This is a genomic window from Paractinoplanes rishiriensis, assembly GCF_016862375.1.
In the GTDB taxonomy this organism is placed as follows: Bacteria; Actinomycetota; Actinomycetes; order Mycobacteriales; family Micromonosporaceae; genus Actinoplanes; species Actinoplanes rishiriensis.
In genome coordinates, this window is record NZ_BOMV01000029.1 from 1 (window position 1) to 40,450 (window position 40,450).

The 40,450-nt window shown below is 70.9% G+C and carries 36 protein-coding genes; 16 read left to right on the forward strand and 20 right to left on the reverse strand.

Features of this window, described 5'->3' with window-relative positions; genetic code table 11:
- Window positions 1-597: 597 nt before the first annotated feature.
- Genes Ari01nite_RS14425 through Ari01nite_RS14455 form a run of 7 tightly spaced genes read right to left on the reverse strand, consistent with a single transcriptional unit; the run spans window position 598 to window position 6,703 of the window.
- On the reverse strand, window positions 598-1,173 hold the full coding sequence (locus tag Ari01nite_RS14425) for a hypothetical protein (protein WP_203781737.1): 576 nt from the start codon (window positions 1,171-1,173) through the stop codon (window positions 598-600).
- Between the two features lie 2 nt (window positions 1,174-1,175).
- The gene (locus tag Ari01nite_RS14430; RefSeq protein WP_203781738.1) at window positions 1,176-1,529 is read right to left on the reverse strand and encodes a cupin domain-containing protein; all 354 of its coding nucleotides are present in this window, start codon (window positions 1,527-1,529) and stop codon (window positions 1,176-1,178) included.
- On the reverse strand, window positions 1,526-2,707 hold the full coding sequence (locus Ari01nite_RS14435) for an ADP-dependent glucokinase/phosphofructokinase (protein WP_203781739.1): 1,182 nt from the start codon (window positions 2,705-2,707) through the stop codon (window positions 1,526-1,528). The genes Ari01nite_RS14430 and Ari01nite_RS14435 overlap by 4 nt, the downstream gene beginning before the upstream one ends.
- 1 nt (window position 2,708) lies before the next feature.
- On the reverse strand, window positions 2,709-3,572 hold the full coding sequence (locus tag Ari01nite_RS14440; protein WP_203781740.1) for a ketose-bisphosphate aldolase: 864 nt from the start codon (window positions 3,570-3,572) through the stop codon (window positions 2,709-2,711).
- Window positions 3,573-3,602: 30 nt separating this feature from the next.
- Complete coding sequence (locus tag Ari01nite_RS14445; protein WP_203781741.1) at window positions 3,603-4,445, reverse strand: carbohydrate ABC transporter permease; 843 nt, start codon at window positions 4,443-4,445, stop codon at window positions 3,603-3,605.
- A 1-nt stretch (window position 4,446) separates the two neighbouring features.
- On the reverse strand, window positions 4,447-5,379 hold the full coding sequence (locus Ari01nite_RS14450) for a carbohydrate ABC transporter permease (RefSeq protein ID WP_203781742.1): 933 nt from the start codon (window positions 5,377-5,379) through the stop codon (window positions 4,447-4,449).
- A 55-nt stretch (window positions 5,380-5,434) separates the two neighbouring features.
- A complete protein-coding gene (locus Ari01nite_RS14455) occupies window positions 5,435-6,703 on the reverse strand; it encodes an ABC transporter substrate-binding protein (RefSeq protein WP_239162746.1) in 1,269 nt (422 codons plus the stop codon).
- A gap of 190 nt (window positions 6,704-6,893) precedes the next feature.
- On the opposite strand from Ari01nite_RS14455, the gene Ari01nite_RS14460 reads away from it, so the two are divergent.
- Window positions 6,894-7,712, forward strand: coding sequence for a DeoR/GlpR family DNA-binding transcription regulator (locus tag Ari01nite_RS14460; RefSeq protein ID WP_239162747.1), 819 nt, complete (start codon window positions 6,894-6,896; stop codon window positions 7,710-7,712).
- Here Ari01nite_RS14460 and Ari01nite_RS14465 read toward each other — a convergent pair.
- Window positions 7,690-10,017, reverse strand: coding sequence for an ATP-binding protein (locus Ari01nite_RS14465; protein ID WP_203781743.1), 2,328 nt, complete (start codon window positions 10,015-10,017; stop codon window positions 7,690-7,692). The two genes, Ari01nite_RS14460 and Ari01nite_RS14465, sit on opposite strands and share 23 nt — an antisense overlap.
- A gap of 186 nt (window positions 10,018-10,203) precedes the next feature.
- Here Ari01nite_RS14465 and Ari01nite_RS14470 point away from each other — a divergent pair, with 186 nt between their 5' ends.
- The 3 genes from Ari01nite_RS14470 to Ari01nite_RS14480 are packed head-to-tail and all read left to right on the forward strand — an operon-like array spanning window position 10,204 to window position 13,615.
- Window positions 10,204-11,589: a cytochrome P450 gene (locus Ari01nite_RS14470; RefSeq protein WP_203781744.1), complete on the forward strand. Its 1,386-nt coding sequence runs from the start codon at window positions 10,204-10,206 to the stop codon at window positions 11,587-11,589.
- Window positions 11,586-12,575 (forward strand): terpene synthase family protein, encoded by a 990-nt coding sequence (locus Ari01nite_RS14475; RefSeq protein WP_203781745.1) that lies wholly within the window; start codon window positions 11,586-11,588, stop codon window positions 12,573-12,575. Before Ari01nite_RS14470 ends, Ari01nite_RS14475 begins: the two co-directional genes overlap by 4 nt.
- Window positions 12,572-13,615, forward strand: coding sequence for a polyprenyl synthetase family protein (locus Ari01nite_RS14480; RefSeq protein WP_203781746.1), 1,044 nt, complete (start codon window positions 12,572-12,574; stop codon window positions 13,613-13,615). The genes Ari01nite_RS14475 and Ari01nite_RS14480 overlap by 4 nt, the downstream gene beginning before the upstream one ends.
- A gap of 124 nt (window positions 13,616-13,739) precedes the next feature.
- Here the strand turns inward: Ari01nite_RS14480 and Ari01nite_RS14485 are convergent, their stop codons facing one another.
- The gene (locus Ari01nite_RS14485; protein ID WP_239162748.1) at window positions 13,740-14,960 is read right to left on the reverse strand and encodes an ROK family transcriptional regulator; all 1,221 of its coding nucleotides are present in this window, start codon (window positions 14,958-14,960) and stop codon (window positions 13,740-13,742) included.
- A gap of 171 nt (window positions 14,961-15,131) precedes the next feature.
- Here Ari01nite_RS14485 and Ari01nite_RS14490 point away from each other — a divergent pair, with 171 nt between their 5' ends.
- The 3 genes from Ari01nite_RS14490 to Ari01nite_RS14500 all read left to right on the forward strand — a co-directional run bounded on the left by Ari01nite_RS14490 (window position 15,132) and on the right by Ari01nite_RS14500 (window position 17,830).
- The gene (locus tag Ari01nite_RS14490) at window positions 15,132-16,232 is read left to right on the forward strand and encodes an endo-1,4-beta-xylanase (protein WP_239162749.1); all 1,101 of its coding nucleotides are present in this window, start codon (window positions 15,132-15,134) and stop codon (window positions 16,230-16,232) included.
- Window positions 16,233-16,424: 192 nt separating this feature from the next.
- Window positions 16,425-17,321 carry an MBL fold metallo-hydrolase gene (locus Ari01nite_RS14495; protein ID WP_203781747.1) on the forward strand — a complete coding sequence of 299 codons (897 nt, stop codon included), beginning with the start codon at window positions 16,425-16,427 and terminating at the stop codon, window positions 17,319-17,321.
- Between the two features lie 2 nt (window positions 17,322-17,323).
- Window positions 17,324-17,830 (forward strand): hypothetical protein, encoded by a 507-nt coding sequence (locus Ari01nite_RS14500; protein WP_203781748.1) that lies wholly within the window; start codon window positions 17,324-17,326, stop codon window positions 17,828-17,830.
- A gap of 61 nt (window positions 17,831-17,891) precedes the next feature.
- Here the strand turns inward: Ari01nite_RS14500 and Ari01nite_RS14505 are convergent, their stop codons facing one another.
- The 3 genes from Ari01nite_RS14505 to Ari01nite_RS14515 are packed head-to-tail and all read right to left on the reverse strand — an operon-like array spanning window position 17,892 to window position 21,154.
- A complete protein-coding gene (locus Ari01nite_RS14505; protein WP_203781749.1) occupies window positions 17,892-18,692 on the reverse strand; it encodes a hypothetical protein in 801 nt (266 codons plus the stop codon).
- Window positions 18,689-20,149 (reverse strand): murein biosynthesis integral membrane protein MurJ, encoded by a 1,461-nt coding sequence (gene murJ / locus Ari01nite_RS14510; RefSeq protein ID WP_203781770.1) that lies wholly within the window; start codon window positions 20,147-20,149, stop codon window positions 18,689-18,691. Before murJ ends, Ari01nite_RS14505 begins: the two co-directional genes overlap by 4 nt.
- A 39-nt stretch (window positions 20,150-20,188) precedes the next feature.
- On the reverse strand, window positions 20,189-21,154 hold the full coding sequence (locus Ari01nite_RS14515; protein ID WP_203781750.1) for an NAD(P)-dependent alcohol dehydrogenase: 966 nt from the start codon (window positions 21,152-21,154) through the stop codon (window positions 20,189-20,191).
- Between the two features lie 85 nt (window positions 21,155-21,239).
- Here Ari01nite_RS14515 and Ari01nite_RS14520 point away from each other — a divergent pair, with 85 nt between their 5' ends.
- Window positions 21,240-22,202, forward strand: coding sequence for a helix-turn-helix transcriptional regulator (locus Ari01nite_RS14520; RefSeq protein ID WP_203781751.1), 963 nt, complete (start codon window positions 21,240-21,242; stop codon window positions 22,200-22,202).
- Here the strand turns inward: Ari01nite_RS14520 and Ari01nite_RS14525 are convergent.
- On the reverse strand, window positions 22,193-23,110 hold the full coding sequence (locus Ari01nite_RS14525; RefSeq protein ID WP_203781752.1) for an SDR family oxidoreductase: 918 nt from the start codon (window positions 23,108-23,110) through the stop codon (window positions 22,193-22,195). The genes Ari01nite_RS14520 and Ari01nite_RS14525 overlap by 10 nt on opposite strands.
- A gap of 80 nt (window positions 23,111-23,190) precedes the next feature.
- On the opposite strand from Ari01nite_RS14525, the gene Ari01nite_RS14530 reads away from it, so the two are divergent.
- Together Ari01nite_RS14530 and Ari01nite_RS14535 are read left to right on the forward strand one after the other, a co-directional pair.
- Complete coding sequence (locus Ari01nite_RS14530) at window positions 23,191-23,520, forward strand: ArsR/SmtB family transcription factor (RefSeq protein WP_203781753.1); 330 nt, start codon at window positions 23,191-23,193, stop codon at window positions 23,518-23,520.
- The gene (locus tag Ari01nite_RS14535) at window positions 23,517-23,978 is read left to right on the forward strand and encodes an SRPBCC family protein (protein WP_203781754.1); all 462 of its coding nucleotides are present in this window, start codon (window positions 23,517-23,519) and stop codon (window positions 23,976-23,978) included. The genes Ari01nite_RS14530 and Ari01nite_RS14535 overlap by 4 nt, the downstream gene beginning before the upstream one ends.
- Here Ari01nite_RS14535 and Ari01nite_RS14540 read toward each other — a convergent pair.
- The gene (locus Ari01nite_RS14540) at window positions 23,971-24,657 is read right to left on the reverse strand and encodes a hypothetical protein (RefSeq protein WP_203781755.1); all 687 of its coding nucleotides are present in this window, start codon (window positions 24,655-24,657) and stop codon (window positions 23,971-23,973) included. The genes Ari01nite_RS14535 and Ari01nite_RS14540 overlap by 8 nt on opposite strands.
- Window positions 24,658-24,945: 288 nt before the next feature.
- A complete protein-coding gene (locus Ari01nite_RS14545; protein ID WP_203781756.1) occupies window positions 24,946-25,245 on the reverse strand; it encodes a hypothetical protein in 300 nt (99 codons plus the stop codon).
- 780 nt (window positions 25,246-26,025) lie between these two features.
- Here Ari01nite_RS14545 and Ari01nite_RS14550 point away from each other — a divergent pair.
- Window positions 26,026-26,694 (forward strand): endonuclease/exonuclease/phosphatase family protein, encoded by a 669-nt coding sequence (locus Ari01nite_RS14550; protein ID WP_203781757.1) that lies wholly within the window; start codon window positions 26,026-26,028, stop codon window positions 26,692-26,694.
- 47 nt (window positions 26,695-26,741) lie between these two features.
- Window positions 26,742-27,827 (forward strand): hypothetical protein, encoded by a 1,086-nt coding sequence (locus Ari01nite_RS14555; protein ID WP_203781758.1) that lies wholly within the window; start codon window positions 26,742-26,744, stop codon window positions 27,825-27,827.
- Here Ari01nite_RS14555 and Ari01nite_RS14560 read toward each other — a convergent pair.
- Window positions 27,784-29,523: an ABC transporter ATP-binding protein gene (locus tag Ari01nite_RS14560; protein WP_203781759.1), complete on the reverse strand. Its 1,740-nt coding sequence runs from the start codon at window positions 29,521-29,523 to the stop codon at window positions 27,784-27,786. The genes Ari01nite_RS14555 and Ari01nite_RS14560 overlap by 44 nt on opposite strands.
- A 60-nt stretch (window positions 29,524-29,583) precedes the next feature.
- Between Ari01nite_RS14560 and Ari01nite_RS14565 the strand changes: the two genes are divergently transcribed.
- The gene (locus Ari01nite_RS14565; protein ID WP_239162750.1) at window positions 29,584-30,141 is read left to right on the forward strand and encodes a TetR/AcrR family transcriptional regulator; all 558 of its coding nucleotides are present in this window, start codon (window positions 29,584-29,586) and stop codon (window positions 30,139-30,141) included.
- Here Ari01nite_RS14565 and Ari01nite_RS14570 read toward each other — a convergent pair.
- Genes Ari01nite_RS14570 through Ari01nite_RS14580 form a run of 3 tightly spaced genes read right to left on the reverse strand, consistent with a single transcriptional unit; the run spans window position 30,126 to window position 35,639 of the window.
- Complete coding sequence (locus Ari01nite_RS14570; protein ID WP_203781760.1) at window positions 30,126-31,892, reverse strand: ABC transporter ATP-binding protein; 1,767 nt, start codon at window positions 31,890-31,892, stop codon at window positions 30,126-30,128. The genes Ari01nite_RS14565 and Ari01nite_RS14570 overlap by 16 nt on opposite strands.
- Window positions 31,889-33,748, reverse strand: a complete 1,860-nt coding sequence (locus Ari01nite_RS14575; RefSeq protein WP_203781761.1) for an ABC transporter ATP-binding protein — start codon at window positions 33,746-33,748, stop codon at window positions 31,889-31,891. The genes Ari01nite_RS14570 and Ari01nite_RS14575 overlap by 4 nt, the downstream gene beginning before the upstream one ends.
- 58 nt (window positions 33,749-33,806) lie before the next feature.
- Complete coding sequence (locus Ari01nite_RS14580) at window positions 33,807-35,639, reverse strand: bifunctional sugar phosphate isomerase/epimerase/4-hydroxyphenylpyruvate dioxygenase family protein (protein ID WP_239162751.1); 1,833 nt, start codon at window positions 35,637-35,639, stop codon at window positions 33,807-33,809.
- Between the two features lie 135 nt (window positions 35,640-35,774).
- On the opposite strand from Ari01nite_RS14580, the gene Ari01nite_RS14585 reads away from it, so the two are divergent.
- The 3 genes from Ari01nite_RS14585 (at window position 35,775) to Ari01nite_RS14595 (ending at window position 39,603) form a co-directional block, all read left to right on the forward strand.
- Complete coding sequence (locus Ari01nite_RS14585; protein ID WP_239162752.1) at window positions 35,775-36,605, forward strand: shikimate dehydrogenase; 831 nt, start codon at window positions 35,775-35,777, stop codon at window positions 36,603-36,605.
- A 27-nt stretch (window positions 36,606-36,632) separates the two neighbouring features.
- Complete coding sequence (locus tag Ari01nite_RS14590) at window positions 36,633-38,054, forward strand: Nramp family divalent metal transporter (RefSeq protein WP_203781763.1); 1,422 nt, start codon at window positions 36,633-36,635, stop codon at window positions 38,052-38,054.
- A gap of 94 nt (window positions 38,055-38,148) precedes the next feature.
- Window positions 38,149-39,603: a pectate lyase family protein gene (locus Ari01nite_RS14595; RefSeq protein WP_203781764.1), complete on the forward strand. Its 1,455-nt coding sequence runs from the start codon at window positions 38,149-38,151 to the stop codon at window positions 39,601-39,603.
- A gap of 202 nt (window positions 39,604-39,805) precedes the next feature.
- Here Ari01nite_RS14595 and Ari01nite_RS14600 read toward each other — a convergent pair whose 3' ends face one another.
- Window positions 39,806-40,000: a hypothetical protein gene (locus tag Ari01nite_RS14600; protein WP_203781765.1), complete on the reverse strand. Its 195-nt coding sequence runs from the start codon at window positions 39,998-40,000 to the stop codon at window positions 39,806-39,808.
- Between the last annotated feature and the right edge of the window lie 450 nt (window positions 40,001-40,450).

Consider the following 40,450-nt stretch of genomic DNA (forward strand, 5'->3'; position numbering starts at 1 on the left):
ACCCCGCGCTCCGCACCCCGCACCCCGCGCTCAGCGCTCCGCACCCCGCGCTCCGCACCCCGCGCTCCGCACCGCACGTCGCGCGCCGCACGTCGGCCGCGAGGTTGTCGTTTTACGGTTGCTCTGCGGCTCAGCGGCAGCAGATCGACAAGATCGAGTGGTAGCGCCGCTTGTCGGCCGCGAGGTTGTCGAATTGCGGTTGTTCGGTGGCTGTTCGGTGGCAGCAGATCGACAAGATTGCGCCGCGCACTCCGCGCTCTGCACCCCGCGCCCCCCCGCGCCGCACGTCGCGCGCCGCACCCCGCGCGCCGCGTGTCGGCCGCGAGGTTGTCGAATTGCGGTTGCTCGGTGGCAGCAGATCGACAAGATCGCGCCGCGCACTTCGCGCTCCGCACCCCGCCCCGCACGTCGCGCTCCGCCCCGCACGTCGCGCTCCGCCCCGCACCCCGCACGCGCGCGGCGCGACCTCGGCTCGTGGGTGGCGTGCGCGGGCGCCGATCGGATTCGCGGACGGCTGGGATTTCGGCTGCGTGACTTCGCGGTCTGTCGGCTTGCTAGCTCAGCGCCGCCGCGGGAGCGAGTCGCGAGCTGCTCGGGTCAGGGAGCGGGGGCCAGCCTGATCACCTCGACGGCGCCGGTCAGGCGGAGCGGGCCGGCCGCGTACGGCACCAGAAGCGTGTCGCCGAGCCGGACCGGAAGCTCGAAGCCCGCGCCCGTCAGCCGGCCCGCCCCGGACACCGCGACCAGGACGCTGAAGCCCTGCGCCAACTTGTCGCCGCCGCGCAGGCGCCGCGCGCTGAAGAATTCGTCGGCGGCTGCGGGCAGGGACGCGCCGCGCAGCGACTCGATCCGCGACGGGCTCCACGCGCCCCGGTCTACGCACTCCAGGGCCAGGTCGTAGCCCAGGCCCAAATGTCCGTCGGGGACGCCGAAGTTCTCCAGCAGCACCGAGAAGTCGGTCGGCTCCTGGATCTCCACCAGCAGGATGCCGTCGCCGATCGCGTGTGGCAGGCCGGCGGGGCACAGGATCGCGTCGCCCGCCGCCACCGGGATGCGGTTGGTGGCGGCCAGCATTTCGTCGGTCTTCTGCGCGGCCACCCAGCCGGCCAGCTCGGCGGTTTCCACGTCACGGGCAAAACCCAGGTGGACGTACGCGCCGGGCCGCGCCGACACGATCACCCAGGCTTCGGTTTTCCCGTACGGGAAGCCAGGTGCGCGGTGGCGAAACGCCGATCGGGATGCGCGTGCAGGGGCAGCCGCTGGCCCGCGTCGAGCAGCTTGACCAGGATGCCGGTGTCGGTGCGGCCGGGGCCGAGCCACCACAGCGGGTCGTCCGCGATCGCCTCCACCAGCAGCCGGCCGTCGGACAACGTGGACAGGCCGGAGGGTGCCAGGCCGAACCGGCTGGTCGTCGACCCCACCCAGTCCTCGGGGCGGTCGGCCAGCGCCGGCAGGTTGCGGAACTCGGCTATCCGGCCGGCGCCGCGATAGAACGTCGCGGGCTGGTTCGCGGAAAGTATCTCGATCACGATGAACGCCCCTTGGCGATGGCCGACAGGAAACCGCCGACGAACGTGTCCCCCAGCCCCACCGTGGTGGGATCGGCGACGTCCAGCGCGAAGCCGGGCACGCAGCGGACCCGGTCGCCCAGCTCGGCCCGCAGCGCCTCGGCGAAGTCCGCGGGCCGTCGCGGTCGCCGGCGCGTGGCGGCCACGTCCGCGTCGGTGAAGTCGTCGCCGTGGCAGTAGCGGACCGCGGCCATCAGCGTGCCGGTTTCCAGCGCCTCCACAAGGTTCGCGCTTTCGCCGAGCGCCGCCGCCCAGTATTTGGTGTGCAGCACCAGGGCCGGCACCGGGATGAGGGCGTGCACCTCGGTCAGTGCCGCTGCCACGTCGCGGGCCGACAGCAGGTCGACCGGGCGGTCCAGGTACGCCTGCAACTCGTCCTCGTTCAACCCGTACACGTCAATGTGGTTTTGCAGTTTCTCGCGGACCCGCCGGCTGAACGCGGGCTCGTGGTAGGCGGCGTCCTCGAAGTAGGTCACCGCCCCGGCCGGCAGTCGCCGGAGGTGTGTCCGCAACGTGTCCAGCCGCCGGTCGAGCAGGTCCTTGTCGCGCATCGCGTTGAAGCCCGAGATCAGGAAGACCTTGGCCCGGGCCAGCCGGTCGCCCAGTTCGCCGGTGAGCGCCATCGACTCGTTGGCCAGGTCGTTGACGTAGATCAGGCGGTTCGGGAACGGCGCCGTGATGCCGAGGCTCGGTACGGCCAGGCCCCGGTCGTACTGGACGATCAGGTGCGGGTAGAAGGTGTCCTCGGCGCCGCTGGAAACGTACTCGGTGCTCGCCGGCAACAGTCGCCGGACGACGTCGTTCACGCTGACCAGGTGCTGGGTGGACGGCACGCCGAGCCGGTCGAGCACGAGCCCGGCCCGCACCGACGTGCCGCCCAGCGTCGTGCGGTGCGGGAACCGGTCCGCGAACGTGGACAGTGTCGCGGCGGAGGCGACGAAATGCTCACCACCCCCGCCGCGCGCGACGTAGGAGAGGATCGACACCACGAGGTCCCGTTCGTCGGCGACCGTCGCCGGCGGCGTCAGCTCCACGATGTCGTAGCCGGCCACCAGGCGCTCCAGCACGCCGGCGGTGAGCTTGAGCTCGTAGTCGACGCAACCGCCCAGGCCGAGGACCACTCGGGACGCCGCCGCCATGTCAGTACAGCGAGCCCTTGCCGGTGGCACCGAACAGGTCGATCTTCTGGGCCGCGACCACCTGCATGGCCTCGATGCACGCCGGCTGGATGGCGTTGGGCTCGCGCACCTTGGGGTCGTTGCCCAGCACCTCGCGCATCCGGTTGTGGTAGGCCACCTTGATGTCGGTGGAGATATTGATCTTGTTGATGCCGATCCGGGAGGCCTCGGCGATCTCGTCGTCCGGGTTGTTGGAGCCGCCGTGCAGCACCAGCGGGATCTGCACCCGGCTCTTGATCTCCTTGAGCAGGTCGAGCTTCAGCTCCGGCTTGAGGTGCGCGGGATAGAAGCCGTGGAACGTGCCGATCGCCACGGCCAGGCTGTCCACGCCGGTCAGCTCGACGAACGTGACCGCGTCGTCCGGGTCGGTGTAGATGATCTCGGCGGCGCCGGCCTCGGCGTAGCTGTCGTTGGCGCCGATCGTGCCGAGTTCGGCCTCCACCGACAGGCCCAGGACGTGCGCGGAGTCGGTGACCTTCTTCGAGATCGCCACGTTCTCCTCGAACGGCTTCAGCGAGCCGTCGATCATGACCGAGGTGAAGCCGAACTGGACCGCCTGGAGGATCTGCTCGTAGGTGGCGCCGTGGTCCCAGTGGATGGCGACCGGCACGCTGGCGCGGTGCGACCGCTCCACGATGCCGGTGATCATCTCCCGGCCGATGTGCCGGACCTCGTCCGGGTGGATTCCGACGATCAGCGGGGCGTTCTTCTCCTCGCTGATCTCCACGATGCCCTGGAACATGGCCCAGTCGCTGATGTTGAAGGCGGGCACGGCGAAGCTGTTCTCGTTAGCGACATCCAGGATCGCCTTGCCGGTCGTCAGCATTTCCGCGTTTCTCCTTAAGACAAAGAAAAATCAGGCCTTGACGGCACCGGAGGTGAGCCCGCCGATGAACCGTTTCTGGAAGAGCAAAAAGAGGACGAGTACGGGAATGGAGCCGAGGATGCTCATCGCCATCATCTGGTTCCACTCGTACGAGTGCTGGCCCATGAGCAGCTGAATGCCGATGGGCACGGTGCGCATGTCGTCGGTGCGGGTGAGCGTCAGCGCGAACAGGTACTCGTTCCACGAGATCATGAACGTGTAGACGCCGACCGCGACCAGGCCCGGTACCGAGATCGGCACCAGGATCCGCCACAGCGCGGTCCAGCTGTTGCCGCCGTCGACCTTGACGGACTCGTCCAGTTCCCGGGGCAGCGTGTTCAGGTACGCGGTGGTCATGATGATCGCGTACGGCAGGGTGAACACCATGTGCGTGAGAATCAGGCCGGAATACGTGTTGTAGAGGCCGAGCGCAACGACCAGCCCGAAATAGGGAATGACCAGCGTGATCGGCGGCACCGCCTGCACGCTGACGATGACGGCGTTGATGGTGCGGTGGAACGGGAAAGTGAATCGGCTGAACGCGTACCCGGCCAGAATGGCGACCAGGAGCGTCAGTGCCGTCACCGACAGCGCGACGATGTAGCTGTTGAGGAAGAACCGCAGCTGGGCGCCGTTGCCGAGGATTTCGCGGTACGCGTCGAACGAGAAGTTCTCCGTGATCAGCTTCGGCGGTGACTGGAAAACCTCCCCGTTGCCCTTGAACGAGGTGGAGAGCATCCACAGCACGGGCAGGCCGGCGAAGAGCGCGCCGGCGGTCAGCCCGGTGAGGACGCCGGCCTTGGCGAGGGTGCGCCGGGTCGTGACGGTCGCCATGTCAGCGCTCCCTTTGCTGGCGTACGTAGAAGAAGGCCAGAACCATCGTGAGGAGCAGGACGATCACGGCAGCCGCCGACGCGGTCGCGAACTCGTACTCGCTGAACGCCTGCTTGTAGGTGTAGGTGCTGAGCATCTCGGTGGCGTTCAGCGGCCCGCCGCCGGTCATCATCCAGATCAGCGCGAACTGCTGGGACGTCCAGATCAGGTCGAGCACCGCCATGCTGATGATCACCGGGCGCAGCTGGGGGAGCGTCACGTGCAGGAACCGCTGCACCGGGTTGGCGCCGTCCACGGCGGCCGCCTCGTACAGGTCATGCGGTATGCCCTGGAGCCCGGCCAACAGGCTGATCATGAAGAACGGGTAGCCGGACCAGATGTTCGCGAACGTCACGACCCAGAGCGCCTTACTCGGATCGCCGAGCCAGTCCACGCCTTCCTGGATCAAACCCAGGGTCTGCAGTACGTAGTTGAGCACGCCGGCCGGGTCGACCAGCAGCCGCCAGATGACCGCGATCACCGCGATCGTGAACAGCCACGGCAGGATGTAGACGAGCCGGAACAGCGCCTTGGTGACCCCGCCCAGCAGCCTGGTGTTGAGCATCATTGCGAAGGCCAGGCCGAGCGCCAGGTGGGCCACCATGCTGACGGTGATGAAGACGGCGGTGTTCTTGATCGCGACCAGGAAGTCCGGGTCGGTGAGCACCTTGGAGTAGTTGGCCAGCCCGGCGAAGACCGAGTTCTCCTGCACGATCACGTTGTCCCGGAAGGAGTACCCGATCACCATGACGATCGGGACCACCATCAGAACCACGATCAAAATCAAAGTCGGGGACAGATAGCCGTACGGGACCACACGGCGGGCGGCGCTCGGCCGGTTGCGTGGTGGCGTCTCTGGCTCGACCGCGGTTTCCACTGCGGATAGCAAAGTCATCGTTCTCCTTCAGCGGCGCCGCGCCGGCGGCGAACCGGCGCGGCGTCCGGGCCGACTAGCCGATGACCGACGACCAGGATTCCTGCGACTTGGCGAGGGCGTCGTCGACGCTCGCCTTGCCGGTCAGCACGAGCTGGAGCTGCTCGTCGAAGCTGCGCATCAGTTCCTCGGACTTCGGCAGGCCGACGAACTCGTTGGCCGGGGTGCCCTGCTGGTAGATGTCGAAGGCGGTCTTGAACAGCGGGTCGCTGTTGCTGAAGTCGGGCTCGGCGGTCTTGTTGCCGGGGAAGCCGTTCGCCAGCGTGGCGAGCTTGCCGTTGGTCTCCTTGCTCAGCAGGAACTGCACGAGCTTGAACGCCTCGGCCTTGTGGTCGGACGAATCGGCAACCCCGATACCCCAGGACGCGTACGGGATCCCGCGTTTGCCGGTGTAGCCGTCCTCGGCGGGCAGCGGTGCCACCGCGAACTTCAGGTCCGGGGCGTTCTTCTTGATCAGGTTGATGTGCGCCAGCGAGTCGATCATCATGCCGACCTGGCCGGTGGTGAACTTCTCGACCTTGTCCTGTTCCTTCATGGTGAGCGCGCCGGGTGCGATGACGCCGGCGTCGTTCAGGCTTTTCACGTACTCGACCACGCTTTTGACCTGCGGGGTGGTGAGGGCCGGCTTGCCGTCGGCGAGCATCGAACCGCCGGACGCCCACAGCCAGGACATCACGTCGTTCTGGATGCCGTTCGGGACCGCGGTGTCGAGCGGGAGCGCCCAGCCCTTGACGTTGCCGCCGGTCGCGCTGATCTTCTTGGCCGCGTCGGCGAACTCGGTGCGGGTGCCCGGCACCGCGCTGACGCCGGCCTTGGACAGCAGGTCCTGGTTGACGAACAGCGGGTACACGAAGTTGACCACCGGGATCATGTAGGTCGCGTCCTTGTACTGCACCTGGCTGGCGAGCTGGCTCGCGTCGTAGCCGGCCTCGGTCATCAGCTTGGACAGGTCGGTGATCGCGCCCTGCTTGGCGAAGTCGTTGACCCAGGCGCCGTCCAGGCCCACCACGTCCGGCAGGGTCTTGGACGCCGCGCCGGTGACCAGCTGCTGCTTGGTCGAAGCGTACGGCGCGCTCAGCAGCTTGACCTTGATGTTCGGGTTCTGCGTCGTGAACTCGGTGATCAGCTTGTCGAACTCGCCGGCCGGGAGCTCGGGCGCCCACCACTGGGCGAACTCCAGCGTGACGGTGCCGTCCGCGCTGGTCTCGCCCGAGTCACCCGAACCGCACGCCCCCACGAACGCGACCAGTGCGGCCGCCGTTACTGCCCCTAAGAGTCGCTTCATGGCAGCTCCTTCTATCGAGATCTTTCTGTTCTCTGCTGGGTTGGCGTCACGTTAGCAGCGTGTTACGTCGGTGGACAAGCGAAGAACCGCAAGAAACAGCACAGTGTGGCAAGATGGAGGCGGCTCTCGGCGTCAATTTGCGGCATGACCGCACGGTTGTGGCATACTGCCGCACTTATGAGGGGGACCAGTGAGCGTTGACAGGGACGAGCGACAGCGCCATCTGCCGGCCGGCCGCAAGGCTCAGCTGGCCGCGTACGTCGCCGACGCCGGTCAGGTCACGGTGGGGGAGCTGGCCGAGCGTTTCGGCGTGTCGATCGACACCGTGCGGCGCGATCTCGACCAGCTGAGCGCCGACGGGGTGCTGGTGCGCACGTACGGCGGGGCGGTCAGTCTGTCGACGATCTCGCGCACCGACCGCGCGGTCGACCAGCGGCTGACCCTCCAGGAGGAGGAGAAGGGGAAGATCGCGGCGCTGGCCGCCCCGCTGGTCCAGGACGGCTCCACCATCATGATCAACGGCGGCACCACCACCCTGGCGCTGGCCCGCGAGCTGCGCCAGCACCGCGACCTCACGGTGGCCACCAACAACCTGCTGGTGCCGGGCGCGCTGCCGCCCACCGCGATCCGGGACATCTACTTCTTCGGCGGCGCGGTGCGCTCGCTCACGCTGGCCACCGTCGGGCCGGTCAGCTTCCGCGCGAACACCGGCGCCGACCTGGACATCAGCTGCGACCTGGCGCTGATCGGCGTGGGCGCGATCGACGCCGAGACCGGCTACACGACCAGCAATCTCGCCGAGGCCGCGATGATGCAGGAGATGATCGCGCGCGCCACCCGGGTGGCCATCCTGGCCGACTCGTCGAAGTTCGGCCGCCGGCTGTTCGCCCAGGTGTCCGAGCTGGCCAGCGCCGACTACCTGATCACCGACACCGCCCCGCCGGCCGGCCTGCGCGACGCGCTGGCCGCGGCCGGGGTGCAGCTGATCACCCCGGGGCCGAAAGGCTAGAGCCGCCGTTCCCGCCGGCGCCGTTCTCGCCGGCGCTGTTCTCGCCGGTGCCGGGCTCCTCCGGTGCGGGGCGGGCGAGGGTGGCGACCTCGGCGTGGACCGCGTCGGCCTGCGGCAGGCCCAGGTCGCGGTAGCCCGCCAACGCCCGTTGGTAGTGGTCCCAGGCAAAGACGGCGAAGCCCAGGTCGTGGTGGGCCCGGCCGAGTCCGGCGTGTGCCCGGGCCTGCTCGTCGGGGAGGTTGGCGCCGGTGGCCACCGACAGGGCGGCGCTGTGGTGGGTGGCGGCGTCGGCCGGGTAGCCCGCGTGCCGGGAGGCCTCGCCCAGGCCGTTCAGCGCGGAGGCCTCGCCGTCCGGCTCGCCGATCTCGCGGAACAACGCCAGGGCCCGCTGCTGATATGCGGCGGCGGCGGAGAAGTCGCCCAACCGCTCCCTGATCTCGCCCAGGTTGGTCAGCGCGCCCGCCACGCCGCTGCGATCACCCACCTGCTCGTGCAGGGCTAGCGCGCGGAGCTGGTAATCGGCCGCTTCGGGATAGAAACCGTGCCGCGCCTCGACCTCGCCGAGGTTGCTCAGCGCGCGCGCCTCGCCGAGGAGGTCGCCCACGTCCCGGAACAGCGTCAGCGCCCGATGCAGCCTGGTGGTCGCCTCGTCGAGCCGGCCGAGCCGGTGGTAGACCGTGCCGATGCCCAGCTGGGCGGACGCCTCACCGGCCGGGTCGCCGGCCCGCCGGGCGGCGTCGCTGGCACACTCGCCCACGGTCAGCGCGTCGGTGTAGTGCCCGCCCTGCAGGTAGCGGAACAGCGTGCTGCTCAACCGCACCGCCTGGTCGGCTCGGCCCTGGGCGGCGCACTGCAGCACGGTCGCGACCAGGCTGGCGCGCTCGGCGTCCAGCCAGGCCCGGGCGGCGTCGGGAGTGGTTACGTCGGGTGCCGACGGCGGCGGCGGTGCGGTCCGCGGGCGGCGGACCGCCTGCTCCGGATAGAGGGTGTCGGTCGCCGCCGTGGCCATCGACAGGTAGTGCCGCCGGAGCCGGTCCAGCGCCGGACCGGTGTGGTCGCCGGCGTCGGTGGCGAGATGCGCGGCGTAGGCGTGCAGCAGATCGTGGATGCCGTAACGCTCCGCGCCGACCCGGTGAATCAGGTGTGCCCGGGTCAGCTCGCGGAGAATTCGCCGCGCGTGCGCCAGGTCGAGCCGGGCCGTCGCGGCGACCGCGTGCACGTCGAAATGCGGCCCGGGATGCAGCCCCAGCAGCCGGAACGTCCGCGCCGCCGGCTCCGTGAGGGCACGGACCGACCAGGAGAAAACGGTGGTCACCGCCGACCGCGGGTCGCCGCCGGGATCCAGCAGGCCGAGCCGCCGCCGGTCGGACAGCTCGGCCACCAGGGCGGCCAGCGAGCCGTCCGGCCGCCCGGCGGCCAGCTCGGCGGCGATCCGTAACGCCAGCGGAAGCCCGGCGCACCGGGACACCAGCTCGGCGGCGGCCGCCGGCTCGGTGTCGACGCGGGGGCCGACGAGCCGGCGCAGCAGAGCGGTCGCGTCGGCGCCCGGCAGCGGGTCCAGCACCAGCCGGTGGGCCCCCTCCCGCGCCACCAGCCCGGGCATGCTGTCCCGGCTGGTCACCAGGACCACGCACCGGCCGGCGCCGGGCAACAGCGGGCGGGCCTGCTCGACCGTCCCGGCGTTGTCCAGCAGGACCAGCATCCGCCGGTTGGCGAGCCTGGTGCGGTAGGCCGCGGCGCGCTCGTCCAGGCCGACCGGGATCTCGTCCATCGGTACCCCCAGCGCGGACAGCAGCCGGGTCAGCGCCTCGCCCGGGTCGACCGGCCGGTCCGGGTCGTAGCCGCGCAGGTCCAGGTAGAGCTGGCCGTCCGGGAAACGCTTCCGGCGGCGATGAGCCCAGCGTACGGCCAGCGCGGTCTTGCCCACGCCGGCCGTGCCGGCCACCGCGCAGATCACCGCGGTGCTGCGTCCGTCGGCAGCGAGCAGGGCGTCGAGGCGGTCCAGCTCGGCGGCGCGACCGGTGAAGCCGGCCACCTCGGTCGGCAGCTGCGCGGGCGTCACCGGGCCGGCGGCACCGATCGGTGGGAGGCCGGCGCCGCTGGCGGCCCGGAAGAATCTCGCCCGGGACGCGCCGTCCAGGCCGAACCCGTCGGCCAGGCGGCGCGCGGAAGCCTGCCGCGGCGCGGTCACCCGGCCCGCTTCCAGCTCCCGGATCGTGCGTGCGCTGACTCCGGTGCGAGCGGCCAGTTCCTCCTGTGTCAGGCCCGCTCGTCGCCGGTATTCGCCCACAAGCTGTCCGAACATGCGCCCCCCCAGCGCTTGACGTCAGCACAGTCTGACAGCGAGTTGACCTCCGCGCTGCCCTGCCGGTGGCGCCCCGGCCGGCCGGGCTTCCGGCGAACTGCCGTTCAGTTGCCGTTTGCCTGCCTGGTGACCGGCGGCCATCTCCGTCCAGAGTGGAGCAGCCGAGAATAGAAAAGGTGAGCTGACATGAAGCCGGCCCCGCCGTTACCGCGCCACACGTCCCGCCTCGGCGTATCCAGCGCGCTGGCCTTCCGCCGCAACCCCCTCGGCTTCCTCGGCACCGGGGTGGACGACTGCGGTGACGTCTACCGGTTCAGCCTGCTCGGCCTGCCGGTCGTGCTGGTCAACCATCCCGACTACATTCAGCACGTCCTGGTCGAGAACGGCGAGAACTACGACAAGAACGCGGTCCTCTTCCGGATCGTCCGGCCGGTGCTGCGCCAGGGACTGATCGGCAACGCCGACATCGAGCTCTGGCGTCGCCAGCGGCGGATGATGGCGCCGCACTTCACCCCCCGCACGGTGCAGCGGTTCGCGGAGTTCATGACCGAGGAGACCGAGCTGACCGCCCGCCAGTGGCGGCCCGGGAGCATCGTCGACCTGACCGACGCCATCGGCCAGCTGGCGCTGCGCATCGTGAACCGGTCGCTGTTCAGCGCGGCCGTCGGACCCCGGGCGCGTGCCTTCGAGGAGGCGTTCGGTGAAGCGAACACGATCCTCGGCCGCTACTTCCGGTTCCCGTTCCCGCCGCTGTCGGTGCCGACCCGGGCGCATCGGCGGTTGCGCTCGGCGATCGCCCGGATGGACGACTTCGTCGCGACGTCGGTCCGCGAGCGGGTCGAGGCGGGCGCCCGGGCCGACGATCGGGCCGACCTGCTGACGCTGCTGCTCAACAGCGTGGACGACGACCGGGCGATGGACGCCCAGCAACTGCACGACGAGGTCCTGAACCTCTGCATCGGCGCCTACGAGACGACCACGAACACGCTTGCCTGGGCGTTCTATCTGCTGGCCCGGCATCCGGAGGTCGAGGCCGCGGTGCACGCCGAGGTCGACACCGTGCTGGGTGGTCGTACGCCGGAATTCGCCGATCTGGCCAACCTGCCGTACATCCGGATGGTCGTGGACGAGACCCTGCGGCTCTACTCGCCGGCCTATCAGTTCATGCGACGGGCGCGGAAGCCGGACGAGATCGGGGGCCACCGGATTCCGGCCGGTACCAACGTTTTGATCAACAGCTATCTGCTGCACCGGCATCCGGATTTCTGGCCCGACGCGGAGCGGTTCGACCCGACCCGGTTCAGTCCCGAGCGGGTGGCGGAACGCCCGAAACACGCGTACGTGCCGTTCGGCAGCGGTCAGCGCGTGTGCATCGGCAAACACTTCGCCCTCACCGAGCTGACGCTGGTGCTGGCGACCATCGCCCAGCACCACCGGTTCGTGGCGCCCTACGAGCCGTTCGAGATCAGCCCGGACCCGCTGATCACATTGCATCCCAAGGGCGGCGTGCACCTGCGGGTGCTGCCGCGCGAGTCCGGCCGCACGGCCGATCCGGAAGGGGCGCCCCGGTGACCGACGAACCCCTCGACATCGACTGCCCGTTCCCCGGTGCGGTCAACCCGCACGTGTCGTTCGCGCGCGAGCACCTCGCCTCCTGGGTCCGGAACCTCGGCCTGGTCCGGGAGACTCCGGCGCTCCGGCGGTTCGACCGCGCGGATTTCGCGTGGTTCGCCGCCGTGGTTCATCCGTCCGCGGACGCCCGGCGCTGCGCCCTCGTCGCGCAGTGGTTCGCCTGGCTGTTCCTGATCGACGATCAGCTCGATGACGGCGTCTTCGGCACCGACCTGACCGCGGGCCGCAAGATGCGCCAGGAGATGAGCGCGGTGCTGCGCGGGGCGGAGCCCGATTCGCCGGCACTGGTGGCCCTCGCCGATCTGTGGACCCGTACCTCCGCCGGCACCAGCGCCGCCTGGCGTGCCCGCTTCGCCGGCCACCTGGACGAATGCCTGCGCCAGGCGACCGAGTGGGAGGCTGCCAACCGCGTGCGGCAGGTGGTGCCGGACGAGCGGACGTACATCCGCAATCGCCGGCACACCGGCGCCATCTACGTCTGCATGGACCTGATCGAGATCGTCGAGGGCGTGGAACTGGCGCCGGAGGTGGTCGCCTCGGCCGACTTCGCAGCGGCGCTCGACGCCGCCTGCAACGTGGTGTGCTGGACCAACGATTTCTACTCGCTGGAGAAGGAACGCGCGCACGGGGAGGTGCACAACCTCGTCTACCTGGTGGAGCACCACCGCCGCTGGCCGTCGTCGGCGGCCCGGCAGCACGTCCGCGCCGAGACAGCGGCCGAGACGGCACGTTACGTCCGACACGAGCGGGAGCTGCTCCACCGGCGTCCCGCGCACGCTGCGGTGCTGACCCGGGTGACCGCCGGTATGCGGTCCTGGATCACCGGCAACAACCTGTGGTCGCGGCGCACCCACCGGTACACCGCGGAGGCCCTGCGCTCGCCGGAGAACTATCTCGAGGCGACGCTGCTGGGCAACGGGTCATGACCGTCGCGCTGTCCCGGAGCGACCGCGACCGCGCGCTGGGCCTGCTCGCGGTCGCTCGCCGGCGGCTGCAACCGCATCTGCGGCTGGCGGTCTCGAGTCTCACCGGCCCGAGCCGGACGGTGGCCTACTACCACCTGGGCTGGGCCGACCGCGACGGTGCTCCGGCCGACCGGCGCAGCGGCAAAATGCTGCGCGGCGCCCTGGCCATCGCCTGCGCACAGGCTGCGGGTGGCCGGGCGGCCGATGCGTTCGACGCGGCGACCGCCGTGGAGCTGGTGCACAACTTCTCGCTGCTGCACGACGACGTGATGGACGAGGACACCACCCGCCGGGGCGTGCCGACCGCCTGGTCGGTGTTCGGCCGGGCGCAGGCGGTACTGGCCGGTGATGCCCTGCTCACCCTGGCCTTCGCCGTGCTCGCCAAGAACACTCGTGAGGCGCGGAGCGTGCCGCTCGTGCACGAGTTGTGCGTCGCGATGCTCGGCCTCGTCGAGGGCCAGGGTGCCGACCTGGAATTCGAGCGGCGCACCGGCATCGGCACGGCGGAGTGCCTGGCGATGAGCGCTGCCAAGACCGGGGCGCTGATCGCCGCGGCCTGTGCGATGGGGGCGATCACGGCCGGTGCGCCACCGGCCACCGTGACCGGTCTCCGCGAGTTCGGGCTGCAGCTCGGCGTCGCCTTCCAGATCGCGGACGACCTGATCGGTCTGCGGGGCGACCCGGCGGTCAGCGGCAAGCCGGTCGGCGCCGACGTCGCCCGCCGCAAGATGACCCTCCCGGTGGTGGCGGCGATCGGCGCCGACCACCCGGCGGCGGCCCGCCTCGAAGCGGTCTACCGGGACCACCGGCCACTGTCACCCGAGGAGATCCACGACGTGACCGGGCTGATCGAGCGCCTCGGCGGAGGCGCGTCGGCCCAGGCGGAGATGGCCCGCCGGAGCCACCTGGCGGAGGCGGCCCTGGCATCGCTCCCGCTCGACGCCCGGATCGCCGAGGACCTGCGGGCCGTTCTCCGGATGGCGGTGGACCGGGACCACTGACTCCAGGGCAGCTCGGAGCGTTCCCGCCAATATCGGTCGCGCGGGGCCGGCAGGCCGGCGGCGCGGCCCAGGTTGAGGTAGCCCGGGCGGCCGCCCGCGGCCAGTCCGAGCCCGATCCGGGCGGTCACGACGGGCTCAGTGTGCGGGCGTCCGTGCCGATCGCGGACAGGAAGCCCTCCAGCGCGAACGTCGCGGCGCCCAGGCTCACCGGGTTGCCGGCGATCTGGCAGATCGTGATCTCGGTGTGCGCCAGCGGCCGGCGCAGGGCGTGCTGGGCCACCAGCGGCCGGGCGTGCTCCAGCAGCGGCTCGCCCAGCCGGGCGGCGACCCAGCTGGACAGCACCACGACCTCGGGGTTGGTCATGTTGATCAGGTCGGCGATGGCGACCGCCAGGTAGCGGGCGGTCTCGGCGACCACCGCGACCGCGACCGGGTCGCCCGCGCGGTAGGCGGCGGCCAGCGCGTCGATGGTCGCGGTCTGGTCGTCCTCGTGCAGCAGCGGGCTGTCCGGGGCGAGCTCGCGCAGCTGCGTCATGATCCCGGGCGCGCCCACGTACGCCTCCACGCAGCCCCGGCTGCCGCAGCGGCACGGCCGTCCGTCCATCACCAGCGTGGTGTGGCCCCACTCGCCGGCGCTGTTGGTGGCGCCGCGGTAGAGCTGCCCGTGAAACGCCAGACCGGCCCCGATGCCGGTGCCCAGGGTGAGCACGGCGACGTCGTCCCGGCCGCGGCCGGCGCCGAACCACAGCTCGGCCACCACGCCGGCGCGCAGCGGGTTGTCCAGATAGAGCGGCACGTCCAGGGAGGCCGCCAGCTGGTCGCGCAGCGGCACGTCGTGCCAGTCCCAGTTCGGGGCGAACACCGAGACGCCGCCGTCCCGGTCGACCTGGCCGGGCACGCTCACCCCGACGCCGAGCAGCTGGGCGTCGTCCACGCCGGCCTGGCTCAGCACCGTGCGCAGGCTGGAGACGATGTGCGCGACCACCGGCTCGGGGTGGCTCTCCTGCGACGGGTGCAGCTCCTCCTCGACGCTGGCCAGCACCCGGAAGGCCGCGTCGAAGAGCTCCACGTGCACGTACGTCTCAGCCACGTCGACGCCGGCCAGCACCCCGCCGGCGCGGTGCACCGCGACCAGGCCGCGCGGCCGCCCCCCGTTCGAGTCCTGGAATCCGACCTCCTCGAGCAGGCCCACCTGGAGCAGCTCGCCGACGAGGTTGGACACGGTGGCGAGGCTCAGCCCGGTGTCCGCGGCGATCTGCTGCCGCGCCGCGGTCCCGGCCGCGATGATGTGCCGCAGCACCTCGAACCGGTTCGCGACCCGGATGTCCCGGGATGTGCGTTTCACGGTGTTCACCTCGCCGACTGAGAGCTCCGCCAACCCTTAGTCTAAGTTCCTTCTCCGCTCCGGCTTGATCGGGAACGCCCCTGCGCATTGACGGTAGCCGCTGGTCCGCATAACTTACGTGGAGCATCCGGAAGTTACGAGCGTACCTCCGATGTCCTCTAAGGAGTCACCTTGCGTAAGACCACCCGTGCCGCCGTGGCCGTCCTCGCCGCGGCGGCACTTCTCAGCATTGGTGCCCAGCCGGTCCAGGCCGGCGGCGCCCACGGTAAAAAGCAGACGTTACGTTCCGCGGCTCCCCGAGACTTGCGAATCGGCACCGCGGTCGCCGGCGGCGGCCACCACGTCGACCAGCCGTACCCCGATCCGTTCCCGAACGACAAGCAGTACCGGGCCGTGCTGGCCCACGAATTCAACTCCGCCTCGCCGGAGAATCAGATGAAGTGGGAGTTCATCCACCCCGAGCGCGACCGGTACAACTTCGGGCCGGCCGACGCGATCGTGAAGTTCGCCCGCAAGCACGGCCAGGCGGTCCGCGGGCACACCCTGCTATGGCACAGCCAGAATCCGGCGTGGCTGGAGCAGGGCACGTTCACCAAGGCCGAGCTGCGGTCCATTCTCAAGAAGCACATCTTCACGGTGGTCGGCCGGTACCGCGGCCAGATCCACCAGTGGGACGTCGCCAACGAGATCTTCGACGGCAACGGCGCCTACCGCCAGGAGAACATCTGGATCCGGGAGCTCGGCCCGGAGATCGTGGCGGACGCGTTCCGCTGGGCGCACCAGGCCGACCCGAAGGCCCAGCTGTTCCTCAACGACTACGGCGTGGAGTGGCCGGGCGTCAAGGTGGACGCGTACGAGGCGCTCGCCCGCCAGCTGCTCGCCGACCGGGTGCCGCTGCACGGCTTCGCCTCGCAGGCCCACCTGAGCATGCGCTACGGCGCGCCGGACCAGCTCCAGTCGGTGCTCCAGCGCTTCGACGACCTGGGCCTCTACACCGCGGTCACCGAGCTCGACGTCCGGATGGACCTGCCCGAGGGCGGTGTGCCGACCGAGGAGCAGCTGGCCACCCAGGCGCGGTACTACACGACCACGCTGAACGCCTGCCTGGCCGTCGACGACTGCAACTCGTTCACCCTCTGGGGTTTCACCGACAAGTACTCGTGGGTGCCGGTGTTCTTCCCGGCCGAGGGCGCCGCCACCGTGATGTGGGACGACTTCGGCCGTAAGCCGGCCTACTACGCCCTGCGCGACGCCCTGGCCGCCGCGCGCTGACGCACCGGGCTCGGGGTGGTCAGTAGTGACCACCCCGAGCACCTATTCCTGCCAGCCGCGGCGGGGGATGCGCCTGCCCGACCTCGGCTGCGGCGTCGCCCGGTTGGCCGGGGCCACCCGGACGAACTCCGGTCGTCGACGAGCTCGATCTGCTGGTGCTGCGCTGAGACCGTTTGCCTCTAATGTCTATGCATGAGTCTGGAAGAGCTCAAGCCTGGCATCTACGCGTGGGTGCAGCCGGACGGCACCTGGTGGCTCAACAACGCGGGGGCGGTGGCCGGCGACGACGGGATGCTGGTGGTCGACACGTGCGCCACCGCGGCCCGCACGATGCGGTTTCTGGACGCGCTGCCGGAACGCCCGATCCGCTGGGCGGTCAACACTCATCAGCACGGCGATCACACGTACGGCAATAGCCTGTTGCCTGTGACGACGGTGCTGATCGGCCACGAACGCATGCGCGAGGGACTGCGGGTCGACCCCATCATCGACGGGTGCCCGCCCTTCTGGCAGCCGGTGCCCGACTGGGGGCCGGTCAGCCGGCGCCTGCCCGACCTGACGGTCACCTCCGACCTGACGGTGCACGTCGGGGGCCGGCGGGTCGAGGTGCGGCATCCGGGACGGACCGCGCACACCCCGGGCGACCTGATCGCCTGGCTGCCCGAGGAGCGGGTGCTGTTCGCCGGCGACCTGGTCTTCGCGGGGCTGACGCCGCTGGTCTTCATGGGCTCGGTGACCGGCGCGCTGGACGCGATCGACTGGCTGGCCGCGCTCGACCCGGAGGTCCTGGTGCCGGGGCACGGTCCGGTGCAGACCGGCGACGGCATCGCCCGGGTCTTCGACGACCACCGCCGGTACTACCGCCACGTGCTCTCGGTGGCGGCCGCCGGCATGGTCGACGGCCTGACCCCGCTGGCGGCCGCCCGCCGGGCCGACCTGGGCGAGTTCGCCGGCTGGGCCGACGCCGAGCGGCTGGTGCTCAACCTGCACCGGGTGTACGCCGACAGCGAGGGCCGCGACCTCGACCTGGTGGCCGCCCTGGCGGACGCCACCGCCTGGCTGGGCGGCCCGATGCGGACCGCCGTTTAGCCATGGCCCGGGTGCTGGGTCCGTACCCGCTGTGCCTGCTCTGCCAGCGGATCAACGGCGGGCTCGTCGCGGTCCGGCACCGCCAGGTCCACCTGCGGGCCGCGGGCCGGGAGGCGTGCGTCGACCGCGGCCTGGCCGGGCTGATGGCGGTCCTGTGGGAGGTCTGCGAGACGCGGAGCTGCTGCGAGGGGGACGGCGACGAGGCCTACGTGGTCCCGGCTCCGAAAACCGAGGAGGCGGCGGTCGCCCTGCTTGCGCGGCTGCGGCTGCATCCGCGGGCCGATGCGGGCACGGTGTACTTCCGGCCGGCCTACTACCTCGGGGACAAGGACGAGGTGCGACGGCAGCTGGCACGCCCGCCCAGCACCCAGTGGCACTGGCGGGTGACCGCGGGCGGCTACTTCGAGCAGTTCCGCCCGGTCGAGGCGTACGTCCCACCGGATCTGACGGAGACGGACGAGCAACTCGGCGAGGTCGGCGACGACGGGGTCGGCCGGGGCGCCGGCTGACGCGGGCGGGCCGCGGCGGTTGAGCCGCACCGGCCGGATGCCGGCGGCGTGCGCGTCCTTCTCAGCCGGCGGCCAGCACGACGACGCCCGCGAAGATCAGGGCCGCACCGGCCATCGCGCTCCGCGAAGCCTTCTGCCAGGTCAGGGCGATCATGAAGAGGATGCCGGTCTCGCGCAGTGCGCCGATCGCCGGCACCTGGGCGGGCGGCACCATGGCCAGGGCCAGCAGCGTCAGGCCGTGGGCACCGACCATGCCCAGTCCCATCGCGACCGTCGCGGGACGCATCTGGTCGCGTACGGCCGCCGGTTTGCGAGTGAGCATGGCGATGGACACCACCGGAATCATCGACAGCCAGAAGTAGGTGGCGGCGTCGGCGTGCCGCAGACCGTGCGCCGTCACGTAGGTGTAGCCGGCCAGCGAGACCGCCACCGGCAGCGCCACCGCGACGGTCCGGAAGTCCGGGGTGCCCGCGGCCGTGCCCAGCACCCCGGCGCCGATCAGCGCGACGCCCGCCGCGGCCCACCAGGTCACCCCGTCGCCGGCCAGCAGCGCGATCACGAGCAGCAGCACCGGCGCGGCACCGCGGGCCACCGGGTAGGCGGTGTGCGCCGGCGCGCGGGCGTAGGCGAAGTTCACCACCACGAAATACAGGATCTGGAACGCGGCAGACACGGCGAGCCACGGCCAGGCGGCGCGATCGATGCGCCAGGAGACCAGCGCGACCGGCAGCCAGGCCAGGAAGCCGATCAGGTTGGCGACCGCCATGGTGTCGAAGCCGCGCGGCGCCTTGGCGAGCAGCACGTTCCACAGCGCGTGCAGCAGGCCGGACGCCAGCACCAGGCCGAGCGCGAGCCCGGTCATCGCAGGCTCAGCCGGGCCACCCGGGCGGCCGCCAGATAGCCCACCCCGCCCGCCAGGCCGCCGGCCAGCACCGTGACCAGCGCACCGGCCGGCGCCACGGACCGGATCGCGAGGGTCGCGCACCCGGCGGCCACCGCCACCGCGGCCAGCACCCGTAGGTGCGTCCCGAGCAGGCGGCGGCCGTCGATCCGGCCCAGCCGGCGGCGCAGGGCCACGGCGGTCGCGACCAGGCCGGCCGTGTACGCGACGGCGTACGCGATCGGAATGCCGGCCACCGGCCACACCCGGCCGGCGACGACGCAGCCGAGGACGCCGATCGCCGCGGTACCGGCCGTGATCAGGGCCGGCGTCCGGGTGTCCTGCAGGGCGTACAGGCCGCGTTGGAGGACCATGAAGCCGGCGAACGGCACCAGCGCGAGCCCGAACCCGCCCAGCACCAGGCCGAGCAGCCGCACCGTGCCGGCCGCGCTGTTGCCGTGCTGGAACAGCAGCGTGGCGATCGGCCCGCCGAGCAGCACGAACGCGGCCGCGACCGGGGCCAGCACCACGAGCGTGACCCGGACGGCGCGGGACAGGTCGCCGATCACCCGCCGGTGGTCCCGTTCGGCGGCGCGGCGGCTGAGCCCGGGCAGCATGGCGGTCATCACCGACAGCGCGATCACCGCGAACGGCAGCCGGAACACCGCGTGCGCGTTCTGGAACGCCGTCACCCCGCCCGGCCCGGCCAGCGACGCCGACCGGGTGGCCGCCGCCAGCAGCACCTGGGCGGCGGCCACCGAGAGCAGTACCCAGCCGGCGAGCTTCGCGATCCGGCGGACCCCGATGCCGCGCGGATCGGCCGGCCGCAGCGGGAAGCCGGTGCGGCGCAGCACCCACAGCACCAGCGTGGTCTGGGTGACCACACCCGCGGTGGTGCCGGCCGCCAGCAGGTGGTGACCGCCGGCCAGCCCGGCGAGGTAGCAGAGGCAGACCGCGATCACCACCGCGCTGCTGGCCAGCGGTGCCCAGGCCGGCGCCGCGAACCGGCCGCGGACGTTCAGCACCGCTGCGGCCGTGGCGCTCACCCCGTAGAACAGGATCTGCGGCAGGAAGTACCGGGAGAACGTGATCGCCAGGTCGCGCTGCCCGGCGGTGAAGCCGGGGGCGTACAGGTCGACCAGCCACGGCGCGACCAGCAGTGCCAGCACGGTGATTCCGGCCAGGCCGCACGCCAGCAGCGTGATGAGCCGCTGCGCGTACCGGACGCCGCCGTCCGGCTCGGTCACCGCGGCCCGGGCCAGCAGCGGCACCACCACGGTCGCCATCGCCCCGCCGATCACCAGTTCGTAGACCGCGTTCGGCAGGGTGTTGGCGACGTTGTAGGTGTCCAGCAGCCGGGTGCCGAGCCCCAGCGCCGCGGTCAGCACCACGACGCGCAGGAACCCGCCGGCCCGCGAGGCGAGCGTGGCCACGGCGATCCGCCCACCGGCCCGGGCTGTCGAGGTCACAGACACTGCTTACACGGTGATGACAAGCTTCCCGGCCGGGTGTCCGCCGGCCAGGTCCCGGATGGCGTCGGTCGCGGTGTCGAGGGTGTACGCGCGGCCGAGCACCGGGACGATCGCGCCCGACTCCAGCAGCGGGGTCAGTTCCTCCAGGTCCTCGCGGCGTTCCCGGCCGGTGACACCGGCGATCCGGTGCGCGCCGAACGGCGAGATCAGCGGCGCCGCCATCTGCCGCTGGAAGCCGCCCATCAGCGATCCGTTCGCGTGCCCGCCGCCGACCAGCGCGATCGTGCCCCGCTTCCGGACGGCGCGCCGCAGCAGCGACAACGGCCGGTTGCCGGCGGTGTCGATCACCGCGTCGTACCGCGGCCCGTCCCGGTCGATCTCGGTCCGGGTGTAGTCGAGCACGTCTTCGGCGCCCAGCGATCGCACCAGGTCCACCTTCGACGTGCTGCAAACCCCGATGGCGTACGCGCCGCGCCGCGCGACGAGTTGCACGGCGAACGTGCCGATGCCGCCGCCGGCCCCGGTGATCAGCACCCGCTGGCCGGCCTCGACCCGGGCGTCCCGGACGGCCTGCAGAGCGGTGACCGCCGAGATCGGTACGGCCGCGGCCTGCTCGAAGGTGAGCCCGGCCGGCTTGGCGGCGAGCCGGTTCTCGCGGGCCCGGGCGTACTCGGCGAACGAACCGCTCTCACACGTGCCGTACACCTCGTCGCCGGGACGCAGCCGGGTCACGCCCTCGCCGACCGCGGACACCACGCCGGACAGCGCGCGGCCGAGCACCGGCACCCGGGGTCTGCGCAGGCCGACCGCGAGGCGTACCGCCTTGGGCCGCCCGGTCATCAGGATCCACACCCCCGGGTCCACTCCGGCCGCACGCACCTCGACCAGTACCTCGCCCGCTCCGATCGCCGGCTTCGGATGGTCGCGGAGTTCGGGCCGGTCCCCGTACACCTCTCTGATGATCGCCTTCATGCGTCGGTACCCCTTCCCGGGATGTCTAGAATCTTTGACATCACGGTAGAGTGCCGTGTCAAGAAAGTTTTACATTGGGGGTCCCGTGCGCGCCGCCCGGCTGATCAACCTGGTGCTGCTGCTCCAGTCGCGCGGCACCCTGACGGCCACCGAGTTGGCCGCCGAACTGGAGGTTTCCGAGCGGACCATCTACCGTGACGTGCTCGCGCTGTCCGCGGCCGGCGTGCCGGTGTACGCCGAACAGGGGCGGGCCGGGGGATACCGGCTGGTCGGCGGCTACCACACCCGGTTGACCGGGCTGAGCCGGGACGAGGCCGAGGCGCTGTTCCTGGCCGGGCTGCCCGGTCCGGCCCGCGACATGGGCCTGGCCGAACCGGTGCGGCAGGTCCGGCGCAAGGTGCTGGCCGCGCTGCCGCCGGGCCTGCGGGAGGCGTCCGAACGGGCCGGGCAGCGGTTCCACCTGGACGCGCCGGGCTGGTTCGCCGACGCGGATCCGCCGCCGCTGCTCGCCGGCCTGGCCCGGGCGGTGTGGCAGGACCGGGTGCTGACCATCGGCTACCGGCGCCGCGACGAGGTTTCCCGGACGGTCCACCCGTACGGCCTCGTACTGAAAAATGGGGTTTGGTACTTGATTGGTCTTGTCGCTGGAGATCTGCGCACCTACCGGGTGGACCGGGTGACCGCGGCCGAGCCGACCGGGGAGACGTTCGAGCGCGACCCGGACTTCGATCTGCCGGCGTTCTGGCAGGCGAGAGCGGAGGATTTCGTACGCCAGATGCTGCGCGAGACGATCGTGGTGCGGCTCAGTCCGCACGGGCTGCGCGTGCTGCGGTACGTGGCCGAGCCGGTCGCGGTCGAGCAGGCCGTGTCGGACGCCGGGGAACCGGACCCGGACGGTTGGGTCCGGACCCGGCTCCCGGTCGAGTCGTTCGACGTCGCGTACACGTACATGATCAGATTGGGTCCGGACGTGGAGGTGCTGGAGCCGCCCTCGCTGCGCGCGCGCATGATCGAGGCGGCCGACCGGATGCGCGCGGTCTACCGGTAGCCGGTCACGTCGGCGGGCTTGCCCGGGTCCTGCACCTCGACCAGGTAGCGCCACGCGTCGGGCCGGCTGCCGTCGAGGTCGGTGAAACCGTAGACCTTGGCGAGTTCACCGCTCGACACGGATGTGCCGTTCCAGCGCGCCTTGTCCGGGTCGGCGGCGAGCGCGGCGACGGCGCGTCCCACGTACGCGGGCGATTCCGAGATGGCGAAATGCGGTTCCTTGCTGGTGCCGTCGAGCCAGTTGTCCTCGGTGACGCCATAGTGCTCCAGCATCATCTCGGAGCGCAGCCAACCCGGTGTCAGCGCCACCGAGGTGCCGCCCGCCTCGGTGAGATCCTTGGACCAGGCGAAGGCGAGCCGGTTGACCGACCACTTCGCCAGGTCGTAGAACACCGAGAGCCGGTAGTTGTCCCGGTTGTACGCGGTGGTGCCGTCGCCCACCTCGACGACGAGCCCGCCCGGCCGCCGGATCAGCAGCGGCAGCGCGTAGTGGCTGGTGATGATGTGGGTGTCGACGGCCAGCCGGAGCAGCCGGAAGCCCGGTTCCAGCGGTTGCTCCCACACGGGCTTGTGCCAGGTGGTCAGCGGATCACCGCCCCAGACGTCGTTGACCAGCACGTCGAGTCGCCCCTGCTCGTCGTCGATCCGGTTGACGAGCCCTTCGACCTGCGTGGCCTCCAGATGGTCGACGGCCACCGCGACGCCCGTGCCGCCGGCCGCCGTGACCATCTCGGCGGTCTCCTCGATCGTTTCCGGCCGGTCCATCTCGGAGCGGCGTTCCCGGGTGCTGCGCCCGGTGGCATAGACGGTGGCCCCCGCGGCTCCCAGCTGAACCGCGATCTGTCGCCCGGCCCCGCGGGTGGCCCCCGCCACGAGGGCGACCCGCCCGGCAAGTGGTTGCTCAGTCATGCTCCGATGCTGTCCCGAAAACCTGACAGCGGGTGTCCGATTTCTTGACTTCCTTCATGTGTAAGTCGTAGCTTTCGTTCGTGGCAACTTACAGAGCGAGCGCCGGCTGGGACGCGCTGGGCGACCCGACCAGGCGAGCGATAGTCACGCGCCTTGCCGAGCGCCCGTTGGCGGTGGGGGAGTTGGCCGACGGCTTGCCGGTGACCCGCCAGGCCGTGTCCCAGCACTTGCGGGTGCTGAAGGACGCCGGCCTGGTGAGCGACCAGGCCGCCGGCACCAAGCGGGTGTATCGCCTCAACCCGGCCGGCTTGTCGGCGTTGCGGGACCAGCTGGACACGTTCTGGAGCCGGGCCTTAGCCGGCTACCAGGACATAGCCACCACCGAACCCCCTGCGAAGGAGCAGCAATGACCGAAGTCGTGCGGCGGCATGTCGTCGTCGAGGCGCCCATCGAGCAAGCCTTCAACGTGTTCACCGCGCGGTTCGGTGACTTCAAGCCGCCCGAGCACAACCTGATGGGCTCGCCGATCGCCGAGACCGTGTTCGAGCCCAAGGTCGGCGGCCACATCTACGACCGGGCGGCCGACGGCAGCGAGTGCCGCTGGGCCCGGATCCTCGCGTTCGACCCGCCGGACCGGGTGGTGTTCAGCTGGGACATCAACCCGCGCTGGCAGGTCGAGGAGGATCCGGAGCAGACCAGCGAGGTCGAGGTGCGCTTCGTTGCCGAGACCCCGGAACGCACCCGGGTCGAGTTGGAACACCGCAACCTGGAACGGCACGGCCCCGGCTGGGACTCGGTCCGCGACGGCGTGGCCGACGACCAGGGCTGGCCGCTCTACCTGTCGCGGTTCGCCGCCCTGTTCAGTTGAACGGCGGCCGGTTGACGCCGTACAGGGCGTGAATCTGCGACGCGCGCAGCTCGGTGCGGGCGACGATCATGGCGACCATCGCCAGGACGGTGCCCGCACCGACGATGCCCCACCCCTGCCGCTGCCAGGGGATGAGATGCGCGCACAGGGCGCAGAACGCCACCATGAACCCGCCGATGCCGGCCGTGTACCGCAGTTCCCGCAGCAGGTCGTGCAGCAACCGATGCGCCTTGCGCACGTTGCCGAAGTGCGACACCGGCGACCACTTCGTGGTGATCATCAGCCCGCCCATCGTCAGGAACCAGAACCCGGCCAGCCAGGCGTTCCAGGCCACTGCGTTCCCGAGAAAGAAGGCCGGCGGAATCTCCAGGCTGGCAATCACAAAGGGCAAAAAGCAGTCCAGGAACGACGGAGCCCAGCGCAACAGCACACTCATCGTCAGGTAGTAGTAGAAAACCGAGACGAACACCAGCAGCAACGTGACACTCTGTATTCCGCCGAGCACCGTGGGCTTAGGAAACGTGTTCTGCGCCAGCAACCCCAGCGCCACACCCTGGATAATGCTGATGATCGTGATAAAGCCGGACGGCGAGATGTCCAGCGACCGCCGTATCAACACCTCACGACTGAGCGCCTGAATTGCCTCCCCACGCCCGACCGGCCCGAATTCCTCCGGCACATGCTGATGGTTGGCATACGCCCAGGGCGTAGTGTCCCGCCCTCTCCGATGGCGAGCAAAGTCACGCGGTTCGGCTGTCACGCCCCATATCATGCAACCCAGGTCAATACCCAAAACCGATCAAGAGAAATGCGCAAAACCCCAGGTGAGCCCAGTTCCCCCAGGGACTCCCGCCCGCTTCCAAAGATCGTCCACGAAAAAACGCGAAACGATCCCGCCCATTCCCGGTTTCGTGTGATGTTCAGAAGTCCGGAATTGACGAGAATAATGCACGCAGTGGCTCGTTGATTACGGATCGTCCGTGTGCCGGCCGCCCGGCAAAAGCGCAACGCCCGCCGTTGCGCGCCGATGACGGAGCGGAGCATTGCGGCCAGCTCGCCGAGGAATCGCGCTCTCCCGCCGCGTCCACCGAGGATCGCCGTAGATCCGCCCTTCCAGTGTCAGATCCCGCACGGCCGGGTCTCTGCGGAGCGGCACATCCGGACCGTGCCGTTCGCCGGTGTGCGCATGCAAGTGCTCGTGCGCGGCATCGTTGGCGGCGATGTCAGACCTCGGCGGCTCATCGCCGAGCCGGTCGTAGCGATCCATGATGGCGTTCAGCTCGAGGTCGTCGGGATGCGGGGGAGCACCGCTCTGACCCGCGGGCGCTGCGGCGGTGGCCCGGCCCGCGGGCGCGACCTCGGCGGTGGCTTGCTCGGCTTCGACCAGGGTGCCCGGAACGGCCCGCCGCGGCGTCGCCTGCGCCCGGCCGGGCGGATCAGAGTCGCCGTGCGGTGTTTCGGGGTCGACCTGTCACCGTCCATCCGCTTCCGAGGTCCCGCTCCAGGCAAGGCGGAGCCTAACAACCACGCGTCGTCCGGGTCCGGTCGCGAACCTGACACCGACGACATGTGGCGTCCGCGTGGGGGTGGCGGGGTGCTGACCGCACTTGTCACCACTATGGGCGGATGCCGCGCCGACCTGTTACGGCGCGCGTTCGAGGCCACCGGCGATCCGGCATGACCACCCGGCTGCCCGACCGCGATGACTTCGATTCCGTCAGTGGTCACCGTCCTTGCGCGACATCTACACCGCGCTGGTCAGCGGACTGCAGGCCCGCAGCATGCCGCGTCCGCAGAACCTCGGCGAAGATCTACCTCCGGATGATCTCCACTCGTGGTGGTCTCGGTGCCGCGCGGCAGCTACTGCACGCCTCGCCGGTCTCCAGCGGCTGTACCACGCTGTGGGAGAAGGGCCGGCTTGACCTCACGGTCGAAGCGTTCGTGCTGAGAAAACCGTGGTCGGCCCTGTTCACCGACTTCGTCCCAGGACGACCCCCGAAATGCCGCTCTCAGTCTCCGCTCGCGATCACGTATTGTCGGCTGCGCTATGCGGGTGCTGTCGTACAACATCAAGGGCTGGCGTGGCGATCTCGCTGCGCTGCTGGAGACCGTTCGCGATCAGGCGCCGGACGTGCTCGTGTTGCAAGAGGTGTTGCGCTGGACCGATCCGGGCACCTGGTGCATCGACCTCGCCGCGCGGTTCGGCATGGCTCAGGCGGTGGGCGGGCTCTGCGCGTACGGGAATGCGATTGTGACCGCAAGTGACGTCACGGTGCTGGAGTCCCGCATCCTGCGTTACCCGCTGGCTCTCGGCGACAGCCCGCGCGCGGCCGTCTTTCTGCGCGGCACGCTCGGCGGCACGGAGTTCGTCGCGGCCGGCACCCACCTGGCCACGGTTCCGGAGATCCGGTTGCGACAGGCAACAAGCTTCAAGCAGGCTTTGTACGCCGCAACCGCGCCCGTGATAGCCGGTGTCGACGTGAACGAAACGGACGCGGGCCCCGCGTGGCAGACCATCGCCGAGGGTCTGGTGGACGCCGGCGCCGCCACCGGTCAGGCCGGCATCCCGACGTTCTCCACCACCAACCCGAACCGCCGGATAGACGCCCTCTTCGCCGACCCGGCCCTGCCCGTGACGTCCTACCAGGTCCTCGACACACCGGCCGTCCGGCGCGCCAGCGACCATTTCCCGATCTTGGGCATCCTCACGTCGTAACATCACGCCATAAATCCGGATAAATCGGGTGGGGTGAGTGAGGCGCAATGTGGCGTTCCTGGCTGGTCACGGTCGTACTGGTAGGCGTCGTCATCCACGCCCCGGACCACGCCGAAGCCACCCCGTCCCCGCAACAGGCCCAGCCGGCCGCGACCAAACACGCCGACGCCGGAACGAGTGAGGCCCGGCCGACCGCCGCAGCGCCTCCGCTAACCCGATACGGCGTCATCACCTCCACGCAGGGCTCGGCCGTCGCCGACGACCCCGCCAGCTACATCCGGCTCTACAACCAGAACCGCGCCCGCTACGGCGGACCGCTCGGCATCCGGCTGTTCAGCGCCGGCCGCATCCCGCTCCCCGGCGACGATTCGATGGCCGGTGCGCTGCTCACCTGGGCCGCCGCCGCCCACCCCGACGAGCCGCTCACCGTTTCGCACAAGACGCGCGACGACGCTCGGCTCGTCAAGCTGCTCGACTGGGTGCACGCCAAGAAACGCAAGCTCTCCGTCATCTACTTCCACGAGGTGCAGGACAACTGGTTCAAGCACCGCGACCAGCGTGCCACCCCGGCCGCCTACAACGAGACCTACCGGGCCTACCGCCGGATCATCGAGGCGCACCCGGCCCGGGACCGGGTCACGCTCGAGAAGAACCTCATGTGGTACTGGCAGCACTACAACGCCAAGCGGCAGGGTGGCGACTGGCGGCTCTTCGTCGAAGCGAACGATCCGGCCGATCTGGTCTCGTGGGACACGTACGTCTTCCCGGGCATGCCCACCGCCCAGCGCCGGTATTCCACCCCGGACGAGTTCTTCCGCTACGCCCGCGACGTCTGGCGGGAGCGCAGCCTGCCCTGGGCGGTCGGCGAGATCGGCTCCACCGTGCAGGACGGCGTCGGCGCGGAGCGGGACTGGGACCGCGACGGCAAGCTTTTCGCCGCCTGGGTGAAGCGGATCGCCACCGCCGCCGGTAATCCGGCCGCGATCGGAGCCGGATACCGCGGGATGCCGCCGGCCCGGTTCGTGAAGTGGTGGGCCGCCCCGGACCGCAACAACGCCGACCAGAGCCTCGAACAGGTGCCCGCGGCGGTCACCTCCTATCGGGAGCTGGTCCGGACAGCGCCGGTTCGGTAGTGGCGATCCGCAGCGCCTCCACCAGGCTGCGGTAGAGCGAGTCGCTCGCCAGCAGCGACGCATGGGTGCCCTGTGCGCGTATCGAGCCCGCCTCCAGAACCACGATGTGGTCGGCGTCGACCACGGTGGACAGCCGGTGCGCGATCGTCACCACCGCACCGGTGGTGGCGCACCGCCGGATGCATTCCTGGAGCGCCGCCTCGGTCAGCCCGTCGACCTGGGCGGTGGCCTCGTCCAGCAGCAGCACGTCCGGCGTCCGCAGGATGGCCCGGGCCAGCGCGATCCGCTGCCGCTCGCCGCCGGAGATCTCGGCGCCGGTCAGCGCGGTGTCCAGGCCGTCCGGCAGCGACCGCACCTTCCCGTCCAGCCGTACGGCGTGCAGCGCCGTCCACAACTCCGCCTCGGTGCCCTCCGGATACCGGAACAGCAGGTTGTCCCGGATCGTGCCGGGCACCACCGGCGTCTCCTGCTCGACGTACGCCAGCCGGGCCCGGATCTCGGCCGGCGACAGGTCCGGGTATGGCTGCCCGTCCAGCAGCAGCGTGCCCGACTGCGGCTCGAGGAAGCGCAGCAGCAGCGAGAACAGGCTGGTCTTGCCGGCACCCGACGGCCCGACCAGGGCGAGGTGGCCGCGACGCGGAATCACCAGGTCGACGTCACGCACCGCGGGCGCGGCCGTCTCGTCGTAGCGCAGCGTCACCCCGCGCAGTTCCAGCACCGGGGCGGAGGTGTCGGCTCGGCCGGCGGACGAGCCGGCGGTCGGCTCCACCCGCATCGCCTCGACCTCGCGGATCCGGGCCGCCGCCGCGATGCCGCTCTGCAGCGCCGTCACGTTCTGGGTCAGTTCGGTGATCGGCCCCATCAGCTGGAACGCATATAGCAGGAACGCGATGAGGCTGGACACCGCGAGCAGTCCCGCGTCGGCCCGCCAGGCCCCGATGCCGAGGATCACGATGATGGCGAACTGGATGCCGGCCCAGGAGACCGTCCACACCGAGGCGGTGCGCCGGGCGGCCCGCACGTTGAACGCGGCCGCCTGGGTGGCGCCGGCTTCGATGCGCGCGCCCTGCCGCGTCTCGGCCCGGCTGGCTTTGACCGTACGCACGGCGCGCAGCGTGCCTTCCAGGTCTGCCCCGAGCTGACCCACCGACTCCTGCGCCTTGCGCTGGGCCTCGCCGATGGTCGGCAGCAGCACCGCCATGATCACCGCGATGATCACCACGGCGGCCAGCGTGCAGCCGAGCAGCACCAGGTCGAGCACGCCCATCAGGACCAGCGTGGCGACCAGCGCGACGCCCGCGTTGATCAGGCCGACGATGCTGGACGACGCCGCGTGCAGCAGCCCGGTGTCCGAGGTGACCCGGGTGACCAACTCGCCGGTCGGGCGCCGGGTGATCTCGCCGAGCCGGGCCGCGAGATAGCGCCGCACGATGGACAGCCGGGCGTCCAGCACGACCTGCTCGGCCAGTGTGCCGAGCAGCACCCACTGCCACAGCCCGATGGCGGCGCCGATCACCACCAGCACCAGCAGCAGGGTGATCGGGCCGGCGAGCGCGCCGCCGGTGCCGAGCGTGTCGATGATGCGCTTGGTGGCGAGCGGGGCGGCCAGGTTCGCCGCGTTGGCCATCAGTCCGAGGATCAAACCCAGCAGGAGTACGCGCCAGTGCGGCCGGAGGAACGAGACGAGGATCCGCATCGGAGGAGTGGAACACAGTTGTTCCATTATTGGCAACCCGTGTTCCGTTAAGGTATACCTGTGACCATCAGCCCGACCCGGAACCGGACCCGGCAGGCGATCCTCGACGCCGCCATCGAGACGCTGGCGCAGCAGCCGGCCGCCTCGCTCGGCGACATTGCGGCCGCGGCCGGCGTCGGCCGCACCACCCTGCACCGCTACTTCGCCGAGCGGTCCGACCTGATGTCCGCGGTCGTGACCGAGGCCGGCGAGCGACTCACCCGGGCCACCGTCAACGCCCGGCTCGGCGAGGGCACCGGGGCCGAGGCGGTGCTGCGCCTCTGCCGGGAGTATTTCGACCTGGGCGCCGTGCTGTCCCTGGTGTTCGGCGAGGCGCAATTGCTGGCCGGCGACGACTGCTTCGGCCCGGACGACGGCGACACGTTCGCCACCGCGGTGGCCCGTGGGCACGCCGACGGCTCGATCGACCCGCGGCTGCCCGCCACCTGGCTCGACAACCTGATGTGGGCGCAGCTCTATGCGGCCTGCCACTTCGAGGGCCACCGATCCCGCCACGAGGTGCTCGACCTGCTGGTCCGGAGCTACGGCGGCGCGCTGCGGCCCTACCCGGCGTCATAGGCGGCCGCCTGGCTCCGGTACAGCCCGGCATACCGGCCGCCGGCCGCTAGCAACCCGGCGTGCGTGCCCCGCTCGCTGATCCGCCCGTTCTCGACCACCACGATCTGGTCGGCCATGTTCACCGTGGAGAACCGGTGCGACACGATCACGGTGATCGCGCCGTGCGCCGCGGCCGCCTCCCGGGCCTGCTCGGTGAACCGCACGAACAGCTCGTGCTCGGCCTGCGGGTCGAGGGCCGACGTCGGCTCGTCCAGCACCAGCAACAGCGGGCGGCGGCGCATCACGCCGCGGGCCAGGGCCAGCTTCTGCCATTGCCCGTACGAGAGCTCGGTGCCCTGGAACTGGGTGCCGAGCTGGGAGTCCAGACCCTCGGGCAGCCCGTCGGCCACCGCACCGGCCCCGGCCCGGTCGACCGCGTCGCGCACCGCCGCCGGGTCGTCCAGCCGGTCCAGGTCGCCCACGCCCACGTTCTCCCGGGCCAGCATCTCCAACCGGGCGAAGTCCTGGAACACGCCGCCGCCGCACCGGGCCCACTCCCGGGGGTCGATGTCGTCCAGCGGCACGCCGTCGATCAGCACCGTCCCGGTGTCCGGCCGGTACATCCCGGTCAGCAGCTTGACCAGGGTGGTCTTGCCGGCCCCGTTCAGGCCCACCAGCGCCGTGGTGGTGCCGGCCGGCAGGTCGAGGTCGATGCCGTCCAGTACGGCCTCGGGCGTACCGGGATAGGTGAAAGAGACGCCACGCAGGCCGATGCCATCGCTCAGAGCCCGCGGAGCCGGCCTGGTGCCGGCAGCGCGGGCGCCGTGCTCGCGAAGCCACCGGTAGTGCCCGCTCACGTGCCCGCCCTCGGCCATCATCGAGTAGTTGCCGACCAGGCGCTCGATCTGCCCGCTCAGCGAGGTGATCAGGGTGATCAGCAGGACCACGTCGCCGACCGTGGCCCGGCCCTCCCGCCACAGCCCGAGCACCAGCAGCAGCGACACGCCGAGCGCCGCGAACAGCAGCACCCAGCCGATCGCCTCCAGCCCGCCGGCATACAGGCGGGACCGGACGATCTCGCCGGTGATGTGCTCCCACAGCCGGCTCGCCCGCCGGGACAGTTCCGGTCCGCTGCCGGCGATCCGCAGCTCCTTGGCCGGTTCCGGGGTGAGGCAGAGCTGGTGCAGCCGCCGCTCGTGCCGGTCGCTCTCGGCGGTCCGGTCGCGCACCCGTTCCCGGTGCCGGGCGCCCCGGGCGATGAGGATGAGCAGCGGCACCGAGAACCCGGCCAGCAGCGGCAGCGCCGGGTGGATCTCGGTGAGCAGCCAGGCACTGGCCACGAGGCCGAGCGTGGTGCCGATCAGGCCGGCGCCGGCCCACACCGAGCGGACCAGCGGCATGGTGCCGCGCCGCAGATTCGTGACCCGGTCCAGGAAGTCGGGCCGTTCCAGGTGTTCCAGGGTCGGGATGGAGGCGGCCTGGGTGAGCACCTCGAGATCCAGCTCGCGGCCCACCCGTACGGTCAAATCCTGATTGAGCTCGCCCTGGATGCGCCCCAACAGGAAGCTGCCGGCGTGCGCCAGCACGCCCAGGCCGGCCGCCACCACGACTGCGCCGGTGGTGCCGGACTGCGCGCCGTCGATCAGCATCCGCTGGCTGGCCGCGGTGAGCACGGCGGCGCCGGACATCACCGCGATCAGCAGCACGTTGAGCACGGTGACCACGGGCGCGACCCGCCAGCAGAGCGCGAGGGTGTGCCGGAAGACGCTCACTGGGCCGCCTCCGCGAACCGGGACGCCTGCAGGTTCCACAGGCGCGCGTAGGTGCCGCCGCGGGCCAGCAGGTCGGCGTGCGAACCGGACTCGGTGATCCGGCCGCCGTCCAGCACCGCGATCCGGTCGGCGTTGCGGATCGTGGAGAGCCGGTGCGAGATCAGCACCACCCCGGCGCCGGACGCGCGCACGCCCGAGACCACCCGGTCGAAGAACTGGATCTCGGCGGTCATGTCCATGTTGGCCGTCGGCTCGTCGAGGATCAGCAGGCCGCGGCCGTGCCGGGTGGCGTAGAGGGTGCGCGCGACGGCCAGCTTCTGCCACTGCCCGCCGGACAGGTCGCGGCCGCGCCTGCCGGTGCGCCACAGTTGCGTGTCGAGCTTGTCCAGCAACTCGTCGGCGCCGGCCAGCCGCAGCGCGCTGAGAATCGCCTCGTCGTCGGCCGGCACCTCGGGCGCGCCCAGCGCCACGTTGTCCCGCACGGTCGCCGGGTAGCGCAGGAAGTCCTGGTAGACCACGCTGAGCCGGCGGCGCCACCGGTCGATGTCGAGCTCGGCGAGGTCGCGGCCGCCGATCAGGATCCGGCCGCCGGTGGGAGCGTACAGGCCGGCCAGCAGCTTGGTGAGCGTGGTCTTGCCGGCACCGTTGATCCCGACGATCGCGAGGATCTCACCCTTACCGATGGTCAGATCAAGGTCATCCAGTACGGCGTGCGCGCCGCCCGGGTAGGTGAAGCCGACTCCCTCGAACCGGACCGCGGACTCGCCCACCTGCCCGGCACCGCCCGGTGCGGCGCCGGGCGGTGCGGCGCCGGGCTTGTCGTAGCGGTCGGCCAGCCGGTCCACCGCCTGCACCGCGCCCTTGCCGTACTCGATGTCGAAGGTCTCGAAGCCCACCCAGGTGATCTCGAAGATGCCCAGCGCCGCGATCACGCACGTGCTCAGCGCCGCGATGCTCAGCGCACCGTCCGCCGCGGCCAGGCCGGGGACCAGGAACGCGGCGGACGCGCACAGCACCGACAGCAGCACCGTGATGCCCTGCCGGCGCAGGATGCTGCGGCGCAGCGCCCACATCGGCGAGCGCAGCTCCCAGTGCCAGTCGGCCCGCCGCAGCACCAGCCAGTCGGCCAGCCCGAACAGCCGGATCTCCTTGGCCGCGTCCAGACCGGCGGCCAGGTCGTCCAGATATTCCAGGCGGCGCTGGCCGGGGCTGAGCCGGTCGCTGTACGCCACGAAGAACGTCCACTGCCGGCGCTGGATCGCCCGGCTCGCCATCGAACCCGCCAGCAGCAGCACGGCCAGCCACGGGAAGTAGCCGGCCAGCACGACGGCGGAGGCGACGGCCGCGAGCATACGGCCGGCCAGCAGCACGACCGACACCGACGCGGTGCCGGGGGAGCGCACCCAGAAGCCCTCGCCGATCTCGCTGGCCCGGTGCGCGTCATCGGCGAACTCGGCCTCCTCGAGGTGCGCGATGGTGGCCGGTGCCAGCGCGACGGCCCGCAGCCGTTCCCGCAGCGCCCCGTCGATCCGCCGGCCGACCGCGGTCATCACGGTGGTGCCGAGCGGCCGGGTCAGCCGCCCCACCAGCAGCGTGACCAGCAGCCCGCCGAGCGCCCCGGCAACCGGCTCGCCGGCCAGGGTGCGGCGGATGAGCTCGCCACTGAGCAGCGCGGTGGCCGGCACGGTGAGGATGAGCATGGCCTGCGTGCCCACCATGGCCGCGACCCAGCCCCACCCGGCGAGCGGCAGCAGGCGCAGCAGCCGGATCCGCTCGGCGAACACCGCCCGGAACTCGGACGGCCGGAACGCTCCCCAGCCCAGTCGTGGATCGGGTGGCTTCGATGCGTCGGGCATCCGCCCATCTTGGCGGTGACTAACGGGTAGGGCCTCCGAATTATCGATCGTCGGCCGATTATTGGTCGGTGAGCCGGCGGTGACGCTGGGCGGCCATCCGGACCGGGGCGTTCGCCTCGCCGAAGCGGTCGTAGCCGCCGCGGCGTTCGACGATCTCGAAGAACACCCGGCCGCCGAAGACCGGCGTGTAGAGATGCAGCAACTCGCCGCCGCGGGTGTCGCGGTCGTAGAGGATGCCGTGCCGGCTCAGCGTGGCCACCGTGCTCTCCGGCAGGGCGAAACGGGCCGCCAGGTCGGCGTAGTAGTTGTCCGGCACCGGCAACATCGTGGCGCCCAGCGCGGTCATCGCCTCGGCGGTGGCCACGATGTCGGCGGTCGTGAAGGCGACGTGCTGCGGGTCGGCCACCGCGGGTGCCCACTCGCCGCGCCGCAGCAGCGCGACCGTCAGGGCCAGGCGCACGCTGCGGTCGGCGTTGGCGACGTTGCGCGAGCGCATCAGGCCGAACGGGGCCGCGTACTCCTCGTCGGCCAGGTGGTCGAGGTCGAGCACCGAGTGGTAGAAGAGCCCGGCCTCGTCGAAGTTGTCGAACGGCTGGGCCAGCCCCAGGTGGTCGGTGCCGATCAAGCCGGCGCCGGGTTCGGTGGCCTCGCCGGTGGGCAGGAAGTCGGCCCGCCAGCCGTCGTCCGGCCGGGTCACGAACACGCTGGTGCCGTCCGGCGCGATGATGGCCGCCAGTTCGGTCTCACCGGGGCCGCGCACGTTCGGGTGGGCCGGCGCCAGCAGGGCCTCGGCGCGGTGCAGCGAGCGCTGCGGATCTTCGCTGGCGATCGCGAACGCGCTGATGGTGGCGGTGCCGGCGGCCTGCGGGCGGGTGACCGCGCTGTTCAGCACGATCTTGCAGTTCTGCTGCTCCCACAGTTCGACCGGCTTGGTGCGGTGCTGCCCGGTGTGCGCGAAACCCAGTCCCCGCAACGCTTCCCGCAGCTGCGGCCCCGAGTGGCCGTCCACGCCGAACTCGGTGAACGCGTGCCGCGCCAGGCTCGGCGCGCCGGGCAGCCGGCGGCCCACCGGTGCCAGCCGGTGTTCCAGGGCGATCAGCGAGCGCATCGCGTCGACCGCGGTGCGGGCCGGGTCGGACTGCCGGAACACGTCGTTGAAGACCTCCAGCGACAGCGGCCCGTCGTACCCGGCCGCCAGCGCGAGCCGCACGAAGCCGGCCAGATCGAAGGAACCCTGACCAGGAAAGAGCCGGTGGTGCCGACTCCACTGCAAAACATCCATGCGCAGGTACGGTGCGTCCGCGAGCTGGACGAAGAACACTTTGCCGGGCGTGATGGCCGCGATACCGGCCGGGTCGACCTCGCGGGACAGCACGTGGAACGAGTCGAGGCAGAGCCCCAGTGCGGGATGCCCGGCCCGCTCGACGATCCGCCACGAGTGGTCCCAAGTGGACACGTGCCGGCCCCAGGCGAGCGCTTCGTACGCGATCCGCATCCCGTGTGCCGCGGCCCGCTCGGCCAGCGCCGCCAACTGCTCGGCGGCCAGATCGTCGTCGTCGACCGCCTCGCCGGACACCGACGAGCAGACCAGGATCGTGTCGGCGCCCAGGTCGGCCATCACCGCGAACTTCTGCTCGGCCCGCGCCAGGTTGGCCCGCAGGCGCTCCGGCGGCACCGCCTCGAAGTCGCGGAACGGCTGGTAGAGGTCGATCGACAGGCCCAGGTCGGCGCAGCGCGTACGGATCTCCTTGGCCGACCAGGGCGCGACCACCAGGTCGTTCTCGAAAAGCTCGATGCCCTCGAAACCGGCCGCCGCGGCGGCCGTGAGTTTGTCGTCCAGGGTGCCGGACAGGCAGACGGTCGCGATCGACCGGCGCAAACCTTCGCTCACGTGACCTCCCAGGACTTGACAGTGTCGCCCGTCACATCGGATAACTAACGTACCAGTTCGTACATCAGCTGGCATCTACGGAGGGGCGCGGACATGACGGCTTGCCGGTGCGGGTTGATCGGAACCGGGATCGGGTTGTCGTTGTCTCCCGCGCTGCACGAGGCCGAGGGCCGCAGCCAGGGTCTCGACCTTTCCTACACGCTGTTCGACGTGGCCGGCGCCGACCGGCCGGGCACCCTCGAACGGCAGCTCGACGAGGCGGAACGCGACGGCTTCGCCGGGCTCAACATCACCCATCCGTTCAAGCAGCAGGTGATCGGGCTGCTCGACGACCTGTCGCCGCAGGCGAGTGCGGTGGGTGCGGTCAACACCGTGGTCTTCCGCGACGGCCGGCGGCACGGCTACAACACCGACGCGTACGGCTTCACCGAGTCGTTCCGGGCCAAGCTGCCGGACGTCGCCACCCGGCGCGTCGTGCAACTCGGCGCGGGCGGGGCCGGTGCCGCCTGCGGTTACGCACAACTGAGCATGGGCGTCGAGCACCTCACGCTCGTCGACCCTGATCCCGTACGGCGAACGCAGCTTGCCGCGACGCTCGCCGGACATTTCGATGCCGCCCGGATCGCCGCCGCCTCGCCCGAGGATCTCCCGGCGGCGCTCGCGGGCGCCGACGGCCTGGTCAACGCCAGCCCGGTCGGCATGCAGGCGCACCCCGGCCTGCCCCTGCCCGCAAGCCTGCTCCACCGCAGCCTGTGGGTCCTCGACATCGTCTACATGCCGGTGGAGACGGCGCTGCTGCGCGCCGCCCGCGCCGCCGGCCTGCGGGCGGTCGGCGGTACGGCGATGTGCGCCTACCAGGCCGCCGCCGCGTTCCAGCTGTTCACCGGACGAACCCCCGATACCGCGCGGATGCTGGATCACCTCGACGTGCTGCTGGCCGGGCGCGTCAGCCACCAGACCGCGTAATCCCTCCCATTCCTCCAGGAGCGCGATATGCGTCGATCACGAACCACACCCGATGCGGCGGCCGTCCCCGACGAAGCCGTCGTCCGCAACCTCCCCGAGCCCCTGTCCCTGCGCCGGATGATCGGTCCCGGCGTGGTCGCCGTCGGCATCGGCATGGCCGCCGGCGAGATCATCCTGTGGCCCTACCTCACTGCGATCGGCGGCCTGGGGCTGCTCTGGCTCGCGTTCACCACGCTGGCCGTGCAGTTCGTCATCAACATGGAGATCGAGCGCTACACGCTGGCCACCGGCCAGACCGTGGTGGCCGGCTTCTCCCGGTGGTGGAGGGGCTGGGGCATCCTGATCTGCCTGGCCGGTGCTTTCCAGTACGTCTGGCCGGGCTGGGCCACGAGCGGCTCGACGGTGTTCACCTTCCTGGTCGGCGGCGGTGACCCGGTCTGGATCACGGTGGCCAGCCTGGTGATCGTCGGCGTACTGCTCTCGGTCTCGAAGGTCATTTACAACACGGTCGAACGCGTCGAGCTGGTCAAGGTCGGCCTCACCCTGTTCTTCCTGCTCGTCGTGGTCATCTTCGTGATCTCGCTGGGCACCTGGGGCGACGGTGCCAAGGCGACGGTGACCGAATTCGGGCAGATCCCCCAGGGCATCACGTTCACCCTGTTGCTCAGCGCGATCGGGGCGGCCGGGGCCGGCGGCGTACACAACCTGGTTTTGAGCAACTGGATCCGCGACAAGCGGTACGGGATGGGCGCGCACGTGCCCCGGCTGATCTCACCGATCACCGGGCAGGAGGAGGCGGCCGGCACCGACCGGTACGCGATGGCGCTGGACGACGAGAACCTGGGCCGCTGGAAGGTCTGGTGGAAGCGCGCGAACGCCGAGCACCTGGTCACGTTCGTGGCGGTGTGCTTCGTGACGATCACCATCATGTGCCTGCTCGCGTACGAGACCCTGTTCGGCCGCGACGACCTCAAGAGCGACGCGTCCTTCCTGCGGATCGAGGCCGACATCCTGGCCGACCAGGTGGGCCCGTGGCTCAAGTTGCTGTTCCTGGCGGTGGCCGCGGTCTCGCTGTGGGCGGCCGCGATGGGCCTGCTGGACGTCATCGGCCGGGTGGCGTCGGACTTCCTGCGCCGCAACTACCTGTCCACCTCGGCCCGCTGGACCGAGTCGCGGATCTACCTGGTCGTGGTCTGGGCCGAGATCGTGCTCGGCTCGCTCATCCTGCTGGCCGGCTTCACCCAGCCGCTCGGCCTGCTGATCGTGTCGACCTGCGCGGCGTCCGTGGTCACCCTGCTGTACTCGATCCTGCTGATCCGGCTGAACACCCGCGACCTGCCGGCCCAGATCCGGATGGGCGGCTGGCGGCTCGGCGGCATGATCGCCGCGATCGCCTTCTACGGCTTCTTCGCGGTCGCCATGGTGGTGACCCAGCTGCAGAAGCTTTAGCGGTTTTTGTTGTCGCACCGTTTCCCTGACATCTACGGCACAAGCCCGGTCGGCGTCCCCCCGGCCGGGCATCCCCGTAGGAAGGGACCCGTACGTGACTAGGAAGAGGACCGGCAGGCCCTGGCTGATCGGCATGGCGGCGCTGCTGACCGTGTCGACCGGCCTGGTGGGCCACTCGATGCTGCCGGCGAGCGCGGCCGTCGCCCCCGTGGCCGACGGCGTCTACACCGTGGCCGCCGCCGCGAGCGGCAAGTGCATCAACGTGACCGGTGCGGCGGCCGCCAACTCGGCCCTCCTGGTCCAGGTGGCGTGCAACAGCGGCACGACGAGTCAGCGGTGGCAGGCCGTGGCCCGCACCTCCGGGCAGTTCAACCTGGTCAACGGCAACAGCGGCCGGTGCATCGACGTGCCCAGCGCCTCAACCGCTTCCGGTGTCCAACTGCAGCAGTACGGCTGCGGCACCGGCACCAATCAGCTCTGGACGTTCGCCGCCTCCACCGCGGCCGCGGGCAAATACCTCGTCAAGAGCGTCGCCACCGGCCTGTGCGTGAGTACCAAGGACGGCTCCACCGCCGGTAACAACCCGATCGTGCAGGAGACCTGCTCGGACATCGCCCGGATGCAGTGGTCGTTCAACTACGTCTCCGGCCCGACGACCCCGCCGACGACCGGCCCGACCGCCCCGCCGCCGGCGTCCGGCCTGGTGGGCTGGGCCGCGCAGAACGGCGGCACCACCGGCGGCGCCGGCGGATCCACCGTCACCGTGACCTCGGCGTCCGCGCTCGACTCGGCGCTGTCCGCCAGCGGCTCCCGGATCATCAAGGTCTCCGGGATGATCACGGTCTCCGGCATGCGGAAGGTCACCTCCAACAAGACCATCCAGGGCGTCGGCTCCGGCTCCGGCATCCGCGGCGGCGGCCTGACTGTCGAAAACGCCAGCAACATCATCATCCAGAACCTGAACTTCACCGGCTCGTCCGACGACGCGATCAACGTCCAGAACGGCTCGCACCACATCTGGATCGACCACAACACCTTCTCCAGCGCCGTGGACGGCCTGGTGGACATCCGCCTGGCCGCAGACTTCGTGACGGTCTCCTGGAACATCACCCGCAGCCACGACAAGACCATGCTGCTGGGCTCCGCCGACACCGACACGGGCGACCGCGGCAAGCTGCGCGTCACCTACCACCACAACTGGTTCGACGGCACCAACCAGCGCCACCCGCGGGTCCGCTTCGGCAACCCCGTGCACGTCTACAACAACTACTACGACGGCGTCTCCAGCTACGGCGTAGCCTCCACCACCGAGGCCGGCGTCCTGGTAGAGGGCAACTACTTCGAAAACGTAAACCGCCCGACCACCCTGGCCCAGGGCACGTCCCCCAACGGCAACCTGGTCCAGCGCAACAACCACTTCGTCGGCTCAGGCACCCCCCAGACAAACGGTTCGGTCAAGGCGATCCCGTACGCCTACGCGCTCGACACCGCCAGCCAGGTGAAGTCAATCGTCTCCGCCGGCGCCGGCACCGGAAAGCTGGGCCTCTAGTCCGTCCCCGGGAGGCCGGCCCAGTGGGGTGCGGTCTCCCTGGTTCCCTCCAGACCGGCCGGGGGTCGCGCCGGCGTGCACCGGCGCGACCCCCGGCCCTCTTTTATTCGCCGTTTATTTTGGCATGATCAAATTGGCGGTGGGCGTCCGAGGCGAGCGATAATTGCCCATGCGGCAGCTGCAATTGTTCTCCCGATCCGAATTAGCCCAAATGCGCGACCACACCGCAGCCCGCAACTATTCCCCAGCACGCGAAGAATTCCGCCGAGACCACGAGCGTCGCCGAGCCGAGGGCCTGAAACAGCGCCAAGGCGACCGCCTCCACCACATAGCCGAACGCCTCCGCGACCCGGAGCAGCCACCCAGACCACAGGCGGCCAGAGCGCACGTCACCCAACCGCCGCGCCCAGTCCCGACCGCCGGCGGCAGACCGACGAGCGCCGACACGGCTTCAGCCCATAACCGAAACCAAGCGCCAAGACCCCGGGCGAACCCGCCCGCCCCCGCGCGGCCGGCCCGTCCCGCCACGATCGCGCCTGCCGCCGAGGCCACCCGGACGGCCCAGTTGATCCCGTCGGCCCAGCTGACCCCGTCGGCCCAGCCGACCCCGTCGGTCATGCCGATTCCGCGTGCCGGGCCGATCGCGCGCGCCGGACCGCGTCAGCCCACCCCTCGCGACGGGCCGGTCGCTCGTGCCGCGCCGACCCCGCCCATCGCTCGCGCCGAGTCGGCCGGGCGTGCTGCGCCGACCCCGCCCCCTGCTCGCGCCGTGCCTCCTGCTCGCGCCGTGCCTCCTGCTCGCGCCGTGCCTCCTGCTCGCGCCGTGCCTCCTGCTCGCGCCGTGCCT

Bases quoted from the DNA above. Each gene is read 5' to 3' on its own strand.
- Ari01nite_RS14435 (WP_203781739.1), bottom strand. From the start codon at position 2,707: ATGGCGGCGGCGTCCCGAGTGGTCCTCGGCCTGGGCGGTTGCGTCGAC.
- Ari01nite_RS14440 (WP_203781740.1), bottom strand. From the start codon at position 3,572: ATGCTGACGACCGGCAAGGCGATCCTGGATGTCGCTAACGAGAACAGC.
- Ari01nite_RS14445 (WP_203781741.1), bottom strand. From the start codon at position 4,445: ATGGCGACCGTCACGACCCGGCGCACCCTCGCCAAGGCCGGCGTCCTC.
- Ari01nite_RS14450 (WP_203781742.1), bottom strand. From the start codon at position 5,379: ATGACTTTGCTATCCGCAGTGGAAACCGCGGTCGAGCCAGAGACGCCA.
- Ari01nite_RS14455 (WP_239162746.1), bottom strand. From the start codon at position 6,703: ATGAAGCGACTCTTAGGGGCAGTAACGGCGGCCGCACTGGTCGCGTTC.
- Ari01nite_RS14465 (WP_203781743.1), bottom strand. From the start codon at position 10,017: ATGTTCGGACAGCTTGTGGGCGAATACCGGCGACGAGCGGGCCTGACA.
- Ari01nite_RS14470 (WP_203781744.1), top strand. From the start codon at position 10,204: ATGAAGCCGGCCCCGCCGTTACCGCGCCACACGTCCCGCCTCGGCGTA.
- Ari01nite_RS14480 (WP_203781746.1), top strand. From the start codon at position 12,572: ATGACCGTCGCGCTGTCCCGGAGCGACCGCGACCGCGCGCTGGGCCTG.
- Ari01nite_RS14495 (WP_203781747.1), top strand. From the start codon at position 16,425: ATGAGTCTGGAAGAGCTCAAGCCTGGCATCTACGCGTGGGTGCAGCCG.
- Ari01nite_RS14500 (WP_203781748.1), top strand. From the start codon at position 17,324: ATGGCCCGGGTGCTGGGTCCGTACCCGCTGTGCCTGCTCTGCCAGCGG.
- Ari01nite_RS14505 (WP_203781749.1), bottom strand. From the start codon at position 18,692: ATGACCGGGCTCGCGCTCGGCCTGGTGCTGGCGTCCGGCCTGCTGCAC.
- Ari01nite_RS14515 (WP_203781750.1), bottom strand. From the start codon at position 21,154: ATGAAGGCGATCATCAGAGAGGTGTACGGGGACCGGCCCGAACTCCGC.
- Ari01nite_RS14525 (WP_203781752.1), bottom strand. From the start codon at position 23,110: ATGACTGAGCAACCACTTGCCGGGCGGGTCGCCCTCGTGGCGGGGGCC.
- Ari01nite_RS14535 (WP_203781754.1), top strand. From the start codon at position 23,517: ATGACCGAAGTCGTGCGGCGGCATGTCGTCGTCGAGGCGCCCATCGAG.
- Ari01nite_RS14545 (WP_203781756.1), bottom strand. From the start codon at position 25,245: ATGGATCGCTACGACCGGCTCGGCGATGAGCCGCCGAGGTCTGACATC.
- Ari01nite_RS14550 (WP_203781757.1), top strand. From the start codon at position 26,026: ATGCGGGTGCTGTCGTACAACATCAAGGGCTGGCGTGGCGATCTCGCT.
- Ari01nite_RS14555 (WP_203781758.1), top strand. From the start codon at position 26,742: ATGTGGCGTTCCTGGCTGGTCACGGTCGTACTGGTAGGCGTCGTCATC.
- Ari01nite_RS14560 (WP_203781759.1), bottom strand. From the start codon at position 29,523: ATGCGGATCCTCGTCTCGTTCCTCCGGCCGCACTGGCGCGTACTCCTG.
- Ari01nite_RS14575 (WP_203781761.1), bottom strand. From the start codon at position 33,748: ATGCCCGACGCATCGAAGCCACCCGATCCACGACTGGGCTGGGGAGCG.
- Ari01nite_RS14590 (WP_203781763.1), top strand. From the start codon at position 36,633: ATGCGTCGATCACGAACCACACCCGATGCGGCGGCCGTCCCCGACGAA.